This is a genomic window from Kitasatospora sp. NPDC057936 (genome assembly GCF_042887525.1).
GTDB lineage: Bacteria > Actinomycetota > Actinomycetes > Streptomycetales > Streptomycetaceae > Kitasatospora.
In genome coordinates this window covers 54,550-111,466 of the sequence record NZ_JBHVPD010000005.1, presented here as the reverse complement: position 1 = coordinate 111,466, position 56,917 = coordinate 54,550, and the positions used below count along the sequence as shown (strand labels likewise).

General features: G+C 72.1%; 52 protein-coding genes and 1 tRNA gene (2 of these 53 running past the window's edge). 34 read left to right on the top strand and 19 right to left on the bottom strand.

Annotated features, from left to right (window positions below; translation table 11 throughout):
- The 3 genes in view from ACFVU9_RS04635 to ACFVU9_RS04625 are tightly spaced (at most 26 nt apart) and all read left to right on the top strand, a layout consistent with a single transcriptional unit that may run on beyond the window.
- Positions 1-3,121, top strand: the 3' portion of a protein-coding gene (locus ACFVU9_RS04635; protein ID WP_387589876.1) for an amino acid adenylation domain-containing protein. It extends 7,121 nt beyond the left edge of the window; only the last 3,121 of its 10,242 coding nucleotides appear in the window; its start codon lies beyond the left edge, outside the window; the stop codon is at positions 3,119-3,121.
- A gap of 26 nt (positions 3,122-3,147) precedes the next feature.
- The gene (locus tag ACFVU9_RS04630; protein ID WP_380436781.1) at positions 3,148-4,134 is read left to right on the top strand and encodes an ATP-binding cassette domain-containing protein; all 987 of its coding nucleotides are present in this window, start codon (positions 3,148-3,150) and stop codon (positions 4,132-4,134) included.
- Positions 4,131-4,925: an ABC transporter permease gene (locus ACFVU9_RS04625; RefSeq protein WP_380436779.1), complete on the top strand. Its 795-nt coding sequence runs from the start codon at positions 4,131-4,133 to the stop codon at positions 4,923-4,925. Before ACFVU9_RS04630 ends, ACFVU9_RS04625 begins: the two co-directional genes overlap by 4 nt.
- Positions 4,926-4,971: 46 nt before the next feature.
- Here the strand turns inward: ACFVU9_RS04625 and ACFVU9_RS04620 are convergent, their stop codons facing one another.
- The 6 genes from ACFVU9_RS04620 to ACFVU9_RS04595 form a co-directional block, all read right to left on the bottom strand.
- Complete coding sequence (locus ACFVU9_RS04620) at positions 4,972-5,172, bottom strand: hypothetical protein (RefSeq protein WP_387589871.1); 201 nt, start codon at positions 5,170-5,172, stop codon at positions 4,972-4,974.
- A 139-nt stretch (positions 5,173-5,311) separates the two neighbouring features.
- Positions 5,312-5,779: an NUDIX domain-containing protein gene (locus ACFVU9_RS04615; RefSeq protein ID WP_387589869.1), complete on the bottom strand. Its 468-nt coding sequence runs from the start codon at positions 5,777-5,779 to the stop codon at positions 5,312-5,314.
- 97 nt (positions 5,780-5,876) lie between these two features.
- Positions 5,877-6,443, bottom strand: a complete 567-nt coding sequence (gene cyaB / locus ACFVU9_RS04610; protein WP_387589866.1) for a class IV adenylate cyclase — start codon at positions 6,441-6,443, stop codon at positions 5,877-5,879.
- Between the two features lie 117 nt (positions 6,444-6,560).
- Entirely contained in the window at positions 6,561-7,031 is a 471-nt protein-coding gene (locus ACFVU9_RS04605; RefSeq protein WP_387589863.1) for a hypothetical protein, read from the bottom strand.
- Between the two features lie 51 nt (positions 7,032-7,082).
- Positions 7,083-7,613 carry a GNAT family N-acetyltransferase gene (locus ACFVU9_RS04600; protein ID WP_387589860.1) on the bottom strand — a complete coding sequence of 177 codons (531 nt, stop codon included), beginning with the start codon at positions 7,611-7,613 and terminating at the stop codon, positions 7,083-7,085.
- On the bottom strand, positions 7,610-8,575 hold the full coding sequence (locus ACFVU9_RS04595) for a hypothetical protein (RefSeq protein WP_387589857.1): 966 nt from the start codon (positions 8,573-8,575) through the stop codon (positions 7,610-7,612). Before ACFVU9_RS04595 ends, ACFVU9_RS04600 begins: the two co-directional genes overlap by 4 nt.
- Positions 8,576-9,336: 761 nt before the next feature.
- On the opposite strand from ACFVU9_RS04595, the gene ACFVU9_RS04590 reads away from it, so the two are divergent.
- The 4 genes from ACFVU9_RS04590 (at position 9,337) to tgmC (ending at position 12,288) form a co-directional block, all read left to right on the top strand.
- A complete protein-coding gene (locus ACFVU9_RS04590; protein WP_387589854.1) occupies positions 9,337-9,528 on the top strand; it encodes a hypothetical protein in 192 nt (63 codons plus the stop codon).
- 359 nt (positions 9,529-9,887) lie between these two features.
- Positions 9,888-10,199: a putative ATP-grasp-modified RiPP gene (gene tgmA / locus ACFVU9_RS04585; RefSeq protein WP_387589851.1), complete on the top strand. Its 312-nt coding sequence runs from the start codon at positions 9,888-9,890 to the stop codon at positions 10,197-10,199.
- Positions 10,196-11,146, top strand: a complete 951-nt coding sequence (tgmB, locus tag ACFVU9_RS04580) for an ATP-grasp ribosomal peptide maturase (RefSeq protein WP_387589848.1) — start codon at positions 10,196-10,198, stop codon at positions 11,144-11,146. The genes tgmA and tgmB overlap by 4 nt, the downstream gene beginning before the upstream one ends.
- Positions 11,143-12,288, top strand: coding sequence for an ATP-grasp peptide maturase system methyltransferase (gene tgmC / locus ACFVU9_RS04575; protein WP_387589845.1), 1,146 nt, complete (start codon positions 11,143-11,145; stop codon positions 12,286-12,288). Before tgmB ends, tgmC begins: the two co-directional genes overlap by 4 nt.
- A 111-nt stretch (positions 12,289-12,399) precedes the next feature.
- Here tgmC and ACFVU9_RS04570 read toward each other — a convergent pair whose 3' ends face one another.
- The gene (locus ACFVU9_RS04570) at positions 12,400-14,358 is read right to left on the bottom strand and encodes an ABC1 kinase family protein (RefSeq protein WP_380436757.1); all 1,959 of its coding nucleotides are present in this window, start codon (positions 14,356-14,358) and stop codon (positions 12,400-12,402) included.
- Between the two features lie 54 nt (positions 14,359-14,412).
- Positions 14,413-14,961: a hypothetical protein gene (locus ACFVU9_RS04565; protein ID WP_387589842.1), complete on the bottom strand. Its 549-nt coding sequence runs from the start codon at positions 14,959-14,961 to the stop codon at positions 14,413-14,415.
- A 312-nt stretch (positions 14,962-15,273) separates the two neighbouring features.
- On the opposite strand from ACFVU9_RS04565, the gene ACFVU9_RS04560 reads away from it, so the two are divergent.
- Genes ACFVU9_RS04560 through ACFVU9_RS04545 form a run of 4 tightly spaced genes read left to right on the top strand, consistent with a single transcriptional unit; the run spans position 15,274 to position 17,996 of the window.
- Positions 15,274-15,387 carry a lasso RiPP family leader peptide-containing protein gene (locus ACFVU9_RS04560; protein WP_380436753.1) on the top strand — a complete coding sequence of 38 codons (114 nt, stop codon included), beginning with the start codon at positions 15,274-15,276 and terminating at the stop codon, positions 15,385-15,387.
- A 25-nt stretch (positions 15,388-15,412) separates the two neighbouring features.
- Positions 15,413-17,215: an asparagine synthase-related protein gene (locus ACFVU9_RS04555; protein ID WP_387589837.1), complete on the top strand. Its 1,803-nt coding sequence runs from the start codon at positions 15,413-15,415 to the stop codon at positions 17,213-17,215.
- Positions 17,216-17,247: 32 nt separating this feature from the next.
- Positions 17,248-17,505, top strand: a complete 258-nt coding sequence (locus tag ACFVU9_RS04550; protein ID WP_359973877.1) for a lasso peptide biosynthesis PqqD family chaperone — start codon at positions 17,248-17,250, stop codon at positions 17,503-17,505.
- A complete protein-coding gene (locus ACFVU9_RS04545) occupies positions 17,502-17,996 on the top strand; it encodes a lasso peptide biosynthesis B2 protein (protein WP_387589834.1) in 495 nt (164 codons plus the stop codon). The genes ACFVU9_RS04550 and ACFVU9_RS04545 overlap by 4 nt, the downstream gene beginning before the upstream one ends.
- Here the strand turns inward: ACFVU9_RS04545 and ACFVU9_RS04540 are convergent.
- Positions 17,990-18,691 carry a hypothetical protein gene (locus tag ACFVU9_RS04540; RefSeq protein ID WP_387589831.1) on the bottom strand — a complete coding sequence of 234 codons (702 nt, stop codon included), beginning with the start codon at positions 18,689-18,691 and terminating at the stop codon, positions 17,990-17,992. The genes ACFVU9_RS04545 and ACFVU9_RS04540 overlap by 7 nt on opposite strands.
- A gap of 232 nt (positions 18,692-18,923) precedes the next feature.
- Here ACFVU9_RS04540 and ACFVU9_RS04535 point away from each other — a divergent pair, with 232 nt between their 5' ends.
- The 4 genes from ACFVU9_RS04535 (at position 18,924) to ACFVU9_RS04520 (ending at position 24,925) form a co-directional block, all read left to right on the top strand.
- On the top strand, positions 18,924-19,982 hold the full coding sequence (locus ACFVU9_RS04535; RefSeq protein WP_380436744.1) for a polyprenyl synthetase family protein: 1,059 nt from the start codon (positions 18,924-18,926) through the stop codon (positions 19,980-19,982).
- 50 nt (positions 19,983-20,032) lie between these two features.
- The gene (locus ACFVU9_RS04530; RefSeq protein ID WP_387589960.1) at positions 20,033-21,577 is read left to right on the top strand and encodes an acyl-CoA carboxylase subunit beta; all 1,545 of its coding nucleotides are present in this window, start codon (positions 20,033-20,035) and stop codon (positions 21,575-21,577) included.
- A 17-nt stretch (positions 21,578-21,594) separates the two neighbouring features.
- Positions 21,595-21,825 carry an acyl-CoA carboxylase epsilon subunit gene (locus ACFVU9_RS04525; protein WP_387589828.1) on the top strand — a complete coding sequence of 77 codons (231 nt, stop codon included), beginning with the start codon at positions 21,595-21,597 and terminating at the stop codon, positions 21,823-21,825.
- Positions 21,826-21,940: 115 nt separating this feature from the next.
- Positions 21,941-24,925, top strand: coding sequence for a BTAD domain-containing putative transcriptional regulator (locus tag ACFVU9_RS04520; RefSeq protein WP_380436739.1), 2,985 nt, complete (start codon positions 21,941-21,943; stop codon positions 24,923-24,925).
- 21 nt (positions 24,926-24,946) lie between these two features.
- Here the strand turns inward: ACFVU9_RS04520 and ACFVU9_RS04515 are convergent, their stop codons facing one another.
- On the bottom strand, positions 24,947-25,174 hold the full coding sequence (locus tag ACFVU9_RS04515) for a hypothetical protein (protein ID WP_380436737.1): 228 nt from the start codon (positions 25,172-25,174) through the stop codon (positions 24,947-24,949).
- A 218-nt stretch (positions 25,175-25,392) separates the two neighbouring features.
- On the opposite strand from ACFVU9_RS04515, the gene ACFVU9_RS04510 reads away from it, so the two are divergent.
- On the top strand, positions 25,393-27,306 hold the full coding sequence (locus ACFVU9_RS04510; protein ID WP_387589824.1) for a BTAD domain-containing putative transcriptional regulator: 1,914 nt from the start codon (positions 25,393-25,395) through the stop codon (positions 27,304-27,306).
- Between the two features lie 54 nt (positions 27,307-27,360).
- On the opposite strand, the gene ACFVU9_RS04505 is transcribed toward ACFVU9_RS04510, so the two are convergent.
- Complete coding sequence (locus tag ACFVU9_RS04505) at positions 27,361-27,588, bottom strand: DUF6269 family protein (protein ID WP_359973862.1); 228 nt, start codon at positions 27,586-27,588, stop codon at positions 27,361-27,363.
- A 157-nt stretch (positions 27,589-27,745) separates the two neighbouring features.
- On the opposite strand from ACFVU9_RS04505, the gene ACFVU9_RS04500 reads away from it, so the two are divergent.
- The 15 genes from ACFVU9_RS04500 (at position 27,746) to ACFVU9_RS04430 (ending at position 46,889) form a co-directional block, all read left to right on the top strand.
- The gene (locus tag ACFVU9_RS04500; RefSeq protein WP_387589821.1) at positions 27,746-29,221 is read left to right on the top strand and encodes a tryptophan 7-halogenase; all 1,476 of its coding nucleotides are present in this window, start codon (positions 27,746-27,748) and stop codon (positions 29,219-29,221) included.
- A 169-nt stretch (positions 29,222-29,390) separates the two neighbouring features.
- The gene (locus tag ACFVU9_RS04495) at positions 29,391-29,807 is read left to right on the top strand and encodes a hypothetical protein (protein WP_387589818.1); all 417 of its coding nucleotides are present in this window, start codon (positions 29,391-29,393) and stop codon (positions 29,805-29,807) included.
- Positions 29,808-29,856: 49 nt separating this feature from the next.
- Positions 29,857-31,212 carry a type VII secretion integral membrane protein EccD gene (gene eccD, locus ACFVU9_RS04490; protein WP_380436730.1) on the top strand — a complete coding sequence of 452 codons (1,356 nt, stop codon included), beginning with the start codon at positions 29,857-29,859 and terminating at the stop codon, positions 31,210-31,212.
- Between the two features lie 42 nt (positions 31,213-31,254).
- Positions 31,255-32,424 (top strand): MinD/ParA family protein, encoded by a 1,170-nt coding sequence (locus tag ACFVU9_RS04485; RefSeq protein ID WP_380436728.1) that lies wholly within the window; start codon positions 31,255-31,257, stop codon positions 32,422-32,424.
- Positions 32,425-32,426: 2 nt separating this feature from the next.
- Positions 32,427-36,401, top strand: coding sequence for a type VII secretion protein EccCa (gene eccCa, locus ACFVU9_RS04480; protein WP_387589815.1), 3,975 nt, complete (start codon positions 32,427-32,429; stop codon positions 36,399-36,401).
- Between the two features lie 17 nt (positions 36,402-36,418).
- Positions 36,419-37,837 carry a DUF6177 family protein gene (locus tag ACFVU9_RS04475; RefSeq protein WP_387589812.1) on the top strand — a complete coding sequence of 473 codons (1,419 nt, stop codon included), beginning with the start codon at positions 36,419-36,421 and terminating at the stop codon, positions 37,835-37,837.
- 141 nt (positions 37,838-37,978) lie between these two features.
- Positions 37,979-38,311, top strand: a complete 333-nt coding sequence (locus ACFVU9_RS04470) for a hypothetical protein (protein ID WP_380436721.1) — start codon at positions 37,979-37,981, stop codon at positions 38,309-38,311.
- 95 nt (positions 38,312-38,406) lie between these two features.
- Positions 38,407-38,724, top strand: a complete 318-nt coding sequence (locus tag ACFVU9_RS04465; RefSeq protein ID WP_380436719.1) for a pore-forming ESAT-6 family protein — start codon at positions 38,407-38,409, stop codon at positions 38,722-38,724.
- 42 nt (positions 38,725-38,766) lie between these two features.
- Positions 38,767-39,201, top strand: coding sequence for a DUF6507 family protein (locus tag ACFVU9_RS04460; protein ID WP_380436717.1), 435 nt, complete (start codon positions 38,767-38,769; stop codon positions 39,199-39,201).
- Entirely contained in the window at positions 39,198-42,713 is a 3,516-nt protein-coding gene (locus ACFVU9_RS04455) for a hypothetical protein (protein ID WP_387589809.1), read from the top strand. The genes ACFVU9_RS04460 and ACFVU9_RS04455 overlap by 4 nt, the downstream gene beginning before the upstream one ends.
- Positions 42,710-43,723, top strand: a complete 1,014-nt coding sequence (locus ACFVU9_RS04450; RefSeq protein WP_387589806.1) for a hypothetical protein — start codon at positions 42,710-42,712, stop codon at positions 43,721-43,723. Before ACFVU9_RS04455 ends, ACFVU9_RS04450 begins: the two co-directional genes overlap by 4 nt.
- Before the next feature lie 53 nt (positions 43,724-43,776).
- Positions 43,777-44,670 (top strand): pentapeptide repeat-containing protein, encoded by an 894-nt coding sequence (locus ACFVU9_RS04445; RefSeq protein WP_387589803.1) that lies wholly within the window; start codon positions 43,777-43,779, stop codon positions 44,668-44,670.
- Between the two features lie 89 nt (positions 44,671-44,759).
- Positions 44,760-46,556 (top strand): pentapeptide repeat-containing protein, encoded by a 1,797-nt coding sequence (locus tag ACFVU9_RS04440; RefSeq protein ID WP_387589801.1) that lies wholly within the window; start codon positions 44,760-44,762, stop codon positions 46,554-46,556.
- On the top strand, positions 46,553-46,705 hold the full coding sequence (locus ACFVU9_RS04435; RefSeq protein WP_380448674.1) for a hypothetical protein: 153 nt from the start codon (positions 46,553-46,555) through the stop codon (positions 46,703-46,705). Before ACFVU9_RS04440 ends, ACFVU9_RS04435 begins: the two co-directional genes overlap by 4 nt.
- Positions 46,706-46,736: 31 nt before the next feature.
- Positions 46,737-46,889: a hypothetical protein gene (locus ACFVU9_RS04430; protein WP_387589798.1), complete on the top strand. Its 153-nt coding sequence runs from the start codon at positions 46,737-46,739 to the stop codon at positions 46,887-46,889.
- An 80-nt stretch (positions 46,890-46,969) separates the two neighbouring features.
- Here ACFVU9_RS04430 and ACFVU9_RS04425 read toward each other — a convergent pair whose 3' ends face one another.
- The 6 genes from ACFVU9_RS04425 to ACFVU9_RS04400 form a co-directional block, all read right to left on the bottom strand.
- Complete coding sequence (locus tag ACFVU9_RS04425; protein ID WP_380448672.1) at positions 46,970-47,830, bottom strand: immunity 49 family protein; 861 nt, start codon at positions 47,828-47,830, stop codon at positions 46,970-46,972.
- Positions 47,827-50,697, bottom strand: coding sequence for a hypothetical protein (locus ACFVU9_RS04420; RefSeq protein ID WP_387589794.1), 2,871 nt, complete (start codon positions 50,695-50,697; stop codon positions 47,827-47,829). Before ACFVU9_RS04420 ends, ACFVU9_RS04425 begins: the two co-directional genes overlap by 4 nt.
- A gap of 27 nt (positions 50,698-50,724) precedes the next feature.
- Positions 50,725-51,042, bottom strand: a complete 318-nt coding sequence (locus ACFVU9_RS04415; protein WP_380436719.1) for a pore-forming ESAT-6 family protein — start codon at positions 51,040-51,042, stop codon at positions 50,725-50,727.
- Between the two features lie 109 nt (positions 51,043-51,151).
- The gene (locus ACFVU9_RS04410; RefSeq protein ID WP_380436721.1) at positions 51,152-51,484 is read right to left on the bottom strand and encodes a hypothetical protein; all 333 of its coding nucleotides are present in this window, start codon (positions 51,482-51,484) and stop codon (positions 51,152-51,154) included.
- Positions 51,485-51,707: 223 nt separating this feature from the next.
- Positions 51,708-51,780: transfer RNA gene (locus ACFVU9_RS04405), tRNA-Lys, on the bottom strand.
- Between the two features lie 36 nt (positions 51,781-51,816).
- Positions 51,817-52,587, bottom strand: a complete 771-nt coding sequence (locus ACFVU9_RS04400) for a DNA polymerase beta superfamily protein (RefSeq protein WP_387589790.1) — start codon at positions 52,585-52,587, stop codon at positions 51,817-51,819.
- A gap of 174 nt (positions 52,588-52,761) precedes the next feature.
- Between ACFVU9_RS04400 and ACFVU9_RS04395 the strand changes: the two genes are divergently transcribed.
- The 3 genes from ACFVU9_RS04395 to ACFVU9_RS04385 all read left to right on the top strand — a co-directional run bounded on the left by ACFVU9_RS04395 (position 52,762) and on the right by ACFVU9_RS04385 (position 55,585).
- On the top strand, positions 52,762-53,985 hold the full coding sequence (locus ACFVU9_RS04395) for a DNA glycosylase AlkZ-like family protein (protein ID WP_387589787.1): 1,224 nt from the start codon (positions 52,762-52,764) through the stop codon (positions 53,983-53,985).
- Positions 53,986-54,022: 37 nt separating this feature from the next.
- Positions 54,023-54,781, top strand: coding sequence for an SDR family oxidoreductase (locus tag ACFVU9_RS04390; RefSeq protein ID WP_387589784.1), 759 nt, complete (start codon positions 54,023-54,025; stop codon positions 54,779-54,781).
- A 99-nt stretch (positions 54,782-54,880) separates the two neighbouring features.
- Positions 54,881-55,585: a tyrosine-protein phosphatase gene (locus ACFVU9_RS04385; protein ID WP_387589782.1), complete on the top strand. Its 705-nt coding sequence runs from the start codon at positions 54,881-54,883 to the stop codon at positions 55,583-55,585.
- Between the two features lie 24 nt (positions 55,586-55,609).
- Here ACFVU9_RS04385 and ACFVU9_RS04380 read toward each other — a convergent pair whose 3' ends face one another.
- Positions 55,610-56,050, bottom strand: coding sequence for an RICIN domain-containing protein (locus tag ACFVU9_RS04380; protein ID WP_380440618.1), 441 nt, complete (start codon positions 56,048-56,050; stop codon positions 55,610-55,612).
- A protein-coding gene (locus tag ACFVU9_RS04375) for a low temperature requirement protein A (RefSeq protein WP_387589779.1) crosses the window boundary here: on the bottom strand, positions 56,043-56,917 show its 3' portion. The gene runs 280 nt beyond the window's last position; only the last 875 of its 1,155 coding nucleotides appear in the window; its start codon lies off the right edge, out of view — the gene reads right to left on this strand; it ends in the stop codon at positions 56,043-56,045. Before ACFVU9_RS04375 ends, ACFVU9_RS04380 begins: the two co-directional genes overlap by 8 nt.

Sequence of the window (56,917 nt, the reverse complement as noted above, 5' to 3'; positions counted from 1 at the left end):
CCTCTTCATGGTCGTCCAGGCCGCACTCGCCACGCTGCTGCACCGCCTCGGCGGCGGCGACGACATCCCGCTCGGCAGCATCATCGCCGGACGGACGGACGAGTCGCTCGACGACCTCGTCGGCTTCTTCGTCAACACGCTCGTCCTGCGCAACGACCTCTCGGGGCGGCCGACCTTCCGCGAACTGCTGCGCCGCGTACGGGAGACGGACCTCGCGGCGTACGCCAACCAGGACGTGCCGTTCGAGCGCCTCGTCGAGATCCTCAACCCCGAGCGCTCGATGGCCCGGCACCCGCTGTTCCAGGTCATGCTCGCGTTCCAGAACACCGGCGCGGCGACGCTCGACCTCGCGGGGGTGCGGGCGGCGCCGCACGAGGCGACGTTCGACGCGGCCAAGTTCGACCTGACCTTCCAGCTCGCGGAGTCGGAGGAGGGGCTGGCGGGCAGTGTCGAGTACGCCGTCGACCTGTTCGACCGGGCGACGGCGGAGGCGTTGGGCGCGCGGCTCGTCACGGTGCTGGAGGCCGTCGCGGCGGACCCGTCGGTCCGGGTCGGTGACGTCGACGTCCTGACCGGGGACGAGCGCGGACTCGTCCTCGGCGAATGGGCCGGCATCGCTCGGGAGTTGGCCCCGGCCACCTTCCACGGGCTCTTCGAGGCCGCCGTCGACGCCACGCCCTCGGCGCCCGCGATCGCGAGTGGCGAGCTCGTCCTGTCGTACGCCGAGGTGGAGGAGCGGGCCAACCGGCTCGCGCACTGGCTGCACGGCCAGGGCGTGGGTGCGGAGAGCATCGTCGCGCTGCTGCTGCCGCGATCCGTCGACATCGTCATCGCCCAGCTCGGCGTGCTGAAGGCCGGGGCGGCGTACCTGCCGATCGACCCCGACTACCCGAGCGACCGCATCAGCTACATGCTCGATGACGCGAAGCCGGCACTCGTCCTACGCGAACTCCCCTCCGTCTCGAAGGAATCGGCAGAGCGTCCCGGTGTCCCAGTCGACCAGGCCAACCCGGCGTACCTGATCTACACCTCCGGCTCCACCGGCCGCCCCAAGGGCGTCGTCGTCACCCACACCGGCATCGCCGCCTTCGCCACCGCCGAACTCCAGCGCTTCGACGTCACCCCCGACAGCCGCGTCCTCCAGTTCGCCTCACCGAGCTTCGACGCCTCCGTGTTGGAACTCGTCATGACCTTCGCCGCCGGCGCCACCCTCATCGTCCCGCCCGCCGGTCCCCTCGCCGGAGACGTCCTCGCCGACGTCCTGACGAGCGAGCGCGTCACGCATTCCTTGATCCCCCCGGCAGCCCTCGCCAGCGTCCCCGCTGGGGACTTCCCCCACTTCCGCAGCCTCATCGTCGGCGGCGACGCCACCTCCGCCGAACTCGTCGACCGCTGGGCCCCCGGCCGCCGCATGACCAACGCCTACGGCCCCACCGAATCCACCGTCGCCGCCACCATCTCCACACCGCTCGCTCCAGGCACGGGTGTGCCCACGATCGGCACCCCCATCCCGAACACGCGCACGCTGATCCTCGACGAACACCTCCGGCCCGTTCCCCCGGGTGTCACGGGTGAGCTCTACCTCGCCGGCCACGGCCTCGCCCGCGGCTACCTGGGCCGCCCCGCCCTCACCGCCGAACGCTTCACCGCCAACCCGTACGGCCCCGCTGGCACCCGCATGTACCGCACCGGCGACCTCGCCCGCTGGACCCCCGACGGACACCTCGACTACCTCGGCCGCACCGACGACCAAGTCAAAATCCGCGGCTTCCGCATCGAACTCGGCGAAATCGAAACCGTGTTGACCCGCCAAGCAGCCGTCGCCCGAAGCACGGTCGTCGTCCGCGAAGACCAGCCCGGCCTCAAGCGCCTCGTCGCCTACATCGTCCCGACCACCCCCGGCACCCTCGACACCGAAGCCCTCCGCGCCCACCTCGCCGCCGCCCTGCCCGACTACATGGTCCCGTCCGCCTTCGTCACCCTCGACGCCCTCCCACTGAGCGTCAACGGCAAGCTCGACCGCAAGCAACTCCCGGCCCCCGCAACCGAGTCGGCGGCCACTGCGCGCGGCCCGCGCTCGGCGCAGGAGGAGGTGCTGTGCGGCCTGTTCGCCGAGGTCCTGAAGGTGGACCGGGTGGGCATCGACGACAGCTTCTTCGAGCTGGGCGGCGACAGCATCACCTCCATCCAGCTGGTCAGCCGGATCCGGTCCGTCCTCGGCGTGAAGCTCGGCAACCGGGGCATCTTCGAGACGCCGACCGTCGCCCGCCTCGCCGAGAAGCTCGGCACCGGCCAGGACGGCGACGGCTTCGAGGTGCTGCTGCCGCTGCGCACCGGCGGCGACCGCCACCCGCTGTTCTGCGTGCACGGCGCCGGCGGCCTCAGCTGGCCGTACTCGTCGCTCCTCAAGCACATCGCCGCCGAGTACCCGGTCTACGGCCTCCAGGCCCGCGGCCTGGACGGCGCGGACGCCCGCATCGCGACCAGCGTCGAGGAGATGGCCGCGGACTACGTCGAGCAGATCCGCGCGGTGCAGCCCGAGGGCCCGTACCACCTGATCGGCTGGTCCTTCGGCGGGCTGGTGGCGCACGAGGTGGCCACCCTGCTCGTCGGGCAGGGCGCCGACGTCGCCCTGCTCGCCAACCTCGACCAGACCCCGTTCGACGAGTCCTGGACGACCGACGAGGGCTACACCAAGCCCACCGAACGGGACGTCCTGGAGACGCTGCTCGACTTCGTCGGCTACGACCTCGACGAGATCCGCTCCCGCCCCCTGGACCACCAGCGGGCGATGGAGCTGATCCGCGGCCGGGACAGCGCGCTCGGCAGCCTCTCGGAGCAGCACATCACCGCCTTCGTGAAGGTCGGCGTCAACAACCACGCGCTGAGCGACGGCTACCGGCCGCGCCGCTTCGACGGCGAGCTGCTGCTGTTCGTCTCGACGGTCGGCACCGACGACCCCGAGGCGCGGATCGCGGCCTCCGCGGCGGCCTGGCGGCCGCACGTGGCCGGCCGCATCACCACCCACCCGGTGCACGCGCACCACGGCCACCTGCTCCAGCCGGAGCCGGCGGCCGAGATCGGCCGCGTCCTGCTCGCCCGGCTGACCTCCGTCAACTGACCACCTCACACAGCAAAGGAGCCGTCATGGAAACGGCGATCTCGGCGGAGGGCCTCCGCAAGCGTTACGGCGACCACCAGGCGCTCGACGGCATCGACCTGGAGGTGCCGGCCGGCACCATCCTCGGCGTGCTCGGCCCCAACGGCGCCGGCAAGACCACCACCGTGCGCATCCTCACCACCCTGCTCGCGCCGGACGAGGGCCGGGCCACCATCGCCGGCTTCGACCTGCACACCCAGGCCAAGCAGATCCGCGCGAACGTCGGCCTCACCGGCCAGTACGCGGCCGTCGACGAGCGGCTCACCGGCCGCGAGAACCTCCAGCTGATCGGCCGCCTGCTGCGCCTCGGCCGGCGCGGCGCCAAGGCCAGGGCCGACGAGCTGCTGGAGAAGTTCGACCTGACGGCCGCGGCCGGGCGCCCGGCGAAGACGTACTCGGGCGGCATGCGCCGGCGCCTCGACCTGGCCGCGAGCCTGGTCGCCGCGCCGCCGGTGCTGTTCCTGGACGAGCCGACCACCGGGCTCGACCTGACCAGCCGGCTCGCGCTCTGGGACATGATCAACGAACAGGTCCGCAACGGCGTGACCGTCCTCCTCACCACCCAGTACCTGGAGGAGGCCGACCAGCTCGCCGACTCGATCGTGGTCATCGACAAGGGCGTCGTGATCGCCGACGGCACCCCGGACGAGCTCAAGCGCAAGGTCGGCGGCGAGCGCCTGGAGGTGTCGCTGGCCACGGCCGCGGACCTCGCCGACGCCACCCGGGTCCTGGCCGGGCTCGCCTCCGGCGAACCGAGCGTGGACGAGGACGCCCGGACGGTGTCCGTGCCGATGAGCGGCGGGGTGACCACCATCGCCGCCGCCGCCCAGGGCTTGCAGCAACTCGGCATCGAGCCGCAGGACTTCGCCGTCCGCCGGTCCTCGCTGGACGACGTCTTCCTCGCCCTCACCGGCAAGCAGGGCGCGGAGCCCGCTGCCGCCCCCGCCCAGTCCAAGGAGTTGCAGACAGCATGACTGAGGTGTTCAGCGACACGTTCGCGCTCGCGGGCCGCCAGATGCGGCACATCCGGCGGATGCCGGAGCAGCTCCTGGGCATCACCGTCATGCCGGTGGCGTTCGTCCTGGTCTTCGGGTACCTGTTCGGCAGCGCGATGCAGGTGCCGGGGCAGGGGGGCTACAAGGAATACATCATGGCGGGCATCTTCGCCCAGGTGATGCTGGCCAACCTGACCACCACGGCGGTCGGCGTGGTCGAGGACCTCAACAACGGTCTCGTGGACCGCTTCCGCGCCCTCCCCATCTCGCGCTCTTCGGTCCTCCTCGGCCGTACCGTCGCGGACCTCGTGCTGGTCTCGTGGACCTCCGCGATCATGGCACTGGTCGGCTACCTGATCGGCTGGCGGGCCCACAACGGCATCCTGCAGACACTGGCCGGCTTCGGGCTGCTGCTGCTGATGGGCTTCGTGATGTCCTGGGTGGGCGCGCTGGTCGGCCTCTCGCTGCGCAGCCCGGAGGCGGTGAGCGCGCTGGCGGGCGTCGTGATGATGCCGCTGGCGTTCCTGTCGAACGCGTTCGTCCCGCCGCAGGGCCTGCCCGGCTGGATGCGGGTCGTCGTGGAGTGGAACCCGGTCAGCGCGGTGGTGTCGGCCGCCCGCGACCTCTTCGGCAACGACCGCGGCGCGTCGGACGGCGCCTTCCCGTCCGACCACCCGATCCTCGCCGCCACGATCGTGATGGGCGTGCTCCTGGCCATCGTCATCCCCCTGGCCGGCCGCGCCTACCAACGCGCCGCCGCCAAGCGCTGAGCCGTACGGCCGCGCCCCCGCTCGGCCCCGGCCGAGCGGGGGCGTTTCAGCCGAAGGGCAGTACGGCAGTGCTGCCGCCGGCGAGGACGCGCGCGTACTCGTCCCGGTCCTCGAAGGGCCGGTAGTTGACGACGGGATCACCGGCCCGGACGAGAGCGGTGGCACACACGAGGCACCAGGCCTGCGGAGGCTGCTCGTCGAGGTCTTCGATCGCGGCGGGAGCGGAGCACTGCGCACAGTTCACCATCGGGTCCTCCGGATGACATGGGGCCCAGATCAAGCAATACGAGATGCAGCCCCACCGGCCGTCATTGGTCTGGCAGATGGCCACTGATCGGCAGATCGCGGCCACGGTCCAGCAGAGTACTGCTCACCGACATGGCAGATCAGCGCACAACTGGAATGACCCCGGACCGCCAGTCGGACACCCGCTTGCGGACACTGGGCACCATCGGCAGCCCGTCCGTGTCGGCGGGGCTGAACCACGCCACTTCGTGGGACTCTTCCGAGATCCGGAGTTCGCCGCCGACCGGACGCCCGAGGAGGCAGATGCTGAACTCCTGCCGGACCTCGCCGTCGTCGTAGGCGAGGACGCGCCCGGGGTTGGTGTAGGTGCCGACGATCCCGGTGATCTCGATGCGGATGCCGGTTTCCTCGTACGTCTCGCGGATGCCGCACTCCCCGAGGGACTCGCCGATTTCCATCATGCCGCCGGGAAGGCCCCACATCCCGTTGTCGGTGCGGCGCTGGAGGAGGATGCGGCCCGCCTCGTCGACCACGACCACCGATGCGGCCGGCACCAGGCTGTTCGCCTTGGGAGCGTTCGGATCGTTCTCGTAGTCACGCCTGGGCATGCTCCACCTCCGGGATCGTCCACACATCGGCTCCTGCCCACAAGCCGAACCCCTGATTCCGGCGCCCCCGCTCGGCAGCGGCCGAGCGGGGGCGATGTCAGGCCGGACGAGCCGCCGAGACCGCGTCCGTGTAGAGCTCGGTCGTCAGGTCGTCCTCACCGATCCCGAGGTCGGTCAGCACTGCCCGGACGACGGCGAGCGCCGGCACGAGGTCGTCCCGCGTGGTCGCGGCGGTCTCGACTTCGATGAACGTGGCGTTCAGCTCCGGCACCCTGACGAGCGTGGCGAGCAAGTGCCGCCCGTCCCGCTTGAAGTCGTAGTTGCGGCACCGCTTCTCGAACCGGATTCGCGGGGTGAACCCGAGGCCCTTGACGATCTCGTGGGCAGCATCGGCGTCCTCAACCTGCGTCTCGTGTTCGGGCTTCGATCCGGATGCCTCGTCGACGCGGGCGCCTTTGTAGGTGAGAACGGTCCGGGTGTCGTCAGGCCCGTGAACAGTGCGGATCCGGAGTTCGCGGTCTTCGCCCATCAGGCTGCCGTCGGGGGCGTCGTAGTAGGTGTCCTGGTAGACCTCTGCGCGGCCGGCGCCGTACTGATCTCCCAACTGCTTGAGGACCGCCTCGGGGTCACGAACAACTGCCTTGAGCTCCGCCTCGATCGTCATTCCGGTCCCTCCGTCAGATCACACGCTCAGCGCCGTCCAGCAACACCTCAACCACGGGGATCCATAGATCAGCCGCCAGTCGTGCACCTGCTACGTCACGCAACTCTCCCTACCCGCTTACCGACTCGCGCCATCCGGCCAGAGGACCCGGACCGGGACGCCGCATCGCTCGGCGTAGGCGACGACGTCGGCTGTGCCCCCGTAGCCCCGGGCTGGCCGCCCATCCCAGACCGCGAGCACGAGATCCGCGAGGCCGACCAGGAGTTCGCTGCCCGCCATGTGGGCGGCGGAGTCCGAGGCAGTCATACCGGTGTGATGAACCTCCGATGCCCGCTCCAGGAGCCTGTCATAGAGCGGGTGGTGGTCGGCGGGCAGTGAGTCCCTGTACTCCTCGGCAGGAATGACGACTTCAATGTCCCCGCCCCGGCAGAGGACCATCTCGGCGAACCACGCATCAGGGCCGTCCGCGATGCACGAAATCCCCGTGACCGAACCACGCTGCTCGTCCAGGGCCGCAGCGAGCAGCTGCCGGACTTGCCGCTCCACGTCTTCGTTCAATCCCCGATGGCCGGTGATTCCGATGCGCATGCTGGCCTCCTACCAGGTACACGGCGTCTGGACGGTCATCGAAGTCCCGCACTACCGAGGCCGGATCATCGCAACAAGCGGCGGCGCTTGAGGAGACGGCTGGACCTCGTTGATGGCCTCGTATCCCCATGTCTCGTAGAGGGCCAAGACCTTGCCGTCACCGGCTGCGGGATTGACCATCAAGGTGACCTGGGGCTCGGTACGGCCGGACAGCAGCTCGTCGTGGATGCGCCTGGCCACCCCGGTCCCCCGCCACTGGGTGCGGACCCCGATCTCCTTGAGGGCGAGTGTCGGCAGAGCGGCCACCTCAGCAGGCAGCGGCTTGATCATCCGGGTCCACCAGCGGTCGCCTTCCTCGATGGTGTTGCCGTAGGCGTACCCGATCGGGACCTCGCCGGCGTAGCCGAGGACGAGTTCGAAGCCGGGCTCGCTGGCGTGGCGGCCGAGGCGCTCGGCGAAGGCGGCGACGCGGTAGTTCGGCAGGTGGAGGAGCGGGGCCCGCACATCCGCGTACGCCTCGATTAGCCTCGTTCGAGCTTCCTCGGTCAGCTCGCGATAGTGCTGCAGCTCTATGTCGATCACGCCTCGGTCCTCCTGAGATCGCTGCTGTAGTCCTGCCACGTCCGCGCGGCCGTGCTGTCTGCCGCTCCCCCGAACAGATCTGCTCCGAACCGGTCCAGCATCCCAGCAACACGTGGATGCTCGGCAAGACTGGCCGGGATGCCTGTAGCGGTCGTTACCGCCGGTTCCAAGTCGCCCTGGCCAAGTTGAGCCCTGGCGAGGCGCGCGGTGGTGATCGCCCGCGATCGCTGCATATGCGGTCGCAGCAGAGCCAGGCTCCGATGAGCGCATGCTTCGGCGTCCTCATACCTGCCGAGAGCCAGGAACGCCGCAAGGGAAAGCGATTCGAGCTCGGCGTGGTCATAGTGCGCGGTCAGCCACATGGGCCTGGAGACATTCGCGTCAGCGCGAGAAAGGGCTTCCTGGGCGCGCCCGATGGCGTGCCGAACGGCGTTGTGGTCACCAGTCAGGCCGTGGATGGCGGCGTGCCGGGCGTGGCCGAGAGAGGCGAACATCGGGTCTCGCCGGGTGATCGACAGTCGTCGTGCCACGTCATTGGCAGCGAGCGCGTCCGCAGGACGGCGCATGTGGCGGTAAAGGCTCCCGGCGTGCGACCAGATTCGGAATTGGATGGCCTGGTCGCCGGACATGGATGCGAGGCTGGCCGCGCGAACATGGTGCCGTGCGGCAGCGTCGAAGCGGCGACCGTCAATGGCCGCCCACATCGCGGAGGACATGAACGCAGCAGCGCACCCGTACAAGTGCTGCCGGACCCGCTGACTCGCCGATCCGGATTCTTGGAGAGCCAAGGCCTCGTCGGCGAAAGCTACGGCCTGGTCCTCGATGCTGCGACGGCCCCCATGTCGGTGATCGCTAGCGATGACGTCTGCGAACCTCGCGGTGATTCTCCCGACATCGCTGGTGCCGAGCCGGTGCGGGGCAGTGATGCCTGCGGGAGTAGCGGCGCCGATGGCGGCGGCCATGAACGATCGCCTGTTCACATCTGTCTCCGGTGCTGGTCGGCTCGTGCCGGGTTGCACAAACCCGAGGTCTGGACCAGTACACCCGAATACCGCCTGAAGCGCGGCCCTCATCTTCCCCGGCGGCCAAGCTGACTTACCTGTCAGCCAGTTGTGAACCGTACGCTCTGATACGGTGCCTGGCCTTCCGGTGAGGCGTTCGATCTCGGCATTCACTTCGCGTGCCAGCCCAGCCTGCGTCAGACCGAGCCGAGCCATGTGGTGCCGGAGCAAAAGGTTGCCCTCCATGTGCCGACCGTATCCGCTCTATCACCCTTCGCACATGCCGCCAGGTAATGGGCTCGTCAAGTTTTCCGGTGGCTGCCGGGTGCGCACGTGCCAACTCTTCCTCACAGGTAAGCAGTTGATGCCAGTTCACTGAATGCAAGGCGCTCCGCAGGATGAGTTGGACATCTCGACCCGGGGGTCTGCAGAGCACTACCGGCGGCGGCTTTGCGGTGTCCGCGAGGACGACACCAAGCCTCCGCACCAACTTCCGTTCAAGCGACCTGGAGCACTCATGGCGACTACCGAGCGTCCCCCCGACGTCCCGAGAGCCGCGAACGCCACCTCTTCGAAGGCCGCGTGCGTCGTCTGCGCGGCGTTCGACCGCATCGCGGATGCGGAGATGCGTAGGAAGTACCCGGAGGCCCGGCTGCCCGGCGTGTTGGCGGAACTCGAAAAGATCCGCGCTCGGCACGTGGCAGCCTGTCGGACGGTGGCCCATGTCTCTGCATGAGATCGCGCTGCGAAAGCAGGAACCCGCCGCCGACGCCGACGAGTGTCCTTCCTGCCTATGGTTCGAGGACCTCGAACGCCAGCACACGGAGCACCCGACGATCCTGCGCAAGGTCGCCAAATGGCGCGCTCTGCACCTGGAGCACGACGAATGCCTGGCGGCGCACGATGACGAATGACCCGGAGTCCCCGCTCCCGCCCTGGACCAACTTCCTTGGAGGTCCGATCCGGTACGACGAGCGCGACGAGGTCGGTCCGCCCGTGCGCCCCCTCGAACCGGTGACCGAGTCGCCGACCCTCCAGCGACTTCGGGCTGAAGTCCGGAAGATCAACAGCCGTAATTGGAGGGCCTAACGCGCCCGTGGTGGTTCTCCGGCGCCGGTACTACTCGGGCCGGCCGCCGATCGACGCGAGAGCGCCCCTCCCCCTAACCGCGCCGCTGACGAACTCGCGCGCCCACAGACTCCGCCCACATTGCCACGGTTGCCGCACCTACCGGGCGGCCCCAGAAGCACCACCTACAAGGAGGTACAACCTCATGTTCGTCCACTCCGATCGGCTCCTCACCGGGAGCCCGCTGCCCACCGGCGTCACCACGGCCGTGCCGTGGGGCGTCCGCAGGATGGCGCCGTACCCGGTGTTCTCGCCCGGATACGCCCGCGTCGAGATCGACCCCTCCACCCAGGCCGGTCGCTACTTCGACGCGACCGGGGCGGTCATGGAGATGCCCGGCCACGGCACCAGCACCGGTACCAATCCGCCCACCAACACCGGCAACCCGTCCGACGGCTCCGGCGGCGGCGGGGCCGGCGGCGGCGACCAGGACACGGGGAACGACGGCGATCAGTGACCGACGTCGGCCCGGTGCTGGTCGTCACCATCAAGGACGACCCCACGACCGACCTGGTGATCGTCGAGCTGCACGACCGGGGCGTCCCGGTCGTGCGGCTCGACTCCGGGGACTTCCCCCACGCCTTGTCGGTCGCGGCCACGATCAGCTCCGACGGCGTCGAGGGCTCGATCACGACGCCGTCCCGAACTGCCGACCTCTCGAAGGTCCGGTCCCTGTACTACCGGCGCCCGTCCGGGTTCGCGTTCCCGCACCTCGACGAGCAGGACGCCCGCTTCGCCGTCACCCAGGCCCGGTACGGCCTCGGCGGCATCATGGCGTCCCTTCCCGGCTGCCTGTACGTCAACCACCCGCACCGCATCGGCGACGCCGAGTTCAAGCCCTCCGGGCTCGCCGCCGCAGCCGCAGCCGGTTTCTCGATCCCTCCGACACTGATCACCTCGGAACCGGACACCGCGAGGGCGTTCATCAAGCGACACGGCCCTGTGATCTACAAGCCGTTGTCGGCACCGCTCTACCGCGTCGACGGCATCTCGTGCACCGTCGAGGTCGCAGAGGTGACCGCGGACGAGATCGACGAGGCGGTGGCCGGCACCGCCCACCTGTTCCAGCAGCGCGTCGACAAGGTCGCCGACGTCCGCGTCACCGTCATCGGCGACCAGGTCTTCCCCGTCCGGATCGACTGCGACCTGCTGGACTGGCGGACCGACTACAGCAAGCTCACCTACTCCGTCGCCACCCTGCCGCCCGGCGTCACCGAGGCCCTGCACGCCTACCTCGCCCACTTCGGGTTGGTCTTCGGCGCTTTCGACTTCGCGGTGGACCGGCAGGGCCGATGGTGGTTCCTGGAGTGCAACCCGTCCGGTCAGTGGTACTGGCTGGAGCCCGAGACCGGTCTGCCGATGCTCACGGCGATGGCCGACCTGCTGGAGAGGAAGACCGGATGACCCCGACCACCGGCGACAGCACCCGCCTCCGCCGCGAACTCGCCGATAGCCTGGCCGAGCGTGGGTTCCTGCGGACCGAACCGTGGCGCCACGCCGTGGAGGCCGTGCCCCGCGAGGAGTTCCTGCGCGGCGGCTTCTTCGACGTCGTCCCCGGCTCCGCGCCGACCGCCTGGAGCCCGGTCTTGCCCGACTCGCCGGGCTGGCTCGGACAGTGCTACCGGGACGAATCCCTGGTCACCCAGGTCGCCGGAACGATCGTGCCCGGCGACCTGCGGGGCGAGATCATGCGGGCCCCCACGTCCTCCAGCACCATGCCGAACCTGGTCGTGCGTATGTGGGAGAACCTCCAGGTCGAGGACGGCCACCGGGTCCTCGAAGCGGGCACCGGCACCGGTTACTCCACGGCGCTGGGCTGCCACCGCCTCGGCGACGGTCAGATCGTCTCCGTCGAGGTCGACCCGGAGGTCTCCGCGCGGGCCGGGATCTCGCTGGGGGCGTGCGGCTTCTTCCCCGAGCTCGTCGTCGGTGACGCCCTGACCGGCCACGCCGACGTCCGCCCGTTCGACCGGGTCATCGCCACCTGCGGCGTCCTCGCCATCCCGCCCGCGTGGATCGAGCAGACGAAACCGGGAGGGCTGATCCTGGCCACCGTGTGCGGCTGGATGTACTCCTCCGAACTCGCCCGACTCACCGTCCGGAAGGACGGCACCGCTCAAGGGCGCTTCCTGAACGGGCAGATCTCGTTCATGCTCGCCCGTCCTCACCTGCCTCCGCCGCTCGGGCTGCTGCCCGATCTGAACATCGGAGACGAACGCGGCGCCGTCCACGGGGCGGACGTCCTGGACGACTGGACGGCCCGCTTCGTCGCCCAGGTGGCAGCCCCGAGGTCCCAGAAGATCACGCTGAATGTCGACGGCCGGGATCAGCACGTCCTCATCGACGTCGAGGCCGGCGCCTGGGCAGTACTCACCCGGGACGGCGAGAAGTGGACCGTTCGCCAGGGCGGGCCGGCCCGCCTCTGGGACGCCGTCGAGGAACACCTGACGCGGTGGCTCACCGACGGCTCGCCGTCCCTGGACCGCTTCGAGATCACCGTCACCCCGGACGGCCAGACGATCACCTGGCCACGCCGACCGAGCTGAGGCGGGCCGCCGGACCCGTATCCCCGGTCGGCTGATTCCTGCGGCTTCGGCCCGATGAGAGGGCCCCTGCGCCCGGGAGATCCCGGGCGCAGGGGCCACGGCCCTATCAACTCACCGTCTGTGCTTGGGGCCGATCATCAGGAAGAGCACCCGCATCACCAGCACCGAGCTGATCACCAGCAGGTTGTAGCCGAAGAGTTCGAACAGGCCGAGTCCCTTGCTGAGCATCGGCCCGCCGCCCGTGCGCAGCAGCTGTACGCCGACCAGGCCGATCACTCCGCCAAGGAAGGCGAGCAGGATCTCGTGGACCAGTGAGCGCAGGAAGCGGCGGTCCTCCGGGTCGGCGAACATCCGCACGCCGACGGTCAGTTGGCCGCCCTCGATGGCGGCGCCGATCCGCTCGACCCGGCGGGGCAGCCGGCGCAGCATCGGGACCAGGCCGAGGAGTTCCTCCGCCATGCTGCGGCCGAGCGTCTCGGGCTTGAGCTTGCGCAGGTGCTGGGTGACGGCGAAGGAGCGGGCCTCGGCGACGATGTCGAAGCCCGGCACCAGGCGGTCGAGCGAGCCCTCCATCGTGGCGAGCGCGCGGAAGACGGCGGCGATCTCCGGCGGCACGTTGATGCCGTGCCGGGCCACGATCGCGAACAGGTCGGCGAACATCTCGCGGTCCGGCTTGACCCCCGGGGCGAAGTGCCGGGCGAGGAACTGTCCGACGGCACGCTCCAGTTGGCGCTCGTCGATGTGCTCGGGGTGGACCACGAGCTCGATCAGCGCGTCGGACAGGCCGCCCGGGTCGCCGCGGTGCAGGGCCAGCAGCATGCCGCGCAGGGTGGCCCGCAGGGAGCGGTCGATCCGGCCGACCGAGCCGAAGTCGAGCATGCCGAGGGTGCCGTCGTCGAGCAGGAGCAGGTTGCCCGGGTGCGGGTCGGCGTGGAAGACGCCGCTGGTCATGATCTGGCCGAGCAGGCACTCCAGCAGCGCGCCGGCCAGCGCCTTGCGGTCGAGCCCGCGCTCGTCGAGCACCTTGGGGGCGCTGTGCAGGGGGATGCCCGTCATCCACTCGCTGACCAGCACCCGCTTGCCGGTGAGCCGCTCGTGCACCTCGGGCACCCGGACCATCGGGTTGCCCCCGGCCTGCTCGATGGCCGCGGCCACCGCCATCGTGTTGCGGGCCTCGATGCGGAAGTCGAGCTCCTCGTGCACCGAGACGGCGAAGCCCTGGGCCAGCGCGACGGCGCCGACGCTGCGGCCCCACTCGGTGTGCTGCTCCAGGCGCTCGGCGAAGCGGTAGAGGATGTCCAGGTCGTCGACGACGATCTCGCGCGCGCCGGGCCGTTGCACCTTGACCGCGACGTGCTGTCCGTCGGGCAGCCTGGCCCGGTGGACCTGGGCGATCGAGCCGGCCGCGTACGGCTTGGTGTCGAACTCGGCGAACACCTCGTCCGGCGCGGCGCCCAGTTCCTCGCGCAGCACCTGCTCGACGGACTCCCAGGGCTCCGGGGTGGCCTGGTCCTGGAGCAGGCTCAGCTCGGCGATGAACTCGGGCGGCAGCAGGTCGTAGCGGGTCGACATCACCTGCCCGAGCTTGACGAAGGTGACCCCGGCCTCCTCCAGCGCGAGCCGCAACGAGGCCGCCAGCACGGCCCGTTCGGCGGCGGCGCCCGGCCCGCGCCGGGTGCGCCCGCTGAGGAACCGGCCGAGGCCGTGCCGGACGAATATCCGGCTGAGCCGGCCGTAGCGCCGGGTGCGGGCCACCTGGCGGCGCAGCGAGCCGGGCAGCCGGGCGAGTCCGCGCATCGGGGACGAGGGCAGCAACACCTCGGTGGCCGCCAGGAAGAGCATGGCGACGACCAGCGAGACCCCGATCTCCAGGGTCACCAGGGCGAAGGGCTGGACGTCGCGCAGCGGGTAGCTGACCAGACTGCCGCTGGCCAGACCGACCGCGCCGGTGGCGATCGCGCGCCCCTTGCCCAGCCGGACCCCGAGCAGCCGGCGCGCGCCCGAGGCGAGGCCGGTGACGAAGACGAACAGCGACAGCGCCCCCAGCAGGACGATCGCGGCAGCGCTCATGGTCGCTCCTCCGCAGTCCGCTCGCTCATGCCCGCTCCTCCGCGATCCGCTCGCTCATGCCCGACGGCGCCGGCGCGAGGCGTAGTTGACCGTCACGACGGCGAGCAGCGGCCCCCACAGCAGCAGCGGCATGTAGAGCCAGCCCATGACAGCCCGGTGCATGCCCTTGAGGTTCTCGCTGTCGACGCTGTCCCACACGGCGGCCTGACTGATCGTCACGGCGGTGAGGATGGCGGCGCCCAGCAGCGCGGCCGTCACGGCGGCCCAGGTGCGGACCTGCTTACCACCGATCAGCGGCAGCCAGCGCGGGGCGACGATCCCCCAGTCGCGGACGAGTCCGAGGGTGAGCAGGGCGGCGCCCTCCTGGAGCACGCAGATGGCGGGCAGCACCAGGTAGCCGTTGCCGGGGATGCCGTAGTCGTGGCGCAGCACCTCCGTGCTGTACCCGACGGGCACGCCGATGGCCATCGCGAGGCGCCAGAGGGTGGAGGGCAGGGCGATCAGCGGCACCGCGTGTGCGACCCAGACCGCCCAGCGCGGCGGCGGGGGCGTGCCGTCCAGGGCGGCTCCGGGGGCCAGGACTCGGCTGGCTTCGATTGTCATATGACACTGCCAATCAGATCGTCAGGTGCATGCTGGCCATAAATCGTATGGCGCTGACCTGTGCCTTTCCGGTGGCACTGACAGCTTGCTGCCAGGATCCGGCCACCCGTGCACCATCCGATCACATGTCCACTCACTGCCAGCCGATCTTGGAATTCCCGGCGGAATTCCGCGTTCCCCGGCACTTCAGGCCAACGCCGTTGAGCAGCCGCCCGTTCGGGCCAAGACTCTTCGTCGGGGAAACACCCCTGAGGAAACTCCTGAGGGAACTCCGGACGATCCCTGCAATCCCTCCCGAGAAAGGAAGAAAACATGTCAAAGAAGCAGTACGAGACCCCGGTTTTCGAGTCCGCCGGAACGTTCCGCGCCGTCACCGGCTGGAAGGGAATCTTCAGCTGGGATTTCTTCCACGGCCAGATCATGTGACCGCCGGAAAACTGGAGCTGATGTGATGTCCGGCCACGGCACACCGTTCTTCTTCGCGTTCCCAGACAGCGCGGCCGCGTGCGCCGTGGCCCGGCGCCTGTGCGCCGACCGCCCGGAACTCGATGTCATCCCCCACGCCTCCGGGCGGCCCTGGATCGTCGGACACTGGTCCGCCGGGGAGCTCCTGGTCGTCCGGTCCCCCCACCTGACGGTCGCCCTGATCGGCACCTTCGGCGTCACCGCGGCCGACCTGGCCCGGCGGGTCGCCCCGGTGCGCGAGCCGGCCGGCCTGGACCGGCTCGGGCTCGAACTCCCCGGACAGTTCCACCTGCTGGCCGCCACCGACGGCGCGATGAGGGTCCAGGGCACCGCGTACGGCACCCGCCGGATCGCCTGGACGAGGATCGCGGGCGCCGTCGTCGCGGGCGACCGCGCCGCCGAGCTCGCCCGGTTCGCCGGCGCCGGGCCCGACCTCACCTCCGTGGCGCTGCGGCTGCTCAACCCGCTGCCGGCGCCGTTCGCCGACCGCGCCATGTGGCACGGCGTCCGGCCCGTCCCGCCCGGCCACTGCCTGGAGCTGCGCGAGGGGCTGCCGCCGAGGCAGCGGCGCTGGCACCGGCCGCCCGAGCCGGTCCTGGGCCTCGCCGAGGCGGCCCGCGACGTCCGGTCGACGCTGACCGAGGCCGTCGCCCTGCGCACCGCGGACTCCGGCCTGATCAGCGCGGACCTCTCCGGCGGGCTCGACTCCACGTCGCTGTGCTTCCTGGCCGCGGGTAGCCCGGGGAACCCGAAGCTCATCGCCTGCACCGCCACCGGCGACGAGTCCGAGAACGACGACGGCCACTGGGCCCGGCTCGCCGCCGAACGCCTCGTGGACACCGAGCACTTCCTCGCCCCCGCCTCCGAACTCCCGCTCTTCTACAGCGGGGCGATGAACGACGGCGGCCGGCACGACACCCCGGTCGGGATCGTCGTCAGCCGCGACCGGGTCACCCACTTCATCGAGCGGATGGCCGAGCGGGGCTCCCGGCTGCACCTGACCGGAAACGGCGGCGACCACCTGTTCCTCGGCAGCGCGGTCGACTACCACGCCCTGCTGCCCACCCGGCCGCTGCTCACGCTCGCCGCCCTGCGCGGCTACCGCACCCTGTTCGGCTGGTCCCGCCGCGCGGTCGCGGGCGCACTGCTGGACCGCCGCTCGTACCGGAGGAGCTTCGCGGCCCTGACCACCCGCTCCTCCGGCTCCCTCGACCCGGGCCGCCCGTCCTTCGGCTGGCTGCACGACCCGGTGATCGCGTCGTGGTTCACCCTCGACTGCCTGGAACGGGTCGAGCAGGCCCTGGCCGAGGCCGCCCCCACCGTCGAACCGCTCGCGGCGACCCGCGGCCGCCACCACGACCTCGCCGGCATCCACGCCGGCACCCAGGAGATGCGCGGCCTGGAGGAGATGGGCCGCCTGGCCGGCGTGCCGGTGGCCAACCCGTACTTCGACGACCGGGTCGTCGACGCCGCACTGGGCGCCCGCCCCGAACTCCGCGCCACGCCCTGGGCGTACAAGCCCCTGCTGGTCGAGGCGATGCGCGGGATCGTCCCGGACCGCAGCCTCGCCCGGCGCACCAAGGGCGACGGCTCGCCCGAGGCGACGCTCGGCCTCTACCGGCACCGCGAGGAACTGGCGGCGGTCTGGGAGGACAGCGCGCTGGCCCGGGCCGGCCTGGTCGACCCGGACGCGCTGCGCCGCCTCTGCCGCACCCCCGGCTCGCCCGAACTCGCCTACAACCCCCTGACGTCCACGCTCGCCTGCGAGGCCTGGCTCCGCACCGCCTGAGCACCGACGACCTGCCGAACGGAGAAGCACCGATGAAGCTGCGCAACCACGAACACCTCACCGTGGCCGAGACCGAGTACGGCGGCGTCCTGCTCGACGCCAGGATCGGCCAGTACTGGCAGCTCAACCCCACCGCCACCGTGGTGGCCCGCACCCTGCTCGACGGCGGGTCGGAGGCCGACGCCGTCGACGGCCTCACCGAGGCCTTCGACGTCGACCGGGAGCGGGCCGCCGCCGACGTGGCCGCCCTGGTCGACGGCCTGCGGGAGGCCGGGCTGGTCGCGCCGTGAGCTTCACCTTCGCCCTTGAGCAGGACCGGAGCCAACGCCCGCCGCTGCCCAGGCGATTGGCAATCCGGACGGCGGTGGGCCTCGCCCGGCTGCTCGTCCTGCTGCCCGCGCACCGGCTCCAGCGCGTGCTGGCCGTACTCAGCCGCGGCTCCCGGCCCGCCGGCGCGGACGAGACCGGGGCCGTACGGGACGCCGTCCTGGCCACCAGCCTCGCCATGAACGGGCTGCGCAGCTGCCTGCCGCGCTCGGTCGCCGTCACCCTGCTGTGCCGCGCCCGGGGCAGTTGGCCGACCTGGTGCGTCGGGGTGCGCACCGCGCCGCCGTTCACCGCGCACGCGTGGGTGGAGGCCGAGGGCCGGCTGATCGGGGAGAAGGGCCGCCACGACAGCTGGGCGCGGCTCCTGACGGTCGCCGCGCCCAGCCCGCACACGAATTCCGGAACGTCCGGAAAGTCCGGAGAATCCGCGAATTCAGGGAAATCGGGTCACTGACAGCTGTGCTGCCAGTTCCACCCGATGAAGGTGTGCCGGGTCTCGGTCTCGAAGCGGCAGGTGGCGGTGCCGTCCGCATTGAGGTCGATGGACGAGTGCATGGTGTTCGCGTACCAGGCCCCGGTCACGTCGAATATCCCCTTGTAGGTGAATTCGGCGTCGGCCTGGGTGTGCGAGACGGTGCAGTCCGCGGTGCAGTCGGTGTTCTTCGTCGCGGACTTCAGGGACCAGCCGGCATTCCACGGCTCGCGGTTCCACTGCTGGGTCGCGTCGGTGTTCGCGGCGCTGATCCGGGTGCCGTCGGTGGCCCACGACGAGGTCGTGTACAGACCGGTCATCCGGATGTTGCAGCAGTCGTACCACTCGCTGGCGCTCTTGAACCGGCGTGTGGTGCCGGCCTCCGCAGCGGCCTGTGCCGAACGGGCCGAACGGGCCGCGACGGCGCCGGACTTGGCCGGGACGAGCCTGACCTCGCCCAGCACCGGCTTGCAGTCGGCGCCGACGGACACCTGCTGCTGCACGGCCATCCCGGCCGGCGGGGCCGGCAGGGCGCCGGTCAGCTTCAGCTCGCCGCAGTCCTTCGCGGCCGGGGCCGCAGCCGCCCCGGTCGCGGTGGTGGCGGCGGTGGCCGGGGCGGCCGTCAGCGCGAGGGCGCCGGCGGCGAGGGCCGCGGCGAGGGCTATTCGGGTGCGCAATTGTCCGTGCCTTCCTGGTGGGTGATCGCCAGGGAGCGTAAGCGGCGGGCGTTCGTGGTCGGCCGGTCCGCGGAAATCTTGGCAGGAAGCTGACGATTCCCTGGTCAAAACGCCCGCGACGGTCCTAGTGGCACCTTCCTGACAGCGCTGTTGAACACCGGTGCGCACCCGTTCGAAGCTGGCGCACGATCCCTTGAATCCAGCGCGGCGCGGCCGCGGAGGAGGTTTCCGCATGACGGCCGGACAGACGTACGAAGCCGTGGCCGTCACCGGCCCGGGCACCACCCCGGAACCGTCCGCCGCCGAGCTGCTCGATCGGCTCGAACTCGCCGAACCCGAGTTCGAGAACCGGCTGCGCGCGGCACTGGCCGGGGCCGAGGAGTGGCTCCAGGCCAGCGCCCACGACGCCCTGGACCCGCGCATCGGGCCCCTCACCGGCCACCTCGCCGCCGCCGGCGGCAAGCGGCTGCGCCCGCTGCTGGTGCTGCTCGGCGCGGAGTTCGGCGACCCGTGGGCGCCGGGCGTCCCGCAGGCGGCCGCGATCGCCGAGCTCGTCCACCTCGCCTCGCTGTGCCACGACGACGTCATGGACGGCGCCGCCACCCGGCGCGGCATCCCGAGCGTGCACGCCCGCTGGGGCGAGCGCGCCGCCGTGCTCAGCGGCGACTGGCTGCTCGCCCGCGCCGCCCAGCTCGCCGCCGACCTCGGCCCGGCCGCCGTCCACCTGAACGCCCGCACCGCCGGGCGCCTGGTCTCCGGCCAGCTGCGCGAACTCACCGGCCCCGGCCCCGACGTGGACCCGGTGACCCACTACTTCCACGTGGCGGCCGGCAAGACCGCCGCCCTGCTGTCGATGTCGCTGGCGATCGGCGCCGTCCAGGCCGGCGCGCCCGCCTCCGCCGCCGCCGCGCTCACCGAGTACGGGGAGCAGCTCGGCATCGCCTTCCAGGTCGCCGACGACCTGCTGGACCTGCGCCGGCCGGCCGAGCTCAGCGGCAAACCGCGCGGCACCGACCTGCTCGCCGGCGTGCCGAGCCTGCCCGTCCTGCTCGCCCGCGAGGGCGCCGACCCGGCCGATGCCGAACTGCGCGCCCTGCTCGCGGCCGGTCCCGTGCCCGCCGCCGACGTGCCGCGCGCACTGGAACTGTTCGAGCGCTCCGACGCGCTCGCCGAGACCGAGGCCGTGATGCACCGCCGCCTCGACCGGGCCCGGACCGCGCTGGACACCCTGCCCGACCTCCCGGCCCGGCGCGCCCTCCTCGCCCTGTGCGAGCACCTAGCCCTCCGCTAGCCCTCCGCCCCCGCTGACGCGGGCGTACCCAAGGAGCCCCCCTCATGACCATGGCCGCCCGGGTCGCCGAACTCGACCTGATCCGCCGGGACGTCCGGCACGGGCCGAGCGAGAAGGCCACCGAGGCCCAGCACGCGAAGGGCAAGCTGACCGCCCGCGAGCGCATCGACCTGCTCCTGGACGAGGGCTCCTTCCACGAGGTCGAGCCGCTGCGCCGGCACCGCGCCACGGGTTTCGGCCTGGAGGCCAGGCGCCCGTACACGGACGGCGTGATCACCGGCTGGGGCACCGTCCACGGCCGGACGGTCTTCGTCTACGCGCACGACTTCCGGATCTTCGGCGGCGCCCTGGGCGAGGCCCACGCGCAGAAGATCCACAAGATCATGGACATGGCCCTGGCCGCGGGCGCGCCGCTCGTCTCGCTCAACGACGGCGCCGGCGCCCGCATCCAGGAGGGCGTGACCGCCCTCGCCGGCTACGGCGGCATCTTCCAGCGCAACACCCGGGCGAGCGGCGTCATCCCGCAGATCTCGGTGATGCTCGGACCGTGCGCGGGCGGCGCGGCGTACTCGCCCGCGCTGACCGACTTCGTCTTCATGGTCCGCGAGACCTCGCAGATGTTCATCACCGGCCCGGACGTCGTCCGCGCCGTCACCGGCGAGGAGATCACCCAGAACGGCCTCGGCGGCGCCGACGTCCACGCCGGCACCAGCGGCGTCGCGCACTTCGCGTACGACGACGAGGAGACCTGCCTCGCCGAGGTCCGCTACCTGCTCTCCCTGCTGCCGCAGAACAACCGCGAGACCCCGCCCGCCACACCCGCCGGCGACCCGGCCGAGCGGCGCAACGACCGCCTGCTGGAGCTCGTCCCCGTCGACGGCAACCGCCCGTACGACATGCGCGCGGTGATCGAGGAGCTCGTCGACGACGGCGAGCACATGGAGGTCCACGAGCGGTGGGCCACCAACGTCATCACGACCCTGGCCCGGCTCGGCGGCCAGGTGGTCGGCATCGTCGCGAGCCAGCCGCTGCGGCTGGCCGGCGTCCTCGACATCAGCGCGAGCGAGAAGGCCGCCCGCTTCGTCCAGCTCTGCGACGCCTTCTCGATCCCGCTGGTCACCCTGGTCGACGTGCCCGGCTTCCTGCCCGGCGTCGACCAGGAGCACGGCGGCGTCATCCGGCATGGCGCCAAGCTGCTGTACGCCTACTGCAACGCCACCGTCCCGCGCATCTCGCTGATCCTGCGCAAGGCGTACGGCGGCGCCTACATCGTCATGGACTCCCAGTCGATCGGCGCCGACCTCACCTACGCCTGGCCCTCGAACGAGATCGCCGTCATGGGGGCCGAGGGGGCGGCCAACGTCGTCTTCCGGCGCCGGATCGCCGACTCCGACGACCCGGTGACGATGCGCCGGCAGCTCGTCAAGGAGTACCGGGCCGAGCTGATGCACCCGTACTACGCGGCCGAGCGCGGCCTGATCGACGACGTGATCGATCCCGCCGAAACCCGCGCCACCCTGATCCACGCCCTCGCCATGCTGCGGACCAAGCACGCCATCGGACCGGCCCGCAAGCACGGCAACCCCCCGGTGTAAGCGAAGGAGTGAGCGTCATGCCCGGCGAGACCGCGTCCGTGCTCGAAGGCCCGCTCGGGCCCGCCCTGTTCCGGGTCATCAGCGGCAGCCCCACCGCGGAGGAGCTCGCCGCGATCGCCGTCCTGCTGAGCACCCGCGCCGCCGCGCAGGACTCCGCCACCGCGCGGGACCCCGCCGACCCGGCCCCGGCCGCCCGTTGGGAGGCGGGCGGCGTGCTCCCGCCCGCCTCCTGGGCCGCGCACCGCTGAACGCTGGCAGCTTGCTGCCGTCCGCGTTGCGGCCCCGCACCGACGACCTGTAACTCAGAGTGAAGAGGTCGGGGCCATTCCGGATGTGGCGGCGGCCGAGTGGAGGAGGGCAGCCGTGCTTCAGGTGGTGTTCCGGATCCTGGGGCCGCTGGACATCAGCGCCGACGGACGGCCGGTCGCCCTCCAGGGCGCCCGCCAGCGCACCGTGATGTCCATGCTGCTGCTCGCGCCCGGCCGGGTGGTCTCCGTCGACACCCTGGCCGACGCGGTCTGGAACGGCAGCCCGCCCGCCACCGCCCGCAACCAGATCGCCATCTGCGTCTCCGGCCTGCGCAAGACCCTCAAGACCGCCATCGGCATCGACGACCTGATCGTCACCAGCCACCCCGGCTACCTGCTGCACCCCGGCGAACACCGCATCGACGCCGTCGAGTTCGAGGAGCGCGCCGCCGAGGGCCGGGAGGCCGCCCGGCGCGGGCGCGCCGAGGAGGCCCGCGCCCACTACGAGGACGCCCTCGCGATGTGGCGCGGCCCCGCCCTGGCCGGCATCACCGCCGACGCCGTCGAGGCCGAGGCCGCCCGGCTGTCCGAACTGCGGCTGGACGTCCACGAGCAGCTCAGCGCGCTGCGCCTGGAGCTCGGCGAGCACCGCGAACTCATCGGCGACCTCACCGCGTTCGTCCGCGAGCACCCGCTGCGCGAGCAGTCCCTGGCGCACCTGATGCTCGCCCACTACCGGGCCGGCCGGCGCGCCGAGGCCCTGGAGGCCTACCGCGACGGCGCCCGGCTGCTCGCCGACGAGCTCGGCATCGACCCCGGGCCGACGCTCCAGGAACTGCACGAGGACATCCTCAACGACGCCCCCGAACTCACCCTGCCCACGACGCCCGCGGCGGCGCCGGCCCTGGCCGTGCCCGCCCACCTGCCGCCGGTGCCCGCCGCGTTCACCGGCCGCCACCAGGAACTCGCCGCGCTGGACCGGCTGCTGGAGCACCAGGGCGGCGCTTCGCTGCCGGTCGGCTCGATCATCGGCACCGGCGGCGTCGGCAAGACCGCGCTCGCCGTCCACTGGTCCCACCAGGTCGCCGCGCGCTTCCCGGACGGCCAGCTCTTCGCCGACCTGCGCGGCTACGACGAGGAGGAGGAGCCGCGCCGCCCGTCCGCCGTCCTCGACCGCTTCCTGCGCGCCCTCGGCGTGCCGGGGCCGCAGGTCCCGGCCGACCCGACCGAGCGCACCGCGCTGTTCCGCAGCGTCCTGTACGACCGGCGGGTGCTGATCGTGCTCGACAACGCCCGCTCCTTCGAGCAGATCCGCCCGCTGCTGCCCGGCAGTTCGACCTGCTGCGTGCTCGTCACCAGCCGCGACAGCCTGAGCAGCCGGCTCGCCGGCGACTACGCGCTCGTCCCGCTGCACCTGCCCTCGCTCGGCGAGGACGAGGCCGTCGCGCTGCTGTCCCGGGTGGCCGGCGCCGAGCGCTTCGCCGCCGACCCGGCCGGCGCGGCCCGGCTCAGCGAACTGTGCGACCGCCTGCCGCTCGCGCTGCGGATCGCCGCCGCCCGCCTGGCCGCCAAACCGCACTGGACGGTGCGCACCCTCGTCGCCCGGCTGGAGGACCAGCGCCGGCGGCTGGACGAACTCAGCCTGGACGCCCGCGGCGTGCGGGCCGGCTTCCGGCTCAGCTACCGCGACCTGCCGGCCGGGGCGGCCCGGATGTTCCGGCTGCTCGGCTCGCTCAACGTCACCGAGTTCTCGGCCTGGGCCGGCGCCGCCGTGCTCGACATCGACCCGGTCGACGCCGAGGACCTCATCGAGCAGCTCGTCGACGCCCAGTTGCTGGAGCCGCTCAGCGCCAGCGCGGGCCACGTCCGCTACCGCTTCCAGGACCTCCTCCGCCTCTTCGCTCGCGAGTGCGCGCTTGCCGAGGACGGAGAAGGTGACCTGAGGCAGGCCCTGCGGCGGGCCTGCGCGGTGTGGCTGGGCCTCGCCAAGGAGGCCCACCGCCGGGTCTACGGGGGCGACTTCACCGTGGTGCCGGGCACCGCCCCGCTGCACCCGCTGCCCCGCCACCTCACCGACGACCTGGTCGAGGACCCGATGGAGTGGTTCGAGGCCGAGCGCGCCGCGATCAACGGACTGATCCAGCAGGCCGCCCGCGACGACGAGTCCGGCTACGCCTGGGACCTGGTGATGACCACCGTCACCCTCTACCAGAACCGCAACTACCTGGAGGACTGGCGCGAGGGCGCCGAAGCCGCGCTCGCCACCGCCCACCGCACCGGCGACGCCCTCGCCGAGGCGGCGATGCTGCACTCGCTCGGCACCCTGGAGATCGTCCAGTACGAGCACGACAGCGCCTACCGGCGGCTCGGCCTGGCCCTGCGCCTGTTCGAGGAGCAGGGCCAGGACCAGGGCCGCGCCCTGGTCCTGCGCAACCTGGCGCTGTGCGAACGCCAGCGCGGCGACCTGGACCGGGCCGTGGAGACCGGCCGCCGCTCCCTGGAGATCTTCCGCAGGGGCGGTGACCGCTACGCCGAGGCCCATGTGCTGGGCCTGCTGGCGCAGATCGAGCTGGAGCGCGGGGACGCGCAGGCGAGCCTGGTGCTGTCGTCGGAGGCGGTGGCGCGCAGCCGGGGGCTCGGCACCGTGCGGGGCGAGGCGCAGAGCACCGTCCGGCTGGCGGAGGCGCTGATCCGCGCGGGCGACGGGGTCCGGGCCGAGGAGGCCTGCCGGCGCGCGCTGGAGCTGGTGCTCGGCAGCGGGGACCGGCGCGGCGAGACGCACGTGCTGAGGGCGCTGGGCGAGGCCCTGTGGTGCCAGGGCCGGGGCGAGGAGGCGGAGCCGGTGCTGCGCAGCGCGCTCCAGGCCGCGGAGGCGGTGCCGGACACGTTCCTCCAGGCCAGGGCGGGTGCGGTGCTGGGCTGCGTGCAGGCGCTGCGCGGGGACCGCGACGGCGCGGTGGCGATGCTGCGGGCCGCGTCGGGCCTCTTCGCCGAGGTCGGCGCGGGCGGCTGGTCGGAGCGGATCGACCGGCTCATGGTGGCGATCGCGGACGGCGGACCGGTCGACTCGGGGCGGCTGTTCGAACTCGTGCAGCCCTGACGGTCCGGGCGCTCGGCGGGATCAGGTCCACGGGTCGTCCTTCTTCAGGGTGTAGCCGACCGGGTGGGTGCTGATGGCGGCGGCCTGCACCGAGGCGTTCGAGGAGTCCGCCGCGACCGCGCTGCCCTGGCCGGCCGCCACCCCGCCGACCGCGACGAGGAGCACGGCCGCGCTCGCCGCGAGCCTGCCGAGCGGAGCGACCACCGCGGTGTGCGCGGTCTTGCGGGCGGAGAGAAGAGCGCTGTTCACGGTGGCCTCCAGGACCTCTCGTTCGTCCGCCTGACCCGGTGTCCTGCGGTACGACACGAACGCTACGGAGACCGCGTTTTGGGGCGCTTTCAAAGCGCTTTCGATCCGTCGAAATCGATCCGAGAGCGACCGAACAGCCGGATACAACCGCAGGTCAATAGCGTTTCGCCCAGGTCGGCCCGCGGGCGTTCGCGGGCCCTGGACGGTCGGGGGCCGGCATGGACTTCACGCTTCTCGGGCCGGTGTCGGCCGCGGTCGACGGCCGCATGGTCGAGCTCGACGGCGCCAAGCAGCGCACCGCGCTGGCCGCCCTGCTGCTCGCCCGCGGCCGCGTCGTCCCCGACGAGCGGCTCACCACCCTGCTGTGGGGCTGGGAGCCGCCCGCGACCAGCACCAACCAGCTCTACACCTACGTCTCCCGGCTGCGCACCCGGCTCGGCGCCGGCCACGGCCTGCACCGCCACGGCGCCGGCTACCGGATGGACACCGACGGCACCACCGTCGACTGGGACCGCTTCCGCGAACTCGCCGACGCCGGCCGCGCCGACCTGCGGGCCGCCCGCTACGCCGAGGCCGAACGCCGCCTCGCCGACGCGCTCGCGCTCTGGCGCGGCCCGGCCCTCGCCGACGTCACCGAGCACCTGGCCGCCGCCGAGGGACCCCGGCTGGCCGAGGCCCACCTCGCCGCCGTCGAGCAGCACGCCGAGGCCGCCCTGGCGCTCGGCCGGCACGACGAACTGCTGCCCGGCCTCACCCGGCACGTCACCGGCCACCCCGTCCGGGAGCGGGCCCGCGCCCAGCTGATGACGGCGCTGTTCCGGGCCGGACGGCAGGCGGACGCGCTCGCCCAGTACGAGGAGGCGCGGCGGCTGCTCGCCGACGAGCTCGGCATCGACCCCGGCCCCGAACTGCGGGCCCTGCACCAGGAGATCCTCACCGGCACCCTGGCCGGACCGGCCGCGCCCGAGCGGGCGGCCGTCGCCGTCGCCGTCACCCCGGCCGCGCCCGCCGAAAAGCCCGTCGCCGCCGGACCCGTCGCGGAGCCGACCGCCGGACCCGTCGCGGAGCCGACCGCCGAAACCGTCACGGAGCGGGCCACGGAACCCGTCGGTGAGCCGACCGCCGAGCCCGTCGCCCGCCCGGCGCTGCTCCCCGCCGCGCCCCGCGACTTCACCGGCCGCGAGACCGAACTCCGGCTCGTCCTCGACGCGTTGCACGACGGAAGGGACGTCACCGTCACCGGCGCCCCCGGCACCGGCAAGTCCGCCCTCGCCCTGTACGCCGCCGAACACGCCCGCGACGCCTTCCCCGACGGCCAGCTCCACGCCGACCTGCGCGACGCCGACGGCACCCCGCGCAGCCCCCGGCAGGTCCTCGGCTGGTTCCTGCGCGCCCTCGGCACCGCGCCCGCCCACGTCCCCGACGGCCTCGACGAACGCGCCCAGCGCTACCGCACCCTGCTGGCCGGCCGCCGGATGCTCGTCCTGCTCGACAATGCCGCCGACGACGCCCAGGTCCGCCCGCTGCTGCCCGGCGGCGGCGCCACCCGCACCCTGGTCACCGGCCTGCGCCCGGACCTCGCCGCCCTGGAGGGCGCCCGGCTGGTGCGGCTCGGCCCGATGAGCCCCGCCGAGGCCGCCCGCCTGCTCGCCTCGATCGCCGGCCCCGAACGCCTCGCCGCCGACCCGGAGTCCACCGCCCGGATCGCCGAGTACTGCGACCGCCTCCCGCTCGCCCTGCGGATCGCCGCCGCCCGCCTCGCCGACCGCCCGCACTGGCGCCCGGCCCGGCTCGCCGACCGGCTGGCCCCCGCCGAACGCCGGCTCGGCGAACTGCGCATCGGCAGCCTGGACATCACCACCGCGCTGCGCCCCGCCCTGGCCGCGCTCGACGCCCCGGCCGCGCACGCCCTCGCCGTCCTGGCCGCCGCCGGCCTCGCCGCCCTCACCGCGGCGGACGCGGCGGCCCTGCTCGACCTGCCCCTCGACGACGCCGAGGACGTCCTGGAGCGGCTCTGCGACGCCCGGCTCCTGGAGCCCGGCTCCGGCGCCGACCGCCCCGCCCGCTACCGGATGCCGGCCCTCGTCGGCCTCCTCGGCCGGCTCGGCCGCGCCGCCGTCCTGGCGGCCTGACCCCGAGGCTCCCGCCGCCGGATCAGGCCGCCGGACCAGGCCGCCGGCCCGCCCTCAACCGCACCCACCGGCGTGGCCCTCGTCCAGCCCGTAGGTCGCGATGTACCCGTTCTCCGCGGTGCCCCGCACGGCCAGTTCGCTCAGCGCGTCGACGTAGTCCGCCAGCAGCTCGGCCCACGGCGTCCCCCCGTCCTGCAGCAGCAGGTCCTGGTCCAGGGCCGCGCTGCGCTCGATCTCGGTCAGGACGTCCAGCGGGTGCTCGACCTTCAGTTCCTCGAACATCGTTCCCTCGTTTCCGTTCCGTCGGTGGCGTCGGGCCGTCCCCGGCCCCGCACCAACAGACTGGAACCGCCGTCTGTACCCGCCCTCCGCTCCGTCTTGCAGCACCGGTACAGATCCCCGATAGGCCCGCCATACACGGCCGTTGGACGCTCCCGCCATGACCCTCGACGCCCGCACGCCCGCCCCCGTCGACCGCATCGTCATCGCGGGCGGCACGCTCACCGCCTGGATCGCCGCGGCCCGGCTGGCCTCCGCCTTCCGGGACACCGTCCGCGTGACGGTCGTCGAGACCGCCGAACGCCCCACCGCGCAGGTCACCGCGCTCGCCCCCGCCTTCCGGCGCGACCTCCTCGACCGGCTCGGCACCCCCGAGAGCACGTGGCTGCGCGCCTGCTGCGCCTCCTTCAACGCGGCCACCCGGTACCGGGGCTGGCGCCCCGACCCGGTCTACCTGCCCAACCCCGGCGCCACCCCCAGCTGCGAGGGCTTCCCGCTCACCGACTTCTGGCAGCTGCGCCGCAGCACCGGCCACACCCTGGAACCCGTCGACCACGCGTGCTTCGTCACCCCGCCGCTGCTCGACGCCCGGAAGTCACCGCGCTGGCTCGACGGCCGCACCGCCTTCCCCCACGGCTGGCACGCCGACACCGCGATGCTCACCCACTTCCTGCGCCGCACCGCCATCCAGACCTGCGGGGTACGGCTGCACAGCGCGGAGATCCTCGGCGCCGAACGCGACCCGGCGGGCCTGGTCACCGCGCTGCACACGACCCGCGGCCGCGAGGAGGCCGACCTCTTCCTCGACTGCACCGGCCGCGCCGCCCGCCTGCTCACCGGCATCCTCGGCGAACCGTTCCGGCCCGCCGCCGACGGCCTCGTCGCCGACACGCTCGCCACCGTCACGCTCCCCCACGACAGCGCCCGCCACGGCGTCGCGCCCTACACCGCCGTCACGACCCGCCCCGAGGGCCACACCTGGCACCGCACCCTCCTCGGCCGCCGCACCACCGGCCTCGCCTACGCGAGCGAGCGCACCGGCGCCGCCGAGGCCGAACGGATCCTCGGCGCCCCGGCCGGCGCCGTCGTCACCCACACCGCCACCCCCGCGGGCCGGCTGCGCCGCAGCTGGGTCGGGAACTGCCTGGCCCTCGGCACCGCCGCCGCCAGTGCCGACCCCCTGGACGAGGACCACGCCGACACCCTCGCCCTGCTCGACCGGCTGGTGCGCGACCTCCCCTCCCGCGACGGCCGCACGACCCCGGCCGCCCGCTTCGACGCCACCGCCGCCGCCCTGCACGAGCAGGCCCTCGACCTCGCCCGGCTCCGCCGGCTCACCTCCCCCTACGCGCCGCCCGTCCCGGCCCCCGACCACCTGCGCCAGGTCCTCGACGCCCACGCCGCCGGCCTCGCCCCCACCCCCGACGAGCTCCCGCTGCGCGCCCTCCTCACCGCCCTCACCCCGCACACCGCCGCCCCGCCCCCGTCCCTCGCCCACCACCCGCACGCGATCCGCACCGCCGACGACGCGTTCACCCGCATCAAGCGCCACCAGCGCACCCTGCTGGAGACCCTCCCCGACACCCACACCTACCTGACCGCCGCCGGCCCCCTCCCCACACCGGCCCTCGCCTGACGCCGTCTCCCCCTCTCCCCCAATCCCCCACAGCTCCCGTCCCCCTTCCCCCCATCTCCTCCCCCCGCCCCGAAGCCCCCGCCTCTTCCCCCCACCGACGGGGTGTGCTTCGGCCCGACCCATGCCTTATGTTGCACAGGCAAGACACGGGGGAGACGGCGGGCGGCGAATGGCACGGGACTACGACAGTCAGCTGCTGGAGTCGGTGGCGGTGCGTCGGCGCAGGATGCGCGACGCGCTGCTCTTCGGCGCGCAGCGGGTGCGGCGGACGGCCGACGAACGGTTCGGGAAGGTGTTCGCGGGGATCGCGATCGCGGCCGTGCTGTGCGCCGGCTGCGTCGGGTGGTCGTTCCTGCAGACCACGCTGGCCAAGCAGAAGGCCGACCAGCAGAAGCAGCAGCAACAGCAGCAGCAGTTCCAGGTGCCCCACGACTCGCCGGACCCGTCGCGCCCGCCCACGCCGTCGGTGTCCCCGTCGGCGGCCCACGCGGTGACCCCGCAGTCGGCGCCGAAGGCCGGGCCGCAGTCGACGCAGCAGGTCGCACCGACAAAGGCCGCGAAGTCCCCCGAACCGGCCCATTCGTAGAAGCATCGGCCCGAGAGGTCGCAAAGGTCGCGATGATAGGTTCCCGCAAGTGGTGAGCACAGCAACGACTTCCCCGGCCCGTCTCAGCAGGGTGACCCTGATCGGGGAGCGGCGCCGGGCCGACGTGGTCCTGCCCTCCGACACACCGATCGGCATGTTGCTCCCGGACGTGCTGCAGCTGCTCGACGACCGGGCCGCGAACCGCCCGATGACCCGCCAGCTGGTGACCCCGGACGGCTCGGCGCTGCCGCACGACAGCACCCTGGACTCCGCGGGCGTGGCCGACGGCGCCGTCCTGCGGCTGGTCCGCGCGCACTCCGCCCCGCCCGCCCCGGTCGTGCACGACGTCGTCGACCTCGTCTCCGACGACCTGGACCTGCGCGCCTGGCGCTGGCGCCCGGCCGCGCGCCGGGGCAGCGCCGGGGTCGCGACGGTGGCGTTCGCCGTGACGGCCGCCGTGCTGGCCCGGCACGAGTTCCCGCTGGCCCCGCTGGCCGGCGGACTGCTCGCGGTGGCCGCCGTGCTGCTGGCCGCCGGCGCGCTGGTGTCGAAGATCGGGGAGGGCAACCGGGGCCTGGCCACGGCGCTGCTGCTGGCCTCGGGCGGGCTCGGCATCCTCGGCGCGTGGACCGCGGCGGACGCCTACCACTGGGGGCCGCCGGTGCGGCTGGCCGCGGTGGCGGGCGCGCTCGCCGTGACCGTCGTCATGCTCGGCTTCTTCTCGCCGCTCGGCCGCGGCGGCCTGATCGGCGCCGGCGCCCTCACCGTGATCACCGCGGTGTGGGAGGCGGTGGCCGCCGTCCACACCGAACCGGCCCGGGTGGGCGCCCTGATGGCGCTGTTCTCGGTGGTGCTGCTCGGCGTCCTACCGCGGCTCGCCCTGATGGCCTCGGGCCTGACCGCGCTGGACGACCGCCGCTCGGCCGGCGCGTCGGTCAGCCGGCACTCGGTGGGCACCGCGCTCGCGGCGACGCACCGCGGCCTCGCGCTCGCCACGATCGCGACCGCCACGTCGGCCGCCGCCGCGGGCTGGCTGCTGACGCTGGCCGCGAAGCCGACGGCCTGGACGGTGGTGCTACCGTCGCTCGTCGCCGTGGTGCTGCTGTCCCGGGCACGGGCGTTCCCGCTGGTCGCCGAGGTCGTGGCGCTGCTCGCCGCGGCCGCGGTGCTCACGGTGCGCCTGGTGGTGCTGTGGGTCGGGCACGGCGGCGGGGCAGGGGCACTGGCCGTGCTGTGCGTCGCGGCGGTGCTGCCGCTGGTCGCGCTGGCGGTGCAGCCGCCGGAGCACACCCAGGTGCGGCTGCGCCGGGTGGCCGACCTGGTGGAGTCGATCGGCATGGTGGGGCTGTTCCCGCTGGCCGTCGGGGTGTTCGGGGTGTACGGGCAACTGCTCAGCAAGTTCTGAGCCACCCGTCAGCAGGTCGGATCTGGAGGGGCAGAGGAAGTCATGTCGAACGGGGAGAACTGGCAGGGCGACGTCCTGCGCGATCTGCGGGCCCAGCTCGACGGTTCCGCGTGGGGCCCACCGCCGGCCGACGGGGCCCGGCCCGCGCCCGCGGGACCGCCGCAGGACCGGGTGCCGTACGACCAGGCGCCGCCGCAGGACCCCGCCGCGCAGCAGTACCAGCCGCCGCAGGGCCGACAGCCGTACCCGCAGCAGCCGTACGAGCAGCAGCCGCAGGTGACGACCCAGCGGACGCCGGAGTCCCGCCCCACCGTCGACGGCAGCCTGACCGCGCTCGGCCGCAAGCCGCGCGGCGGCGAGCCGTTCGCCACCCGGGCCGCGCACGCGGTGTGGAAGAACGTCTCCTCCTCCGCCTCCCGCGAGGTCGCCGAGATCACGCGGATCGCCGAGAGCCTCCAGCAGCCGGTGACCACCGGCCGCCAGATCGCCGTCACCTCGATCCGCGGCGGCGCCGGCAAGTCGACGGTCGCCGCCCTGCTCGGCACCACCTACGCCCACTACCGCCAGGACCCGGTCCTGTTCGTCGAGGCCGACACCGCGCTCGGCTCGCTGCCGATCCGGCTGGGCACCGAGACGCTGCGCTGGACCGCCAGCGACCTCGCCGAGATCGTCAAGCCGCAGATGTCGCTGCTGGACATCACCGGCTACCTGGTCCAGCTGCAGAACAACTCCTGGCTCCTGCCGGGCAGTCAGGGCCAGATCGGCGCGATGCTCGACGCCCGCGGCTACCAGCGCGTCATGGTCGCGCTGCGCCGCTACTTCGGCGTCACCGTCGTCGACTGCCAGACGCTGCCCGACGAGGTCGCCCGCGTCGCGCTCTCCGCCGCCCAGGCCCGGGTCATCACCACCCCGGCCACCCTGGACGGCATCGCCAGCACCCACGCCGTCCTGCAGTGGATGCGCGCCCTGCCCGCGCACGTCATCGCCGGGACGGTCGTCGTCGTCACCGAACTGACCCCGCACGCGGGCGTCGACGTCGAGGCGGCCGTGCGCACCCTGCGCGCCACCGGCACGGCCGTCCACGTGCTCCCGTACGACCGCCACCTCGCGGCCGGCGGCGTCATCCGGACCGACCTGCTCGCCCGCGCCACCCGGAGCACCGCCACCCGGCTCGCCGCCGACGTCTTCCAGCTCTCCCAGAAGCGCCACTGACGATGAGTACCCGACTGATCCACCGCCCGGCCCGGACGGTCCGTCCGCCGGCCGCCCCCGAGGCCCGCACCATCGAGGCCCCGCCCAACCTGCCCGAGGGCAAGGCCGGCAACATCGCGATGTCGCTGCTGCCGATGGCCGGCGTCATGTCCTCGGTCATCATGATGACCGTCGTCCGCAACAGCCAGTTCGCGGGACTCGGCGCCATCATCCTGCTGGTCACCGTCCTGGGCTCGGTCGGCCTGCTGTTCTCCCAGCGCGGCAAGGCCCAGCGCACCCGCCGCACCCAGCGCGAGGCCTACCTCACCTACCTGGAGGACCTGCGCGAGGAGCTCGCCGCCGAGGAGCGCGCCCGCGGCGACCACGCCGACGTGCTCAACCCGCCGCCCGGCGCCCTGTACGACATCGTCCGCGACCCGGCCCGGCTGTGGGAGCGCCGCCGCGTCGACGGCGACTTCCTGCGGGTCCGCGTCGGCACCGGCGAGATGCCCGTGCGCGACCTGCGGATCGGCCAGCAGGCCTCCTCCGCGATGACCCCGCCCGACCGCTTCATGCTCAACGAGGCCTCGGCGCTCACCACCCGCTTCCGCACCGGCACCGAACTCCCGCTCACCGTCCCGCTCGACCGCGTCGGCGACGTCAGCGTCATCGGCCCGCGCGAGGACTGCCTGCGGGTCGCCCGCGCCCTGCTCACCCAGAGCGCCGCCCTGCACGCGCCCGACGACGTCGCCGTCGCCCTGGCCGTGCCCGGCGAGCGGCTCCCCGACTGGGAGTGGGCCAAGTGGCTCCCCCACCTGCTCGACACCGACCAGTACGACGGCCCGGTCGCCGCCCGCCGCATTGCCCCCTCGATGCCGCAGCTGGCCCGCCAGATCGGCGCCGAACTGCGCCGCCGCGCCTCCTACGCGACCGAGGTCCGCCGCGGCCTGTCCGGCTCCGACGCGCTGTCGATGACCTCCCGGCTGCTCGTCGTGGCCGACGGGCACGGCGAGGACGCCGTCGACCTGCCGCGCCCGGACGACGCGGTCGGCCTGCGCGAGATGGGCGTCACCGTCCTGCACCTGCTGGAACGGCGCGTCCAGGAGCCCGGCCAGATCGGCGTGCGGATCACGGTCGAGGGCGACCAGGTGCTCATCGAGGACCTCCGCCAGGAGCAGCCGATCAGCGCCCACGGCACCGTGGACGAGGTCGGCCCCTCCTTCGCCGAGGGCCTGGCCCGGATGCTCGCCCCGCTGCGGCTGTCCGCCGAGTCGCTCGGCGACGCCCCGCTGAGCGGCCCGGTCGAGTTCGCCGGCCTGCTCGGCATCGACGACGTCGCCCACCTCGACCTCGCCCGGCTGTGGGCCCCGCGCGGCGAACGTGCCTTCCTGCGGGTGCCGATCGGCATCAGCGACAGCCACGAGCCGGTGCTGCTCGACCTCAAGGAGTCCTCCGAGCTGGGCATGGGCCCGCACGGCCTGTGCGTCGGCGCCACCGGCTCCGGCAAGTCCGAGCTGCTGCGCAGCCTGGTGCTCGCCCTGGTGGCCACCCACCCGCCGGAGGACCTCTCGCTCGTCCTCGTCGACTACAAGGGCGGCGCGACCTTCGCCCCGTTCGCGAACCTGCCGCACGTCGCCGGCGTGATCACCAACCTGGAGAACCAGGCCGGCCTGGTCGAGCGCGTGCACGCCTCGCTCGCCGGTGAGGTCAAGCGCCGCCAGCAGGTCCTCAAGGACGCCGGGAACGTCGCCGACATCGGCTCCTACGCCGCCCTGCGGGCCGAGCGCCGGCCCGACCTCGAACCGCTGCCGCACCTGTTCGTCGTCATCGACGAGTTCGGCGAACTCCTCACCGCCAAGCCGGACTTCATCGACCTCTTCCTGTCCATCGGCCGGATCGGCCGCTCCATCGGCGTGCACCTGCTGCTCTCCAGCCAGCGCATCGAGGGCGGCAGCCTGCGCGGCCTGGACACCTACCTGTCCTACCGGCTCGGCCTGCGCACCTTCTCCGCCGACGAGTCCCGCACGGTCCTCGACACCACCGACGCCTTCCACCTCCCGCCGCTGCCCGGCTTCGGCTACCTCAAGGTCGACACCAGCCACTACGAGCGGTTCAAGGCCAGCTACGTCTCCGGCGCCTACCGCGGCCCGGTCCAGCGCGGGGACGAGGACGCCGGCCCGCTCGCCCTGGAGTACGGCGCCTTCAACACCCCGGCCAAGGCCGAGGACCAGGACGGCCCCGAGCCGGCCGCCCGCCGCCGCACCACCGGCCCGACCGAACTCGGCGTCGTCGTCGGCCAGCTGGAGAACGCCGCACCCCCGGTCCGGCGGATCTGGCTGCCACCGCTGCCCGCCGCGATCGCGCTCGACAGCGTCGCCGGCCCGCTCGACGTCGGCCCGCGCGGCATGCAGCTCACCGGCCGGCGCGGACGCCTCCAGGTGCCGCTCGGCCTGCTCGACGACCCCACCCGGCAGTGGCAGGGCAACTGGGTCCTGGACCTGACCGTCGCCGGCGGCCACGTCGCCTTCATCGGCGGCCCGCAGTCCGGCAAGACCACCCTGCTGCGCACCCTGGTCCTGTCGCTCGCGCTCACCCACACCCCGCAGGAGGTCGGCGTCTACGGCCTCGACCTGGTCGGCGGCGGCCTCCAGGCGCTGGCCGGCCTGCCGCACGTCGGCGGCATCGCGGGCCGGGCCGACCGCGAGCGCGCGGCCCGTACGGTCGAGGAGGTCCGGGCGATGCTCACCGCCCGCGAGGACCTCTTCCGCGACCACAACATCGACTCCGTCGACCAGCTGCGCAGCCTGCACGCCGCGGGCCGGCTGCCGGAGCTCGCCTCCGCCGAGATCGTCCTGGTCATCGACGGCTTCGGCGCGCTGCGCGACGACTTCGAGGAGCTGGACGACGCCGTCCTCGACATCCTCAAGCGCGGCGGCGGCTACGGCATCCACGTCGTGGCGGGCATGCTCCGCTGGAACGACGTGCGGATCGCCGCCCAGTCGAACTTCGGCACCCGGGCCGAGCTGCGGCTCAACGACCCCAGCGAATCCAGCATCGAGCGCAAGCTCTCCGAGACCCTCTCCGCCGACGAGCCCGGCCGCGTCCTGACCGACGGGCGGCTGTTCGCCCAGGTCGCGCTGCCCCGGATCGACGGCCTCGCCGACAACGGCGAGCTCGGCACCGTCCTGGAGCAGAGCGCCAGGACCGTCCGCGCCACCTGGACCGGCGAGCTCGCCCAGCCGGTCCGCGTGCTGCCGCACGTCCTGGAGCCGCACCTGCTGCCCGGCCCGGTCGCCGAGCCGCGGCGGGTGCCGATCGGCCTGGACCAGGCGGCGCTCGCACCCGTCCTGCTCGACCTGTTCCACCACGACCAGCACCTGCTGGTCCTCGGCGACAGCGAGTGCGGCAAGTCCAACCTGCTGAAGACCGTCGCCGGCGGGCTGATCGAGCGGCACGGCGAGGACGAGATCGTGTTCGCCGTGATGGACCCGCGCCGCAGCCTGCGCGGCGTGATCCCCGAGGAGTACAACGGCGGCTACGCCTACAACGCCCGGATGTGCGCCGGCCTCGCCGCCGCCGTCGCGGGCGAGCTGGAGAAGCGGCTGCCGGACGAGAACGCGCCGCTGGAGGACCTGGAGCCGGGCCGCTGGCGCGGCGGCGGCCCGCGGATCGTGGTGCTCGTCGACGACTACGACGTCCTCACCACGGCCGGCCAGAGCCCGCTCGCGCCGTTCCTGCCGTACCTGCCCTCCGCCGCCGACATCGGACTGCACTTCGTCGTGACCCGCCGCGTCGCGGGCGCCTCGCGCGGCATGTACGAGCCGCTCGTGCAGGGCCTGCGCGAGTCCGGCGCCTCGGCGCTGGTGATGACCGGCGACCGCGGCGAGGGGCAGCTGTTCCCCGGCGTGTACGCCGCGCTGCAGCCCGCCGGGCGCGGCGTCATCGTCCGCCGGGGCCAGCCGAACCGGCTGGTCCAGACCGTGTACACGCCCGAGTAACCGAAGGACTCGACGACATGACCAAGGACGTCATCGCCCTCACCCCGCGGATGCCGGACGCCTGGACGGTGCTCGCAGGCCTCCTCTCCGGCGGCCCCGACAAGCTCCTGGACACGACGGGCGAGGGCGCGGTCGTCCAGCTCCTCGACGAGCAGGCCCGGCCGCTGGTCTCGGTCGAGGCGCCGCTGCTGGTGCAGGTCCCGGGCGAGGCCGAGCGGCTGCTGGGCGCGACCCCGCCGCGCGTGCCGTACTGGTGGACCGAGGCCCGCGCCACCACCGGCGTGCCGGACGCCGAGAAGCTCGCCGGCACCTTCGCGGCCCGCGTCGCCCACCTCGCCGACGGCACCGCGTGGCCGCGGGAGGCGACCCGCTCGCTGGCCGTCGTCGACACCGCCGGGATCACCGCCGCGCCCACCCCGGCCGCCGCGCAGCCCGCCGTCGACGTGCTGACCGAGAAGGTCGCCGTGGTCATCATGGACCGCCCGGTGGTCGCCATGACCGCCTGGCTCTCCGACGCCTTCCGGGCCGCCGCCGACTCCAACCGCGGCCTGCAGATCGTCACCCCGGCCGGCACCACGCTGTCCCCCGCCGTCCGCGGCAACCTGCCCGGCTGGCCGTCCCGCTGGGTCGTCCAGGACGAGCGGGACGGCTACTACGACGGCCTCACCGGCGCCGTCCTGCGCTGGCAGGAGGGCATGTTCGCCACCGTGGTGAACCCGGAGGGCACCGAGGACGACCCGCGCACCCCGGTCGCCGCCTCCTACCAGGACGTCTCCGCCACCGGCGACCTCCAGCTGGCCGTCACCTTCCGCACCGCCCACCCGGCCGACGCCCGCCTCGTCCTCGGCGGCGCCCTGGAGACCGTCTGGCGCGAACTGACCGGCGAGCCGCCGGCCGGCTGGGGCAGCGCCGAGCCCGCCAACCTGCCGTGGTCCCCCGGCCGGCTCACCGACCTCGCCTACTCCCGGGCGCCCGAGCCCACCTGGTTCGTCGTCGTCGGCAGCCCCGAACGCCCCGGCCTGGCCACGCTGAAGGTCACCCGCACCAAGTCCGGCGTCGAGGAAGAGGTGACCCTCGCCTTCGGCTACGGGCCCGGCGAGGAGCCGCCGCTGGACGCCCTGCCGCGGATGGCCGAGGCGCTGGTGACCCGCCACCGGCTCAAGTCGATGCTGCTCCAGCTGCGCCGCGCCCGCCGCGACCTGGCGGTGCCCGCGTACTTCGAGGGCCCCGGTGTGCCGCTGGCCTTCGTGCTCGGCGCGGAGGAGGTCCGGGCCGTCCCGGACGACCGCGCCCGCCGGACGCCGCTGTCGGCGGAGCCTGTCAGACTGGGTCCGAAGGCCCGGCCGGCCTACTACTACCCGATGCCCGGGGATCCGTCCGACCTCTCCGGGTGGACGGAATTCGAGCGTCTGGTGCGGCATTTGAAGGGTGAGTGAAGGCCTCGGCGGCGACCGGCGGCAACACGCCTGGTGGTGTGTCATACGTTGGTCACAAGCCGGGGGCCGCACCTTGCGGGCGGGATATAGGTTGATAGAAATGGACATACTTACGATTCGTCGAGCGGACGGGGGAGCGGTATGAAGTTCGACATGGGGAACCAGGCGCTGCAGACGCTGATGTCGGGGTCGAAGACCTCGAACCAGGATCTGGGTGCGCTGGTCAAGCAGCTCGTGGCGGCGGCGGAGCCGCTGGAGGGCAAGTTCAACGGTCAGGGCAAGCAGATGTTCGACAGCTTCAAGTCGCGGGCGGACGAGATCGCGAACGCGCTGAACTCGTCGCTGTCGGCGATCCTGGGCGGTCAGTCGGGCATGGAGCAGGCCTTCGGCCAGGGTGACCAGGAGCAGGGCCAGAACGCGAAGACGAACATGACGTCCGCGCGCTTCGACGCGGCGCGCTTCGGCGCCCGCTGACCGCGACCGGGTCGTCGGTTCCTTCTCTGCAGGGTCCTCCACGAGGTCCTCTGCAGGTTCTTCAACGGGTTCTTCATCGGGGAGTGTGATCTGTCATGGCCGGTGGCGGGGGTTCGGACCGTCGTTCCTACGACCACGGTGCTTCGTCCGAGGCGCAGCGCAACATCCAGGGCGTGATCGGGCAGCTGGAGCAGGTGATGACCGCGCGTGACGCGCAGGTGAAGGCCGTCATGGGCGACTTCCAGGCCGACGGCGTGTCCGAGGAGTACCACGCCAAGGAGCTGCGCTGGAAGAACGTCTCCCAGGAGGTGCGCAACATCATCTCGCTGCTGCGCAAGACGCTCGAGGAGAACGACAGCACCGCGCAGCAGACGGTCGCCCGCGCCAAGACCGCGGTCGACAACATCGGCTGACACGGGCCGATCCAGTAGGCACGGACAACGGGGGAGCTCGACATGGCGGGTGACTGGGATATCCAGCCGCAGGGCGTCCAGGGCCAGTTGAAGATCGTCGGCGGACACGCCGGCGACCTCTCGACGGCACTGAACAACCTGGTGACGGACATGCAGGCGGCAGCGCAGGCCGCCGGTACGGCGGTGCCGGGATCGCATGCGACGGTCGAGGTCCAGGGCCCGGTGCCCGTGGGCGCACCCTCGTTGTCGCACGGCGCGATGGGCCCGGTCGCGGCCGCCCTCTCGCAGTACCTGGAAGGCCGGCAGGCCGAGTTGAAGTCGATGTCGGAGCGCATCGAGGCCTGCCTGACCGGCACGGTCAAGGCCGTCAACGAGTACATCGCCGGCGACCTGACCGCCGCGAAGAACGCCCAGGACGCGGCGAAGTCCGTGGACCTCAAGGCGCTCGGCATCCAGCCGGAGGACAAGGGCAAGTGAGCGACGAGAATCCGGTGAACCCGGCCGAGGTGCCGGTCTTCACGGGCAACCTGGGCACTCTCGACGAGAAGGTCAAGTCGATCTCGACGGGCGGGGCGAAGATCGCCTCGACCGCCGGGGACGTGCACACCAGCTTCGGCGCCCTGAGCGCGTTCTACAAGGCGCCCGAGGCCGACCAGCTGTTCGCGACGACGAAGCCGGTGTCCGACCTGGGCCTGAAGCTCAGCCAGGACGTCTGCACGATCTCGGGTGCGCTGGGCCAGTACTCCAAGGACGCGGCGCCGATCAGGGACAGGCTCGACACCCTGAAGCGCGAGGCCATCGCCTTCAAGGACATGGCCGACAAGAACCACGACTGGCGCCAGGACGAAGACAAGGTCAAGGAGAACAACAACCGGCGCAACGACATCGCCGACGCCTGGACCCAGTTCCAGGGCGTCGAGCGGGACGCCTACGCCAAGATCGTCGCCCTGGTCGGCGGCAAGCCGCTGCGCGTCAACGACGGCTCCAACGCCGACGACATGTACGGCTACAACGCCAAGGACCTCAAGGACTCCAAGGACCTGCCCTGGGGCAGCGCCGTCGACCGCGACATCCCCTGGTGGGACCTGCCGGACCAGGTGATCGAGTTCGGCAAGGGCGTGATCATCGACGGCGTCTGGGGCACCATCAAGGGCCTGGGCACGCTGGTCGGCTTCGGCGGCTGGGACGCCTTCAAGCAGTCCTGGACCGGCCTCGCCAAGCTCGCCACCGGCCTCGCCATCACGGGCATCCCCGGCGTCGGCCCGCTCTTCCTCGCCGTCCCCGACAAGGACCTGCCGTCCTGGCTGCGCGACTCGCGCAAGGCGATGAAGGAGACCGGCAAGGCCCTCCTCGCGTGGGACCAGTGGGGCTCCAACCCGTCCCGCGCCGCAGGCGCCGTCACGTTCAACGTGCTCACCACCGTCTTCACCGGCGGCGAGGGCGCGGCCGCGGAGGGCGCGGGCAAGGCCGGTCTCGCCGGGAAGGCGCTGTCCGTCGCGGGCAAGGTCGGCAAGGCCATCGACCCGATGACGTACGTCTTCAAGGGCGCCGGCTTCGGCATCTCCAAGGTCAGCGACGTCGTCAAGGGCCTCAAGGGCATCACCGACTTCAAGATGCCCAGCATCAACCTCGACAAGGCCATCTCCCTGCCCGAGGGCGCCATCAAGCTCCCCGACGGCTCGTTCAAGCTCCCGCCCGGCGCCCAGATCCCCGAGGGCGCGATCAAGGGCGCCGACGACACCATCAAGCTGCCCGCCGGCACCAAGGAACTCCCGCCCGGCACCGTCAAGTTCGAGCACGGCGGCAAGACCGAGTTCGTGGACCCGCACGGCAACGTCTACGACGACGCCGGAAACATCCACCCCGGTGAGACCGCGCCGAAGGAGACCGTTCCCGGCGACCACAACGGCGACCACCCCGGCGGCACCACCCCCGACCACCCGGTCAAGCCGAACGGCCCCGACCCGCTCCACACCCCGGCCAAGGCCAAGGTGCCCGAGATGGCGGGCGTCGGCGGCCGCGACGGCGTCATCAAGCTCGGCTCGGACCTCTCCGACCCGTTCAAGGTGCCGGACCACGTGCCGGACCATGTCCCGGATCACGTGCCCGACCACGTGCCGGACCACGTGCCCGACCACACCCCCGGCGGCCACGCCCCCGAGGGCCCCAACGCGAGCCACGAGCCCCCCGGCCACAACGACGGGCCGGGCCACGACGGCACCGGCGACCACACGGGCGGCCACGACGGCACCGGCGACCACACGGGCGGCCACGACGGCACCGGCGGGGACCACAACACCGGCGGCCACGACGGCGGTTCCGGCGACCACACCCCCGGCGGCCACGACGGCGGTGCCGGTGGCGGCCACGACGGTGGCTCCGGCCCCGGCTCGGGTGAACACCCGCCCGCCGAGGAGCCGTTGGGCAACCGTCCCGATGGTTCGTGGGAAGGCGAGAAGGGCCTCAAGCTCAACCCCGAGGCCAACGCCGCCGCCGACAAGTTCATGCAGGAGTCCGCCACCCACGAGCCCCGGGTCACCGAAGCCGTCCAGCAGGTCGCCGGCAAGGTCGACAACGGCAAGCTCATCGGCCTGGAGTACCGCCTCAAGGGCGAGGACTCCCTCAAGCGCAAGCTCGCCACCGACCTCGCCAGGCCCGGCATCCGCCCCGAAGACGCCATCGCCAAGATCAAGGACTCCGTCCGCTACACCCTCGAAGTCCCCGCCGACAACTACGCCCACGGCGTCACGCAAGCCATCGAGGACCTCCAGAAGCGCGGCTTCGAGAACATCACCTTCAAGAACACCTGGGACGCCGCCGGCTACAAGGGCATCAACTCCACCTGGCGCGACGCCGTCACCGGCCAGAAGTTCGAGCTCCAGTTCCACACCGCCGACAGCTTCAAGGCCAAGATGGACGGCCACGTCCTCTACGAAAAGGAACGCCTCCCCGGCCTCACCCCCCACGAGCTCGAAGTCATCAAGGCCGAACAGGCCGACCTCTTCGGCAAGGTCCACGTCCCCGACGGCGCCGGCGACATCAAGCTCCCCACCGAGCCCGTCCACGACATCCCGACCGGCACCACCCACGAACCCCACGGCACCGGCCACAACCCCGGCACCGAACACCCCAAGCCCGACGGCGGCCACACTCCGGGCGATCACCCCGGCGGCGGGGACCACACCCCGGGCGACCACAACGGCGGCGGCGACCACGCCCCCGGCGACCACACCGGCGGTCACGACGGCCCGACCGGCGGCGACCAGGGCCCCTCGGGAACAGGCGACCACCCGGCGGCTCCGGACGCCGGCGACCACGGCTGGGACCGTCCACCCACCGAGAACCGTCCCCTCCAGCTCGGGGGCGAGACGGAGCAGAAGATCAGGGACCTCCTGCCTGGCCCGAAGCCGAAACGTGCGGACCTCGACAAAGCCATCGAAAACCTGGCGAGCCACCCGGCCGGCCAGGAGACGGCCGACCTGATCGCTTCTGGTCGGTTCAAGGGCATGACGAACTTCGACCAGGTGGTGGGCAGCCTCAGCCAGAAGAATGCGATGTCGGGTGGCATCGAGCAGCTTCGCCTCGCCGACCGTCTGCAGCGGAGTGGCATCACGGACATCAGCTTCGAGCTCAAGGACGGTTCGGAGATCAAGCCCGGTGTGACCGCCGGGCCGGAGACCGACCTGGACGTGATGGCCCGTGCCCACGACGGGACCACCTTCGGTTATCAGTTCAAGGAGATCGCGAACCCCAAGAAGGTCGCCAACAAGATGTGGCAGAACATGGGGCAGCTCGCGGACTCCGGCGCCGACGTCAAGGTCTTCGTCGTCGACACCAAGGGAAGCATGGCCGATATGCTGGCTGCGGGTGTCGAGAAGGACCTCGCCAGGATCTACGAGCGGAATAACGTGATCGTCGTTCTTCGCACCGAGGACGGAACACTCCTATCTCCGCCCGGCGCCCGATTCATGCCTGGAGGCCAGCCGTGATTGCCAGCACCCCTGTGGCGCGGTGGTACTGGGGCGTGCGCGGCCGTCCCACCGACCTGGTCAGCGAGGCCGTCCACCGGTTCACCCTGGCGATCCGGGTCCTCGATCGGCACCGCCTGGGCACGCCCCACGATGGGCAGGTTGCCGTGTCGATCCCGGAGCCGGGCAACCGGAGCCACCTCCTCAAGGCGGACCTCCGGGTCGGTGCGCTCGCCGAAGACGGTTCGGGGGCCGCCGACGCCCTGGTCTCGCACATCGAAAAGCGTCTCGCCCCAGGCGAAATCGGCACCGTGAACCTGTACGCGCCGTGCGACGGAATCGTGGACACCGACAACGGCGGACAGCCCACAGAGAAGATGTTCACCCTCTCCGTCGAGGTGTCCCAAGACTTCTTCAACGTGACCCTGACAACGTTCTCCGACGCCTGGCTACCGCTCGACCTGCGCGGGCGTGCTCAGGAATCGGTATTCGCCGTCAATGCGCCGCGCCTGGCCGCGGCCCTGGCCGAGATCTCCGAGGCGCTGGACCTGGAGATCGATCCCGACGATCCGACGCGGCTCGCCGTTCCGACGGAGTCAGGGATCGAGAACCACTTCAGGGACGATGCCGGCACCCCTTGGGATGTGTGGGGGAGCTTCGAAATTCCCTATCGCAACGGCATCTTCAACCAAACCCCGAGATTCACGGCCGGCTACAAGCGGACCACGTCCGGCCCTGTCCGGTACGTCCCCGTGATCGGCATCACCGGTGTCCTCGGCTACCTATGGGTATCCGACACCGACGGAGCCGCGAGCTTCGAACCTTCCGAAACTGCGGATCTCGACGGCTACCGGGCGGGTCTGGTCTGGCTGGACCGGCTTCAGAAGGCGTACGACCGCGGACTGTCCCCCACCGCCGCACTGACGGAACTGACGGCGCTCCCCGGAGATCCCGAGGCGGGGCACGCGACTCCGGGTGGACTGACGGACGTGGACGAACTCCGGAAGCTGCAGGAGCTCGCACAATCCTGACGACGTGCGCCTCCCCAAGAAAACCAATGAGCAGAAAGGGGGTTGGGGCGATCGTGGCATCCGATATCCCTGACAAGTGGTATCCCAAGACCCTGCCGCTGGACCAGAAGGCCGCGGCCCGTCTCGGCGCCTGGGTGACGGCCTCCGCCGGTGAGTCGCTGCAGGCCTCCGAGCTCGACCTACGCGGGGCCAACCTCTCCGGTGGGGACTTCACCGGTGCGTGGTTCTCCCACTCCGTGCTCGCCGGCGTCTCCCTCGCCGGCGCGGAGCTCTGGCGCGCTCACCTGGAGAAGGCCGACCTGACCGGCGCGAACCTCACCGGCGCCAGCCTGGTCAAGGTCTCCCTGGACGAGGCCTCTCTGCGGTCCGCCTGCCTGGACGGGGCCGACCTGACGTCGGCCTCGGTGTACGGGGTCGACGCCCGGGAGGCCACCTTCCGAAACGCCGAGCTCCCCGGGGCCTCCCTCCTCCGTGTCGACCTGCGCGGCGCCGACCTGACCGACGCCACCGTGGCGAACACCTCGTTCAAGGTCCGCGTGGACGAGCACACCGTGGTCCGCGGTCTGTCCGGCACACTGTCCGGCCCCGTCACCGTCGTCACCGACGACACCGAGCAGGAACTCGACGGCGTCGCCCTCGAGAAGTGGCTCGGCGAACGCGGCGCCCAGGTCGAGGTACTCAGCGGCGAGCCCGTCACGTACTATGCGGTTTTCAGTGAGATCTCCTCGCGGGAGAACCCCGAAACCGTCATGCGTCGCCGCGTCGTCGACGGAATCGAATATGACGAGGAATTCACTCGCAATCTTCGCTGGGAGCCGACCGAATACTTCCGGCTTTACTACCTCGGGCACAACGAGGACGACCACGTCGAGATCAGCAGGGCCGAGGTCGACGCCTTCATCGCACGGGTCAAGCAAGCCCTCGGCACCCCGTCCCAGGAGAGCTGACCTCCGGGACTCATGGACGCCCGATGGCCCGACCACCACTCCGGCGGTCGGGCCATCGGATTTCGTACGTTCACACCGGAGGTGGCACCGTGATCGCCAGTACGCCGGTCGCCCGTTGGACCTGGGGCGACTTCATCGAAGGTGAGGACGAGCTCCTCCGCTGCCTCACCGATCTGCTCACCGCACGGGCCGTCCTCGCCTCTCACCGGCTGGTGACCGGCGAACCCAGGATCCGTCTCACCGTCGCGGAGTCCGGCAAGCCGTGCGAGAAGCTGTACGAGGGCGAGCTCCCCGCGAACGGCTCACCCGAGGAACTGGCGGCCGTGGTCCGCTCCGCCCTGCGACCGGGCCCCATCGGCTCCGTCGATGCCACCATCTCCCCGGCCGGCATGCTGCTCGCCCCCGCAGGCGACATCCACACGGACGGTCTGTTCCACCTCTCGGCATCCACCTACACGGACTTCGCGGCGGTGGAGCTGGTGACGTACTCCGACGCCTGGATGCCCTTCGACCTCCGGGGCCGGCCCCAGCCCGCCGTGCACGAGGCGAACGCGCCCCGGCTCACGGCCGCCCTGGCCGAGCTCACCGACGTCCTCGGCTCCGACATGGACCCGGAGGACCCGACCTACTTCGGCACGCCGACCGAAACCGGCGTCGACCCCCACTTCGACCAGGACGGGGCCCCGGCCGACTCGTGGTCCCGGTTCGAGCTCGCCCGCCGGTACGAGCGCTTCACCCACGCACCCGGCTACCGCCGTACGACGGACGGAGACGTGCGGTACGTCCCGATCGCCGACGGCCACGGGTTGCTCGGCTACCTCTGGGCCTCCGACACCGAGGACGCCGCGAGCTTCGAGCCCGCCGACGTCGACAACGACCAGCGCTACAGCGCCGCCCTCGCCTGGCTGGACCGCCTGCGCTCGGCCCACGACCGCGAGCTGTCCCCCACCCAGGCCCTCACCGAACTGACCGGCCGCGCACCGGAGGACACCAAAGGCCCGGTCGCCCTGGCGACACTGCGCAACCGCGCCGCGTGGTCCACGAAGAGCCTGCCGCTGGACCGGGAAGCCGCAGCCCAGCTCAGCGCCTGGGTGACGGCAGCGAACGGCGAGCCACTGGACGCCACCGGCCTCGACCTGCGCGGAGCTGCCCTCTCTGACGGAGACCTCACCGGAGCGTGGTTCGCCCACTCCGTGCTCGCCGGCGTCTCCCTGGCCAACGCGGAACTCTGGCGCGCCCGCCTGGAGAAGGCCGACCTGACCGGCGCGAACCTCGCCGGGGCGAGTCTGGTCAAGGCAACCCTGGACCTGGCCACCCTACGGTCCGCCTGCCTGGACCGCGCCGATCTGACCTCCTCCTCCCTGATCGACGTCGACGCCACCGCCGCGACCTTCCGCCGCGCCGACCTCACCAACGCCACCCTCCTCCAAGTCGACCTGCGCGGCGCCGATCTGTCCGACGCCACCACGGCGAACACCTCGTTCACCGTCACCGTCGACGAGCACACCGTGCTCCGCGGCCTGACCGGCACCCTCTTCGGCCCCGTCACCGTCATCACCGGCGACACCGAGCAGGAACTCGACGGCCTCGCCCTCCAGCGCTGGCTCACCACGCAGGGCGCCGACGTCGAAGTCCTCAGCGGCTTCGTCTACTACGCGAAGCTCCACACCGGCGAATCCCGCGAGAACCCCAGCGGAATCGCGCGCCGCAGCTCGGCGGACGGCAACGACTACGACGAGGCCTACACCCGCAACCTCTGCTGGGAGCCGACCGAATACTTCCGTCTCTACTACCTCGGCCACAACGACATCGACCACGTCGAGATCACCAGGGCCGAAGCCGACGCCTTCATCGCACGCGTCAAGCAGAGCCTGAGCACCCCGTGATCGCCCGCACCCCTGTGGCGCGGTGGTTCTGGGGCGTGCACGGCCGTCCCACCGACCTGGTCGGCGAGGCGGTCCAGCGGTTCGCCACAGCGTTCCAGGTCCTCGACCGGCACCGCCTGAGCACGCCCCGCGCCGGGCAGGTCACCTGATCTGCCCGACCCTTTCGAGCCGCTGCTGCTGATGCTGGAGCGGGGAGGCTTGTGCCTGGTCATCGAGAACCGGGTCGCAGACTTCGCCACCCTGCGCGTCCCCCTCGGAACGTGGCAGGACCACCTGAGCACCGAGCCGGTCATCGCACTCGAACGGTCCGCGCTCGACGCCATCGATTGGTGATCGATCTCCGGGACGCACAAAACCCGCCGGCCCGACCGCATTTCGGCGATCGGGCCGGCGGGCATTCATGCGTCGGCGGCCTACGTCGGGAATTCACCCAACCAACCGTGAGAGACGAGGTACTTGGGAATGTAAGGCGACTCCACGTCGATCGGGAACTTCCCGTCGAAGGCCATGCAGGCCATGGCGAGAGGGCCGAGGGCGAGTGCCCCGTCGCGCTTGGTCGCGCGGTCCTCGTCCATGGTCCAGTACATCTTGTGGAGGTTCAGCGCCTCGACCAGGTTCGGGGAGAACTCCTCCTCCCGCTTGCGCACGACCTGGTAAAAGAGGTTGAGCGGCGGGTACATCAGGCACTGCATGGCATCGCGCGGAGCGACGCGCGCGGCATCGGGCGTCGACGTCTCGAAGGCGGCCGTGAGCTTGTCGACGAGGCCCGGCCGACGGAGCCAGTAGGTCTGCTGGACGTCCACCCAGTGGTAGACGTACTCGTCGTACGAGCCTTCCGGCGAGCGCAGCCGTTCGAGCGGGATCTCGCACAGCTGCGTCATCCGCTTCTGCTCGCGGCAGATGAGGGCCAGCCAGAAGGCGTTCAGCCAGTTCCCCGCATCGGCGAAGGACTGTGGCCCGATCGCCGGAACGCTCCGCGCCCTGCCGTTGATGAAGCACTCGACGGTGCCTTCGCTCGCGCCGGTCACGGCGAACACCGCCGAGCCGAGCTGCATCGCGGTGACCGCGGCCTTCCACGTCTCCAGCCGGTCCGCCTCCGGGTCGGCAACCACGTGGGTCTGCAAGGCGAGGAGAGCCGTGCTGAACGCGAAGTCGATCATGTCGGCCGACTCCTCGAGTTCGTCGACCCTCCGGTTCACCCGCTCGCTCAGCCGGTCGGCGAATGCCTCGGCATCGGGCTGAGGCTCGATGTGGCGGGCAACAGTCTCGGTCACGGAAGAGTCCCCTTGCTGATGTCGAACCGCCGGTACTGCAAGCCAGTGTAGCTTCCGGCGTTCTTCTCGCCCTTGACGACGACGTATTCGAGATTTCCGTCCTTGAGCGCCGTCGTGATCTTGTCGACGAGGTCCGTCTCGCCCCGCTCTTCCATCTCCCTGAGAATGTCGAAGAAGTATTCCCTGCTCCCCTGCGAAACCGCCTTACGGGTGGCCCCGGGAAGAAGGCGACTATTGAGACCCGTACTCGGGCTGCTCTTGGCTTCGACGACGACGACCCGCCCGTCCTCGTTCGTCCAGACCTGGTCGAACTGGTCGTTGCCGTTCTTCGGGCCGAGGAGCGGCTCGTCCTTGAAGCCCGGGAAGTTCTCGGCGATGTAGTGGTGCCTCGCCGCCGCCTCACCGAAAGCCTCGGTCGCCTTACCCATCTCAGTGTGGGACGCCTTGTACACCCCGTCTGCCTGCGGAAGACCGAGCCTCTGCCTCCAATCCTTGACCAGGTTGTCCCACGTCACGGCGCTGTGGCGCTTCTTCGCGAACAGGTCGAGCAGGTTGAGCCGGTCCTTGTCGGTGACCTTGGTCTCGTCCAGGGAGATGTAGTCGTCGTCGAGGTAGTGGGGCTCGGGGGGCTCCGGGGTGTCCTTGGCCGGCACCCACGGGCCGTGCTCGTCCAGTTTGACGAGCTGGGGCGGTGTGTATCCGCTCTCGTCCTTGTAGGACAGCCGCTTGCGGTCACCGTCGATGTTGTAATACTGCTCCCGGTATCCCGGCTCCTCGTTGGCGCGGTAGACCTGGATCTCCTCGATCTGCTCCTTGGTGAGGCTCCCGGGCTCTCCATAGGGGTTCGGGCCGTCCTTCATGAATTCCGGCCGCTTCACGGGCTGGCGCGCGGGCGGTTCGTGGCCGCCCGTACCGGAGCCGTCGTGGCCGCCCGTCGAACCGCCGTCGTGACCGCCAGTGCCGTCGTGACCGCCCGTCGAACCGCCGTCGTGCCCGCCCGTGCCGGAGCCGTCGTGCCCGCCCGTGCCGGAGCCGTCGTGCCCACCAGTGCCGTCGTGCCCGCCGGTCCCCGAGCCGTCGTGCCCACCCGTACCGTCGTGCCCACCCGTGCCCGCGCCATCGTGCCCGCCCGTGGTCGGGCCGTCGTGGCCACCCGCGCCCGGGCCGTCGTGACCGCCGCCGGACGGGTTGAGGTCGTTGCGGGGCCCCTCGGGGGCGTGGCCGCCGGGGGTGTGGTCGGGGGCGTGGCCGCCGGGGGCCAGGTGGTCCGGGACGTGGTCGGGCACGTGATCGGGGACGTGGACCGGTTCGGAGAGGTCCGAGCCGAGCTTGATGACGCCGTCGCGGCCGCCGACGCCCGCCATCTCGGGCACCTTGGCCTTGGCCGGGACGACGGGGTTGTGGGGCTTGACCGGGTCGTGGTCCGCGCCGGTGTGGTCGCCGGGGAGGTTCTCCTTCGGCGCTTCGCCGCCGTGCTGGCGGATGTTGCCGGCCTCGTCGTAGACGTTGCCGTGCGGGTCCATGTACTCGACCTTGCCGCCGCGCTCCAACTTGATGGTGTTGGGCGGGAGTTCGACGGTCTTCTCGGGGAACTTGATCCCGCCGTCGGCGGTCTTGATCGCGCCTTCGGGGATCTGGGCGCCGGGCGGGAGCTTGAACGAGCCGTCGGGGAGCTTGATGGCGCCCTCGGGCAGGGAGATGGCCTTGTCGAGGTTGATGCTGGGCATCTTGAAGTCGGTGATGCCCTTCAGGCCCTTCATGACGTCGCTGACCTTGGAGATGCCGAAGCCGGCGCCCTTGAAGACGTACGTCATCGGGTCGATGGCCTTGCCGACCTTGCCCGCGACGGACAGCGCCTTCCCGGCGAGACCGGCCTTGCCCGCGCCCTCCGCAGCCGCGCCCTCGCCGCCGGTGAACACCGTGGTGAGCACGTTGAACGTGACGGCGCCCGCCGCCCGCGAGGGGTTCGAGCTCCACTGGTCCCAGGCCACCAGCGCCTTGCCGGTCTCCTTCACGGCGGTGCGCGAGTCGCGGAGCCAGGACGGGAGGTCCTTGTCCGGCATCGCCCAGAACGCCGGTCCCACGCCCGGGATGCCCGTGATGACGAGTCCCGTCGCGAGCTTGGCGAGGCCGGTCCAGGCCTGCTTGCACGCGTCCCAGCCGCCGAAGCCGACCAGCGTGCCCAGGCCCTTGATGGTGCCCCAGACGCCGTCGATGATCACGCCCTTGCCGAACTCGATCACCTGGTCCGGCAGGTCCCACCAGGGGATGTCGCGGTCGACGGCGCTGCCCCAGGGCAGGTCCTTGGAGTCCTTGAGGTCCTTGGCGTTGTAGCCGTACATGTCGTCGGCGTTGGAGCCGTCGTTGACGCGCAGCGGCTTGCCGCCGACCAGGGCGACGATCTTGGCGTAGGCGTCCCGCTCGACGCCCTGGAACTGGGTCCAGGCGTCGGCGATGTCGTTGCGCCGGTTGTTGTTCTCCTTGACCTTGTCCTCGTCCTGGCGCCAGTCATGGTTCTTGTCGGCCATGTCCTTGAACGCGATGGCCTCGCGCTTCAGGGTGTCGAGCCTGTCCCTGATCGGCGCCGCGTCCTTGGAGTACTGGCCCAGCGCGCCCGAGATCGTGCAGACGTCCTGGCTGAGCTTCAGCCCCAGGTCCGACACCGGCTTCGTCGTCCCGAACAGCTGGTCGGCCTCGGGCGCCTTGTAGAACGCGCTCATGGCGCCGAAGCTGGTGTGCACGTCCCCGGCGGCCGAGGCGATCTTCGCCCCGCCCGTCGAGATCGACTTGACCTTCTCGTCGAGCGTGCCCAGGTTGCCCGTGAAGACCGGCACCTCGGCCGGGTTCACCGGATTCTCGTCGCTCACGTCCTACCCCCCCGTGTCGAGCGCGTGTCAGCCGATGTTGTCGACCGCGGTCTTGGCGCGGGCGACCGTCTGCTGCGCGGTGCTGTCGTTCTCCTCGAGCGTCTTGCGCAGCAGCGAGATGATGTTGCGCACCTCCTGGGAGACGTTCTTCCAGCGCAGCTCCTTGGCGTGGTACTCCTCGGACACGCCGTCGGCCTGGAAGTCGCCCATGACGGCCTTCACCTGCGCGTCACGCGCGGTCATCACCTGCTCCAGCTGCCCGATCACGCCCTGGATGTTGCGCTGCGCCTCGGACGAAGCACCGTGGTCGTAGGAACGACGGTCCGAACCCCCGCCACCGGCCATGACAGATCACACTCCCCGTTGAAGAACCCGATGAAGAACCCGATGAAGAACCTGCAGAGGACCTTGCGGAGCGCACCCTGCAGAGAAGGAACCGACGACCCGGTCGCGGTCAGCGGGCGCCGAAGCGCGCCGCGTCGAACCGCGCGGACGTCATGTTCGTCTTCGCGTTCTGGCCCTGCTCCTGGTCACCCTGGCCGAAGGCCTGCTCCATGCCCGACTGACCGCCCAGGATCGCCGACAGCGACGAGTTCAGCGCGTTCGCGATCTCGTCCGCCCGCGACTTGAAGCTGTCGAACATCTGCTTGCCCTGACCGTTGAACTTGCCCTCCAGCGGCTCCGCCGCCGCCACGAGCTGCTTGACCAGCGCACCCAGATCCTGGTTCGAGGTCTTCGACCCCGACATCAGCGTCTGCAGCGCCTGGTTCCCCATGTCGAACTTCATACCGCTCCCCCGTCCGTCCGACCAGACATGCCTGTTCCAGTTCTACCAACCTTCGACCGCCCGGCGAACCCCTCGCGACAGAGCTGAGACGAAGGCATGACCGACCTATTGCCTCCGGCGCCACCCCTCCACCGCCCCGAAAACGCAGCGGCACCGCAGCCGCATCGAGCAGCCGCAGTGCCGGACCGCAGGTCGGAGGAGGTCGGACCGCCTCTTCGCACGGTGGGCCACCAGGGGCTCGAACCCTGAACCTACGGATTAAAAGTCCGCAGCTCTGCCAATTGAGCTAGTGGCCCGCGACCCTGCCCCGTGTGGGGAGGGCCACCGCGATCCTACCCGGTGGGCCCCAGGGGTCCGCCAGTGGATTGGAGGGACTCGCCGGGGGCCGGGGGTGCCGGGGGCGGGGCGTAGTGGGCGGCGCGGACCCGGCGGAGCCAGGCCTCGGCGGGGCGCTGGTCGGGGGCGGCGGGGAGGACGCCGGGACGGTCGAGGCGGTCGGCGGCCGCGACGAGGACGGGGCGGGCGGCATCCGGGTCGTCGGCGATGCGTTCGCCGAGGTCGCGGATGCGTTCGGGGTCGGGCAGGCGGACGAGGTTGGTGCCGGTCTCGTGCAGGTGGACGGCCTGTTCGACGAGCCGCACCAGGTGGCGGGCGTGCTTGGCGGCGCGGCGCCGCGCGGCGGCGTCCGTGGTGTCGCGGGTCAGCAGCTTGCGGAACTGCTGGTCCGCGTAGCCGAGGTAGGCGTTCCGGACGGCCGGCGCACTGAGGAACGAGCTGCGGATGCCGATGAGTTCGTCGCCGAGCGGGGTGCGCGTCTCGTACAGGTCGTCGGGCAGCCAGACGAGTTCGGACGCGGTGGGGTTGCAGGAGAGCGCGAGGCGGCACCACTTGGCGGCCTCGTGCAGGGTGGCGTCCGGCCGGGTGGTCACGTGCGACTCGGCCGGGCGGTGCAGGCCGTGCAACTCCTCGGTGGGGGTGGCGAACAGGCCCAGCCGGTCGATGTCGGAGCCGGCGTGGGCGAAGCCGTACGCGGTCGAGCCGACGATGCCGGCGAGCAGGACGGCCCCGGGCGCTACGGGCGCTACGGGCACTGCGGAGGCCATGGGCACTACGGGCACTGCGGGCACTGCGGCAGCCATGGGCACTACGGGCATGCGCGTTCTCCTCTCGAACAGCTCGGTCGGCCGTGGCGGTGGTGATCGCATCCTCCCCGAGCCCGGCCGCGCCGGGCGACCGATTTCCTGCTCGGGGCCCGCCCGTCGGCCGATACTGGCCCCATGGAGCACGGACCGGAGACCCGCACCGACGCCGACACCGCGAAACTGCGCGCCTGGTGGTCGCACCGCCAGTGGCTGGACCGCCCGCACCCCGGCGCACCCGCCGCCGAGGTGCTGGCCGCCACCGGGTGGGCGCGGTCGGTGGGCGGCGCGGCACCGTACCTGGGGCTGTTCGCCCGGGCCGGGCTCCGCCGGGCGGCGGTGGACGCGGCCGTGGCGCGGCTGGAGGTGCACGAGCTGCCGGCGGCGCGCGGCTGCACGTACGTCCTGCCGGCCGCCGACTTCGCGCTCGGGCTGGCCGCCGGCGCCGCCGGACCGGTGGCCGAACTGACCTCCGCGGAGAAGCACTTGGGGGTCGGCCGGGACGAGGTGGAGAAGCTCTGCCTGGCCATCGAGCGCGTGTTGTCTGAGGCGGAGCCGCTGGACCCGACGTCGATCCGGGAGGAGGTCGGCGACGCCGTCCGGTCGCTCGGCGAGGCGGGGAAGAAACGCGGCGTCTCGACGACGCTGCCGCTCGCGCTCGGGCTGATGCAGTCGCGCGGACGGATCCGCCGGGTGCCCGTCAACGGCCGTCTGGACCAGCAGCGTTACGGCTACGTGGGCTGGGACCAGCCGGTCGCCGGAGGCACCGTCGACCTCGCCCGCCGCTACTTCTCCTGGGCCGCCCCAGCCACCCTGCGGCACTTCCGCTGGTTCTCCGGCTTCACCGCGGCCACCGCCCGCCGGGCCGTCGCCGAGGCCGGGCTGGTCCCGCTCGCACCCGGCTCGGAGTTCCTGATGCCGTCCGAACTGCTGGACGAGTACGCCGAGTTCAGGATCCCCGCCGAGCCGCGCTACACCCTGCTCGCGGGCATCGACGGCATCCACCTCCTGCACCGCGACCTGCCCCGGCTGCTCGACCCCGCCGACGCCGCACGCCCGCTGCCCGCCGGCCGGGCCGGGCGGTCGTTCGGCAGCGAGGCCGACCCGCAGACCCACGTGGTGCTCGACCGGGGCCGGATCGTCGGGCTGTGGGAGTACGACACCGAGCGCGCGGAGATCGTCCACCAGTCCTTCGTGCCGCCGGACGACGCGCTGCGCGAGGCGGTGGCCCGCACCGAGGCGTTCGTCCGCGACGAGCTCGGCGACGCGCGCGGGTTCAGCCTCGACTCGCCGAAGAGCCGCGCGCCGAAGATCGCGGCCCTACGGGCGGCGGCAGGCACCACGGACCGGGCCACCCGGTAGCGGCCACCGGGCAGTGGCCACCGGATAGCGTACGGACATGTCGACCACTCCCCCCGAGGTCCTGCTCGTCACCGGCGCGGGCCGCGGCATCGGCGCCGCCACCGCCCTGCTCGCCGCCCGCCGCGGCCACCACGTGTGCGTCAACTACCGGGCCGACGAGGCCTCGGCGGACGCCGTCGTGGCCGCCATCCGGGCCGAGGGCGGCACCGCCGTCGCCGTCCGGGCGGACGTCACCCGCACCGCCGAGGTGGAGCGGCTGTTCGCCACCGTGGACGCCGAACTCGGACCGCTCACCGGCCTGGTGAACAACGCGGGCACGCTGGAGCGGCAGTGCCGGCTCGAAGACCTCGACGAGGAGCGGCTGAACCGGATCTGGGCGGCCAACATCACCGGCCCGTTCCTGTGCGCGGCGCAGGCCGTCCGCCGGATGTCCACCCGGCACGGCGGTCGCGGCGGCGCCGTCGTCAACGTCTCCTCGGCCGCCTCCCGGCTCGGCTCGCCGAACGAGTACGTCGACTACGCCGCCGCCAAGGGCGCCGTCGACTCGATGACCCGCGGCCTCGCGCTGGAGGTCGCCGCCGAGGGCATCCGCGTCAACGCCGTCCGCCCCGGGCTGATCCACACCGGCATCCACGCCCTGGGCGGCGAGCCCGGCCGGGTCGACCGGGTCGGCCCCACCCTGCCGATGGGGCGCGGCGGGCGGCCGGAGGAGGTCGCCGAGACGATCCTCTTCCTCCTCTCCCCGGCCTCGTCGTACATGACGGGAGCGTTCCTGGACGTCGCCGGCGGACGCTGAGAACGGTCCGCCCGAGGTGACCGGACGTCACCCGGCGGCACCGAAAGGCCTCCTCCGGTTTCCTTCCGCCACCACCGCCCGCACCCGTACCGTGGTGCCATGACCGACGCCATCGACGCCTTCATCGACATCCCCGGCGTGCGCAACTTCCGCGACGCCGGGGGCATCGGCACCCTCCGCCGCGGTGTGCTCTACCGCTCCGGCTCCTTCCACACCCTCACCGAGGAAGGCGCCCGGCGCCTCAAGGCCCTCGGTCTGCGCACCGTGGTCGACCTGCGCAGCGCGTTCGAGCTGGAGGTCTGGCCCGACCTGCGGCACGGCCTCGACCACGAGACCCTCCACGTGCCGACCCTCCCCGCCGACCGCGAGGACGACGAGCACCCGTGGCCCGAGGACCAGGCCGCGCTCTACCCCTTCATGGCCCGCACCGGCGGCCCGTCGATCGCCGCGACCGTCCGCCGCCTGGCCGCCCCGGAAGCCGTCCCGGCCGTCGTCCACTGCGCGGTCGGCAAGGACCGCACCGGCCTCACCATCGCGGTCGTCCAGTCCCTCCTCGGCGCCTCCGAGGCCGAGATCACCGCCGACTTCCTGCGCTCCAACGCCGGCCTCGGCCTCCTCGACGGCCCCACCCCGTACGTCGACGAAACCGGCACCGAACGCGTCTCCCGCCCGGTCTCCGCCGCCCTCCTCGCCTCCTCCCTCGCCTGGATCGAAACCCACCACGGCTCCATCCCCGCCTACCTCGCCCCCCACGGCATCACCGACACCGACCTCACCGCCCTCCGCACCAACCTCTCCGCCTGAGCGAACCGCCGAAGCCCCACCCGCTTACCCCCGGCGTTCCAGGTGCCACCACTGTGTCGGGGAGTCGGTGTCCTCCCGCTGCTCGACCCCGCCCTCGGTGGCCGTCAGGGGTTTGCCGCTGATGAAGCTCGTGATGGTGTAGGTGCCCGGGGCGTCGTCGTGGTGTTCGAGGAGCCATTCCTGGGCGCCGAAGGCGTTGGCGGACCACTGCTGGATGGGGACGCCGTCGTCGGGGGAGGCGTTGGTGACGTCGAGGCGTTTGCCGCTGTTGGCGTTCTCCAGGTGGTAGAGGGCGCCGCCGGGGTGGACGGCGGTGAGGTGCCAGAGCTGGGCGTCGGTGCCGGTGGCCTCGCCGCAGCGGATGCGGGCTCCGCTGCGGCGGCTGCCGTCGGCGACTTCGAGGAGCAGGCCGTCGGCGGCGTTGCGGATCAGGTAGGCGCCGTCCGTGATCGCGGTGTCAGTCACGGGGGAAGTCTGCCACCGGGGACCGACGGGCTTCGTAGGTGAAGGCGGCGGCGAGGACGGTGGCGGTGGCCGCGACCTGGGCGAGGGCGGAGACGGTGGTGCCGAGCCGGACGGTGGCGAGCAGGAGGGCCGCCGCGACGAGCCGGGGCGCGTTCGGGGTGAGGCGGAAGGTGCGGCGGACGGCGGTGTTGACGACGAGGTAGAGCGCGATGCCGCCGGCGAGGGCGCCGGCCTGCGGGAGGGTGATCGGGGCCCCCGGGTGGGCGACGGCGGACTTGACCCCGGCGGCGAACAGCAGGATGCCGAGCAGGAGTCCGCCGTGCCCGAGGTAGTAGACGGTGACGGCGGTCCAGTTGCGGCGCGCGGACGTGAGGGCGGCCATGTGGTGCTCGGCGCGGGCGTCGTCGTCGTGCCCGAAGTAGGCCCACCAGAGCCCGACGCACACGGCGAGGCTGAGCAGGGCGACGGCGACGAGGGGCAGGGTGAGGTCCAGGCCGCCGGCGCCGACGCCGATCGCGATGACGGACTCGCCGAAGGCGATGATCACGATCAGTCCGTGGCGTTCGACGAAGTGGTCGGCGCGGAGCCGGAACTCGGGCAGCCGGGCGACCCGCGGGGTCACGAACTGCATGGCGAAGGCGGCGGCCCAGAAGGCGAGTTGGAGGGTGCCCGTGCAGTAGCCGCCGGTCACGACCAGCGCGCCGCCCACCAGGTTGGCCCCGCCCATCCGCAGCACGGCGGGCAGCGCGACGCCGGAGGCCGCGAACATGCCGGTGTGCACGGCGACGACCACCAGGTACGCCCAGCCGAACGCGACGCCGCTGCCCTCGAAGGCGTGCGGGACGGACAGCGACATCACCAGGAACG

Coding starts and splice junctions, on each gene's coding strand:
- ACFVU9_RS04550 (WP_359973877.1), top strand. CDS start 17,248: ATGAAGCTGCGCAACCACGAACACCTCACCGTGGCCGAGACCGAGTAC.
- ACFVU9_RS04535 (WP_380436744.1), top strand. CDS start 18,924: ATGACGGCCGGACAGACGTACGAAGCCGTGGCCGTCACCGGCCCGGGC.
- ACFVU9_RS04625 (WP_380436779.1), top strand. CDS start 4,131: ATGACTGAGGTGTTCAGCGACACGTTCGCGCTCGCGGGCCGCCAGATG.
- ACFVU9_RS04470 (WP_380436721.1), top strand. CDS start 37,979: ATGAAGTTCGACATGGGGAACCAGGCGCTGCAGACGCTGATGTCGGGG.
- cyaB (WP_387589866.1), bottom strand. CDS start 6,443: ATGACGATCGAGGCGGAGCTCAAGGCAGTTGTTCGTGACCCCGAGGCG.
- ACFVU9_RS04415 (WP_380436719.1), bottom strand. CDS start 51,042: ATGGCCGGTGGCGGGGGTTCGGACCGTCGTTCCTACGACCACGGTGCT.
- ACFVU9_RS04475 (WP_387589812.1), top strand. CDS start 36,419: ATGACCAAGGACGTCATCGCCCTCACCCCGCGGATGCCGGACGCCTGG.
- ACFVU9_RS04460 (WP_380436717.1), top strand. CDS start 38,767: ATGGCGGGTGACTGGGATATCCAGCCGCAGGGCGTCCAGGGCCAGTTG.
- tgmA (WP_387589851.1), top strand. CDS start 9,888: ATGTTCGTCCACTCCGATCGGCTCCTCACCGGGAGCCCGCTGCCCACC.
- ACFVU9_RS04510 (WP_387589824.1), top strand. CDS start 25,393: ATGGACTTCACGCTTCTCGGGCCGGTGTCGGCCGCGGTCGACGGCCGC.
- ACFVU9_RS04395 (WP_387589787.1), top strand. CDS start 52,762: ATGGAGCACGGACCGGAGACCCGCACCGACGCCGACACCGCGAAACTG.
- ACFVU9_RS04525 (WP_387589828.1), top strand. CDS start 21,595: ATGCCCGGCGAGACCGCGTCCGTGCTCGAAGGCCCGCTCGGGCCCGCC.
- ACFVU9_RS04410 (WP_380436721.1), bottom strand. CDS start 51,484: ATGAAGTTCGACATGGGGAACCAGGCGCTGCAGACGCTGATGTCGGGG.
- ACFVU9_RS04595 (WP_387589857.1), bottom strand. CDS start 8,575: ATGGCCGCCGCCATCGGCGCCGCTACTCCCGCAGGCATCACTGCCCCG.
- ACFVU9_RS04505 (WP_359973862.1), bottom strand. CDS start 27,588: ATGTTCGAGGAACTGAAGGTCGAGCACCCGCTGGACGTCCTGACCGAG.
- ACFVU9_RS04630 (WP_380436781.1), top strand. CDS start 3,148: ATGGAAACGGCGATCTCGGCGGAGGGCCTCCGCAAGCGTTACGGCGAC.
- ACFVU9_RS04385 (WP_387589782.1), top strand. CDS start 54,881: ATGACCGACGCCATCGACGCCTTCATCGACATCCCCGGCGTGCGCAAC.
- ACFVU9_RS04590 (WP_387589854.1), top strand. CDS start 9,337: ATGTCTCTGCATGAGATCGCGCTGCGAAAGCAGGAACCCGCCGCCGAC.
- ACFVU9_RS04400 (WP_387589790.1), bottom strand. CDS start 52,587: ATGGCCTCCGCAGTGCCCGTAGCGCCCGTAGCGCCCGGGGCCGTCCTG.
- ACFVU9_RS04565 (WP_387589842.1), bottom strand. CDS start 14,961: ATGACAATCGAAGCCAGCCGAGTCCTGGCCCCCGGAGCCGCCCTGGAC.
- ACFVU9_RS04555 (WP_387589837.1), top strand. CDS start 15,413: ATGTCCGGCCACGGCACACCGTTCTTCTTCGCGTTCCCAGACAGCGCG.
- ACFVU9_RS04620 (WP_387589871.1), bottom strand. CDS start 5,172: ATGGTGAACTGTGCGCAGTGCTCCGCTCCCGCCGCGATCGAAGACCTC.
- ACFVU9_RS04500 (WP_387589821.1), top strand. CDS start 27,746: ATGACCCTCGACGCCCGCACGCCCGCCCCCGTCGACCGCATCGTCATC.
- ACFVU9_RS04390 (WP_387589784.1), top strand. CDS start 54,023: ATGTCGACCACTCCCCCCGAGGTCCTGCTCGTCACCGGCGCGGGCCGC.
- ACFVU9_RS04570 (WP_380436757.1), bottom strand. CDS start 14,358: ATGAGCGCTGCCGCGATCGTCCTGCTGGGGGCGCTGTCGCTGTTCGTC.
- ACFVU9_RS04615 (WP_387589869.1), bottom strand. CDS start 5,779: ATGCCCAGGCGTGACTACGAGAACGATCCGAACGCTCCCAAGGCGAAC.
- eccCa (WP_387589815.1), top strand. CDS start 32,427: ATGAGTACCCGACTGATCCACCGCCCGGCCCGGACGGTCCGTCCGCCG.
- ACFVU9_RS04485 (WP_380436728.1), top strand. CDS start 31,255: ATGTCGAACGGGGAGAACTGGCAGGGCGACGTCCTGCGCGATCTGCGG.
- ACFVU9_RS04530 (WP_387589960.1), top strand. CDS start 20,033: ATGGCCGCCCGGGTCGCCGAACTCGACCTGATCCGCCGGGACGTCCGG.
- ACFVU9_RS04495 (WP_387589818.1), top strand. CDS start 29,391: ATGGCACGGGACTACGACAGTCAGCTGCTGGAGTCGGTGGCGGTGCGT.
- ACFVU9_RS04430 (WP_387589798.1), top strand. CDS start 46,737: ATGCTGGAGCGGGGAGGCTTGTGCCTGGTCATCGAGAACCGGGTCGCA.
- ACFVU9_RS04560 (WP_380436753.1), top strand. CDS start 15,274: ATGTCAAAGAAGCAGTACGAGACCCCGGTTTTCGAGTCCGCCGGAACG.
- tgmC (WP_387589845.1), top strand. CDS start 11,143: ATGACCCCGACCACCGGCGACAGCACCCGCCTCCGCCGCGAACTCGCC.
- ACFVU9_RS04605 (WP_387589863.1), bottom strand. CDS start 7,031: ATGCGCATCGGAATCACCGGCCATCGGGGATTGAACGAAGACGTGGAG.
- ACFVU9_RS04465 (WP_380436719.1), top strand. CDS start 38,407: ATGGCCGGTGGCGGGGGTTCGGACCGTCGTTCCTACGACCACGGTGCT.